Genomic DNA, 54,634 nt, shown 5'->3' on the forward strand with positions numbered 1-54,634 from the left:
CGGTGCGCAGCGGGGGAGGCTCATCGCCGTCCGGCGCGTCCGCCGCCGTACCCGGGTCGATGACCAGCGCGATCCGCTTGAGGCCGGCCTTCGCCGGGGTGTCCGCGCAGACGGTCCCGAAGTCCGGTGCGCGGCGCGGCTGCGCCGAGTCCTGGGAGTCCTCGCTCACCGAGAAGCGGAAACCCTGCACCGCGCCGTCGTCCGGCCGGACCACGGAAGGCCCCTGGGTGGCGTACGCCCAGCTCTTCCCGCCGTCGCCCTCCCAGAACGACCAGTAGCGGTAACCGGCCGCCTGCGCGCTCCCCGTGCCCGGCACCGTCAGGACGGCGCCGACGAGGAGAAGCAGCGCCGCCGTGCCCAGCGGGCGCCTCACAGCTGCTGGTTCTTCCGGCGTCCGCTGAGCAGGAAGCCGATGCCCGCACCGAAGGCGAGACCGATGCCGATGATCCACCAGAGGCCGAGCCCCTCGTCGTCGCTGCTCGTGTCCGCGGGCTTCGAGGGCGCCGTCGCGGTGGGCGAGGGCACGGCGGTGGCGGCGGGCGCCGGGCCCGTCGCGTTGAGCTGCCTGACGAGGTCGACGCCGCCGAAGTCACGGGCGTCGGTGCCGGTCGCGTGGGCGGCGAGCACCAGCTGGGCGGTGGCGGCGGGGCCGCCCTCCTTCGCCCAGCCCTGCGCGTGCTTCTGCAGATATTCGACCGCTCCGGCCGCCTTGTCCTTGTGGCCGGACGCCGCGAGCGCCACGACCGCGTCCGCCGTGTTCCCGAAGTCCGGCTGGGGGGCGGACTCCTCGGCGCCCGGCATCGGCGGCAGGTCCAGATGCCCCGACCCGGCGAGTGTCCGCGCCAGGTAGGAGGCGCCGTTCTGCGCGGACTGCTCGGGGGTGAGGTCCTCGCCCTCGCGGCAGACGGGGGCCTTCGCCGCGTTGTAGTTCCCCGCGGCCAGGCCCTTGCCCATGGCACCGATGACCGCGGCCGCCGTGGCGTCCGCGTTGGCGGCGAGCTTGCCGTCCTTGTCCGGCTGATAGGCGAACGCCCCGCCGTCCTCGCCCCCGCAGGGCAGTGCGAAGGTCTGCAGCGCCGTGTACGGCGTCTTCCCGTCCGCCGTGGTGACCTCGGCGAGCGGCACGCCCGCCCGTGCGAGCGCCCCGGTCACGAGGCCGGTGGAATTGGCGTCGCTCGGACTGCCCGGGTTGTAACCCCAGCCGCCGTCCTCGTTCTGTACGGACTTCAGCCAGCTGACCCCGTTGTCCACGGCCTCCCGGTGCGCGGCCAGCTCGACCATGGCCTGGACCGCTGCCGCCGTGGCGTTGGTGTCCGCGACCGTCTTGCTGTCGCAGGGCTTTGAGGCGTCCCGGTACGAGGCGAAGGCCCCGCTGTCGCACTGCTGGCCGACGAGCCACTCCACCGACTGCGTGGCGGGCGTGACCAGCTCGATCTTCTGGGCGAGGAAAGCGAGCGACTGGCGCCACACCCCGTCGTACGTCGGGTCCTTGCTGCCGTACAGCCCCGCCGGGAGATCCGGCGTGGACGGGGTCGGACTCGGCGCGGCGACCGCCACCGGGGCGGCCGCTCCACAGAGCACGGCGGTGATCGCGAGCGCTGCCGCGCGGCGGCGTACGGACATGGCGGGCTGGGCCTCTCGAATGGGGTTTCCCTGCTCGAGCTGAGCCGAGCGCTCGGGGAAGGGTCGGCGCCGGATTCGCACCGGCTCACCCCTGGACGGGCATGATGAGGACCCGCCCACTCTACCGGGGCACCGCCGGCCCCCTCCGGGCGGACAGCCGCAGCCCTCGGGGCACGGGCCTTCCCAGCAGGTCAGGGCCCGTGGGAAACTCCGGCGGGAGCCACACGGGCGCGTGCCGGTGGGGAGGAACGACCTGGGTGGGAATCGTCAGTGCGCAGAAGCAGGACGGCGGCCGCTGTCGCCGTGGCGGCCGGATTCATGACGGTGACGGCGGGCTGCGGCCTCACCGGGGAGCACGCGAGCGCCCCCGCCCCCTCGCCGGACCCCACCCCACCGTTCACCACGCAGACGGTCGCCGACGAGATAGCCGGCTTCGCCCGGGCCGGAGGGCTTCCGCCCGGTGACACCTCCACCGCCGGACTGCCGAAGGGCGACTGGCAGCAGTGCGTCGCACCCTGGACGGGCGACGTGCTGGAGGCGGACGCCGCAGGCGCCTTCGAAGCGACGGTCCTGAGGTTGAGGCAGCACGACTGGGAGATCGTCTCCAGCCATGCCGAGCACGAGGTCACCTATCGCACCCTCACCAAGCGGGGCTGGAAGCTGTACGCCCGGCACTACGCCGCGCAGGGCGTCGCAGCCGGTCAGGTGGTGTCCCTCACCGCGGTCGAGGACGGCTGCCGGCTGCCCGCGGGGATCAAGGGCGGCTACGAGGACCCGGCCTGACAGTGGCGTCGGCGGGCACCGTGCACGGGCGCGTCCAGTGCCGTGGCAGGCATCGTCGGCCCCGTCGCGCAGACACTGCCTGCCACGGCGCTAGCCCTGCGAAGTCCGGGACCGGCGCGCGTCCGCCGGCAGGTCGATCAGCCCGCACACCGTCTCGATGTCCCCCTTCACCTGCGCGATCGACTCCCGGCCCGAGAGCCAGGTGATCAGCGCCGAGTGCCAGGTGTGCTCGATGACGCGGACCACGGACAGCTGTTCCTGCGTGGGGTTCTCCACCCCCATCGCGTCCAGCACGATCGCCGTCGTCAGCCGGTACACGGCGTCCACCTCGGGGCTCACTCCGCGGTCGGCGAAGGTCAGCGCCCGCACCATGGCGTCCGCCAGATGCGGATCGCGCTGGAGCGCCCGGAAAGCCAGCATCAGCGTGTCGGCGACACGCTGTGCGGCGTCGTCACCGGTGGGCGGCTGCCTGCGGAGCGTGACGTGCAGATGCTGGAGCTGGTCCTGCATGACCGCGACCAGGAGATGGATCTTGGACGGGAAGTAGCGGTACAGCGTGCCCAGGGCGACCCCGGCGGCGTCCGCCACCTCACGCATCTGCACCGCCTCGAAACCGCCCCGTCCCGCGAGCTGGGCACCGGCCTGCAGAATGCTGCGGCGGCGAGCTTCCTGGCGTTCCGTCAGGGGAGGCGCTGTCGGCCTGGCTTCCGCTGTCATCTGTCCCCATCCACAGAGGGAGAACCGGTTCCCTGTCCGGCCGGGCCCCGGTTTCCGGGCGCGCACAGCATGTCAGGGCGTCCGCCGTGGCGCGAATCACCTGATCCGGCCGTCACGCCGACGCTACCTGCCGGTAGATTCGGTGCGGGTTGAACGAACGAGTCTGAAACTTGTTCTAGATTAGCGCGACCGGTTACGCTCCGGCGAAAACGCAGTGAGAAGGGGGCCGAGTGTGACCGCTGAGGCCATAGAGACGAGCCCCTTCGGGGGCGGCGGTGCGTCCGGCACCGACGGTGACCGGCCCCTGCGCATCGCGCTCCTGACCTACAAGGGCAACCCCTTCTGCGGTGGCCAGGGCGTCTACGTCCGCCATCTCGGTCGCGAGCTGGCCCGGCTGGGCCACAGCGTCGAAGTGATAGGGGCCCAGCCCTACCCCGTACTCGACGAGGGCGTCCCGCTCACCGAGCTGCCCAGCCTCGACCTGTACCGGCAGCCCGACCCGTTCCGCACCCCCGGACGCGACGAGTACCGCGACTGGATCGACCTCGCCGAGGTCGCCACCATGTGGACCGGCGGCTTCCCCGAGCCGCTCACCTTCAGTCTGCGGGCACGGCGCCATCTCCTCGCCAGGCGTGGTGACTTCGACGTCGTGCACGACAACCAGACGCTCGGTTACGGCTTGCTCGGGGACCTCGGTGCGCCCCTCGTCACCACGATCCACCACCCGATCACCGTCGACCGGCAACTGGACCTGGACGCCGCGGAGTCGAAGCGCCATCGGCTTTCCGTCCGCCGCTGGTACGGCTTCACCCGCATGCAGAAGCGCGTCGCCCGCCGTCTGCCCTCCGTCCTCACCGTCTCCGCCTCCTCGCAGCAGGAGATCGTCGAACACCTCGGGGTGCGCCGGGACCGTATCCGCGTCGTGCACATCGGGGCGGACACCGGCCTCTGGTCGCCCGACCCCTCGGTCGCCGAGGTCCCCGGCCGGATAGTCACCACCTCGAGCGCCGACGTCCCGCTCAAGGGCCTCGTCCATCTCGTGGAGGCCCTCGCCAAGCTCCGCACCGAGAACCCGGCCGCGCACCTCGTGGTCGTCGGCAAGCGCGCCGAGCACGGCCCTGTCGCCCAGGCCATCGAGCGCTACGGACTTCAGGACGCCGTCGAGTTCGTCAAGGGCATCAGCGACGCCGAACTCGTCGACCTGGTCCGCAGTGCCCAGGTCTCCTGCGTCCCCTCGCTGTACGAGGGCTTCTCGCTGCCCGCCGCCGAGGCCATGGCCACCGGGACTCCTCTGGTGGCCACCACCGGCGGCGCCATCCCCGAGGTCGCGGGGCCCGACGGGGAGACCTGCCTCGCCGTGCCGCCCGGCGACGCGGAGGCACTGGCCGCCGCGCTCGGCCGGCTGCTCGGCGACCGCGAACTGCGCGCCCGCCTCGGCGGGGCCGGCCGCGCCCGGGTGCTGGCCAACTTCACCTGGGCCAGGGCGGCCCTCGGCACCGTCGAGCTGTACCGTCAGTCGATCGCCGCCCGGGGAGCCCGCAGGTGACCGCCCCCGTGACTCCCGGACCCCGTACCCCCGACCGCGAAGGCAGGCCCCCGTGCTGACCGTCGACTTCACCCGCTTCCCGCTCGCCGCACGCGACCGGGTGCTCGATCTGGGCTGCGGCGCCGGCCGGCATGCCTTCGAGTGCTACCGGCGTGGCGCCCAGGTGGTGGCCCTCGACCGGAACGGCGAGGAGATCCGCGAGGTCGCGAAGTGGTTCGCCGCGATGAAGGAGGCCGGTGAGGCACCCGCGGGTGCGACCGCCACCGCGATGGAGGGCGACGCGCTCAACCTGCCGTTCCCCGACGCGTCCTTCGACGTCGTGATCATCTCCGAGGTGATGGAGCACATCCCCGACGACAAGGGCGTGCTCGCCGAGATGGTCCGTGTGCTGAAGCCCGGCGGCCGGATCGCGATCACCGTGCCCCGCTACGGTCCCGAGAAGATCTGCTGGACGCTCTCCGACGCGTACCACGAGGTCGAGGGCGGCCACATCCGGATCTACAAGGCCGACGAACTCCTCGGCAAGATCCGGGAAGCCGGACTCAAGCCCTACGGCACCCACCACGCGCACGCCCTGCACAGCCCGTACTGGTGGCTGAAGTGCGCCTTCGGAGTCGGCCGCGACGGCAAGGACGCAGCGCTTCCGGTCCGGGCGTACCACAAGCTGCTGGTCTGGGACATCATGAAGAAGCCCCTGGCCACCCGGGTCACCGAGCAGTTGCTCAACCCGGTCGTCGGCAAGAGCTTCGTGGCGTACGCGACCAAGCCGCACCTGCCCAAGGCCGAGGCGTGAGCACGCCGGAGCAGACCGAACACCTCGTCCTGCCGGGCGTCCTCACCGCCGGACAGGCAGCCGAGACCGTGGCCGCGCTGCTCGCCGTGCAGCGCGAGGACGGGGCGCTGCCCTGGTTCCGCGGCCACCACCTCGACCCGTGGGACCACACCGAGGCCGCCATGGCACTGGACGCGTCAGGGGAGCACGAGGCCGCCGCCGACGCCTACGCGTGGCTGGCCCGCCACCAGAACGAGGACGGCTCCTGGTACGCCGCCTACCACGACGGTGACCCCGGCCGGCCGACCGACCTGAGCCGCGAGAGCAACTTCTGCGCCTACGTGGCCGTCGGCGTCTGGCACCACTACCTCGCCACCGGCGATGACGCGTTCGCCGACCGGATGTGGCCGACGGTCTACGCCGCGGTCGAATTCGTGCTGCGGCTCCAGCAGCCCGGCGGCCAGATCGGCTGGAAGCGCGAAGCCGACGGCACCCCCGTCACGGACGCCCTGCTGACCGGCTCCTCCTCCGTCCACCAGGCGCTGCGCTGCGCCCTGGCCCTGGCCGAACAGCGCGAGGAACCGCAGCCCGACTGGGAGTTGGCGGCCGGAGCGCTCGGCCACGCGATCCGCAGCCACCCCGAGCGCTTCCTGGACAAGAGCCGTTACTCCATGGACTGGTACTACCCGGTCCTCGGCGGAGCGGTCACCGGGCCCGAGGCGACACGGCGGATCGAGGACGGCTGGGACAGCTTCGTGGTCCCCGGTCTCGGCGTACGCTGCGTGCTTCCCAACCCGTGGGTGACGGGCGGCGAGAGCTGCGAACTGGCCCTGGCCCTGTGGGTGACGGGGGAGTCCGACCGTGCCCTGGAGATTTTGCAGTCCATCCAGCACCTGCGGGCCGAGGGCGGCCTCTACTGGACGGGCTACGTCTTCGAGGGCGAGCGGGCCATATGGCCGGAGGAACTCACCACCTGGACGGCCGGGTCACTGCTGCTCGCGGTGGCCGCGCTCGGGGGGGACGAGGCGACCACCGCGGTCTTCAGCGGCGAACGGCTGCCGACGGGTCTGGAGCCGGACTGCTGCCGGTAGGGGTGTCCGTCAGAGGCGGCGGACCCGGCCCGCGACCGCGTGCCCGACCAACAGATAGACGGCGGCGGCCAGACCGTACCCGGTGACGACGCGCGCCCACGCTTCGTCGAAGGTGAACAGGTCGTGCGACCAGCCGGCCAGCCAGCGCGCCGAGTCCTGGACCCACTGGACCAGGTCGTTGCCCCTGTTGGCGTCGAGCAGGTACATCAGGATCCACAGAATGATGATGAAGGCCATGATGTCCGCGACGACGGCTATGACGCGTGCGGCGGTACTGCTTCCTGTGCCTGTTCTGGGAGACATGCTCTCCGGGTTACCGCTTTACCGTGAGTGAAACGCGTACGGCGGGTGCCGGATGGCGGCCCGCCCCCGCGCGGGCGAGCCCCGCGACGCGTACCGACTCCCGTCACTCACCGTGAGACGCAGGCCCTCCGGCCGCCGGCAGCTCCGGGGGGCCCGAGCCCCACGACGCCGGCGGAGAAGCCGGGGCGGGCTGGAGGGCTGAGCGCCACCCGCCACGGATGCGACAGCGGCCCCCGCCGATCGGCGGGGGCCGCTCGGGCGTGACGGCTCAGCCGCGCTGGATCCCCGTGGTGTCCTGGAGGACGCCACGACGGCCGTCCTGCGTCTGGGCGATGAGCGCGGGACCACGCTGTTCGACCGCCAGGTACCACGTACCGGGCGCGAGTTCGGCGATCGGGTTGGGGGCGCCGTCCTCGCCGTACAGCGGACGGGCCACCGGCACCGCGAACCAGAAGGGCGTGAAGTCCGCGGCCGGCGCCGGAGCCCCACCGCCCTGCGAAGCCTGCTGGTGCTCCGGCTGTCCGGGCTGTCCGGGCTGTCCGGGCTGGGCACCGTACGGCTGGTGCTGACCCGGCTGCGTGCCGAAGGGCTGCTGGGCACCGGGGTAGCCGTAGCCCTGACTGGGCTGCTGGCCGTAGGCCGGCTGCACGGCGGCCGGGCGCGGTGCACCCAGGAGCGGGGCCTTGAGCGCGGGAACCAGCGGAGTGGCCACGGCGCCGCCGGCCAGCACGAGGGTCGCCAGCAGCCCGAGGATCAGACCGGCGCCGGCGTCACCGGCGTCGATGATCGTCCAGAACATGGTCCACAGGGCGAACACGGTGAACGCGGCGCCGAACTGGCCGAGTTCGAATCCGACCACCTTGCGGCCCGGCATCGCACGGCTGACGATCAGCAGCGCGGCGCCGATGACGCCGGCCAGGTAGATGCCCATCAGGATGGAAAGCGAGTCCCAGGCGTTGGCGCTGTAGCTCGAGCAGTCCACGCCCGAGGGGCAGTCGTAGCCGGAGAGGTCGAGGAAAGAGGCGATGAACAGCACGACCGCTGCTCCGATCACCACGCCGTCGCCTCGAGTGAGGGAGCGGATATTCACGTGAAGGTCCTTAGTCGGTCGTATCGTCGGGGCGGTCGTCGATGCCGCCTGAACGGCGGGTACGGCGCGAAACTCGGGGGCGGCACCCCATCGTACGGATGAATCTATCGTCTGCCCGGGCGGGTTGTGGTGCTGCCCGGACCTCGGACCGGCTGTCCCACGGATGCAGCCACGGCCGCCGCCGTCTCCGCGGAACTACCTCTTCAGATAGCTGCCGATACCCTCGGCGATGCCGAGAGCCGCCTTCTGGCGCCAGCCTCCGCTGGTGAGCAGGGCGGCATCCTTCGGATCACGCATATTGCCGCACTCGATGAACACTTTGGGCACGGTCGACAGATTTAGGCCGCCGAGATCGTCACGGGTGTCCAGTCCGGTGCCGCCGCCGATGTAATTGGACGGAGCACTGCCGGTGACCCGTAGGAAATTCCCCGCAATCCGCACGCCGAGTTCACGCGAAGGGGCAACGATCTCCGCGGTGTCCGCGTCGCCTCCCTTCACCGCTGCGGGGAGAATGACGTGGAATCCCCGGTTCCCGGTTGCGGAACCGTCCGCGTGGACCGAGACCACCGCGTCGGCACGCTCCTTGTTGCCGATCCGCGCCCGCTCGTCGACGCACGGGCCGAAGGCACGGTCGCCGTCCTGGGTGAGGACGACCTTCGCGCCCTGTTCCTCCAGCAGGGTGCGCAGCCGACGGGAGACGTCGAGGGTGAACCGGGCTTCCGCGTAACCCGCGTTGGTGGCGGTGCCCGTGGTGTCGCACTCCTTGTGCCCGGTGCCGATGTCGACCTGGCTGTTGATCTCCCGGGTGTGGTCGCGGTTACCCGGATTGTGCCCGGGGTCGATCACCACCGTGCGGCCCGTGAGCGGGCCCCTGGGCAGGGGTTTCGCGGATGTGGCCCCGGCGGACGGGCTCGTGGCCGGGGGCGGCGGCTGCCGGGTCGTGGGCGTGGGGGAGGGGGAGGTGGACGGTGAGGAGGACACCGGCCGGGACGCCGCCTCCGGTCCGGCGCCGGAATCCTGTCCGCCGTCGCCCGCGCACCCGGCGGCGGTCAGGCAGGCACCAGCCAGGGCGACTGCGGCGAACACGGGCCTGCGGCGCGGGCCCGTGCGCGGTGTCGGGGGAGGAGATTCTTGGTGACGCACGTCGCGATGCTATCCGTGACCCTCAGACTCCCGCTCCCGTACGCCGCAGAACGCGCAAGGAGTCCGTCACCGAGATCTCGGTGAACGCCCCTGATCCCAGGGCGCGTTGGTGGATTCGGTACGGAGCCTGGCCGCCGTCCGCCGGGTCCGGGAACACATCGTGGATGACCAGCAGGCCGCCGTCGGCGACCTTCGGGGCCCAGCCCTCGTAGTCGGCGTTCGCGTGCGCGTCGGTGTGCCCGCCGTCGATGAAGACCAGGCCGAGCGTCCCGCCCCAGACGGCGGCGACCTGCGGGGACCGCCCGACCAGCGCCACCACGTGTTCCTCCAGACCCGCCCGGCGCAGGGTGCGCCGGAAGGTTGGCAGTGTGTCCATCAGGCCGATCTCGGGGTCCACCACCGACGGGTCGTGGTATTCCCACCCCGGCTGCTGCTCCTCGCTGCCCCGGTGGTGGTCGACGGTCAGGGCCGTCACCCCGGCCGCCCGGGCGGCGTCCGCCAGCAGGATCGCGGACCGCCCGCAGTACGTGCCGACCTCCAGGAGCGGCAGCCCCAGTGCGGCGGCCTCGACGGCGGCTGCGTACAGGGCGAGCCCTTCGTGGGCCGGCATGAAGCCCTTGGCGGCCTCGAAGGCCGCGAGGACCTCCGGCTCCGGACAGGCGGCGGACTCGGCGGCCACGGGGTTCCTCCTGGCGGGACGGTGGATCGGACGGCGTCCCATCGTGCCGTACGCCCCCGCGACAGGGACCGGCGGGGCGTACGGGTGGGGTGGGAGGGTCAGCGCCGCGCGGGCTCCGCGGCGGTGGCCTGAGCCGGCTCGGCGGCGAGGGCGTCACCCGTGCTGCTGGCCAGCAGCACCGGGTGCGCCTTCCGCTGCGCCGGCAGGAACGCTGCCAGTACGAGGCCGATCAGCACCGCCCCGGTGGCGATCATGAACGAGGTGCGGAAGCCCTCCATGGTGGGGACATCCACCGACCCCATCCGCATCGAGGTGTTCGCAAGCACCATGCCGATCACCGCACTCGAGAGCGAGGTGCCGATCGAACGCATCAGCGTGTTCAGACCGTTGGCGGCGCCGGTCTCGGACGCGTCGACCGCCCCGATGATCAGGGCGGGCAGCGAGGAGTAGGCGAGTCCGATGCCCGCCCCGAGCACCATCGCGATCACCACGGTCTGCCAGGCGGCGCTCATCAGGCCGAGCCCCGCGCCGTAACCGATGGCGATGACGATCATGCCGAGGATCAGCGTGGTCTTGGGACCGCGGCGGGCGGAGAGCCGGGCGTACAGCGGGGCGACGAACATCATGGTCAGACCCAGTGGTGCCACGCAGAGCCCGGCCACGACCATGGACTGCCCCAGTCCGTAACCCGTCGACGCGGGCAGCTGGAGCAGCTGCGGCAGGACCAGCGAGACGGCGTAGAAGGCCACTCCGACCATGATCGACACGAGGTTGGTGAGCAGCACCTCACGGCGGGCGCTGGTACGCAGATCGACCAGCGGCGCCGGGGAGCGCAGCTCGTACAGGCCCCACAGCACGAGGATCAACAGGGACGCGCCGAGCAGACCGAGCGTCAGGGGAGAGGTCCAGCCCCAGTCGCCGCCCTTGGTGACGGGCAGCAGCAGACAGACCAGGCCGAGAGCGAGCCCCAGCGCGCCGACGAGGTCGAAGCGCCCCGGCGCGCGGAGCGGGGGCTCCGGCACGACGAGGACCGTCAGGGTCATCGCCAGCACCCCGAGCGCGGCCGAAGCGAGGAAGAGCGCGTGCCAGTCGGCGTGCTGGGCGACAACCGCGGCGGCGGGCAGCGCCAGTCCGCCGCCCACTCCTATGGAAGAGCTCATCAGGGCCATCGCCGAGCCGAGCTTCTCGGCCGGCAGCACATCGCGCATGATGCCGATCCCGAGCGGGATGGCGCCCATGGCGAAGCCCTGGAGTGCCCGGCCGACGATCATGACGACGAGGTCGTCGGTGGACGCGCAGACGAGTGAGCCGACCACCATCACGGCGAGGCTGACCAGCAGCATCCGCCGCTTGCCGTTCAGATCACCGAGCCGCCCCATGATCGGCGTCGCGACGGCCCCGGCGAGCAGGGTGGCCGTCATCACCCAGGTGGCGTTCGCCGGGTCGGTGCCGAGCAGGGACGGCAGGTCCTTGATGACGGGGACGAGCAGGGTCTGCATCACGGCGACGGTGATCCCCGCGAACGCGAGTACGGGAACGACGCCGCGGCCCTTGGCCCTGCGCGGGTCGGGGAGCTCCCCGGCTTGCTGTTCGTTCGTCGTCCGTTGCATACGTGTGGCCTCCGGGCAGGGAAAAGTGCGGACAGTCGAGTGGGCGGAGCGTGCGGGAGCGCGCCGACAGGCAGCGCCGACCGCCAAGTGTGTGCATGCTGAACGCTTCCGTACGCCCGCGCTATTCCGGTGAACGCGACGTAAAAAGAGGGCAGCCGGCGAAGGTCCTACGCCAGAGGGCGGAGACCCGGTGGGACCGAAGGGGGACTCGAAACCGACGTACGGGGCACGGGTGGCCTGCGAGTATGACACGCGTGGTCGAATCTTCCCCGCCCACACGGCTCCCGCTCGACCGCGAACCCGGACGGGGGCCGTGGTCGTGGCAGCCCGCACCGGCCGGTTCCTGGTCGTCCTCGACGTGTCCGTCGCCAAGGTGGCGTTGCCGTCCATGCGCACCCGACCTGGGACTGAGCGCAGCTCCTCGCCGCCCGCGCCGGGCAGGGACTCGGCGCGGCCGTGCCGGTACCGGCGGAGTCGTGACGACGGCGGGCCGGGCGGACCGGCGCCGCACTCCCCCGGGTCAGAGCCAGCCCTGCCGGCGGGCGGCGCGCATCGCCTCCATGCGGTTGCGGGTGCCCGTCTTGCCGATGGCCGAGGAGAGGCAGATGCGGACCGTGGACTCCGGCAGGCTCAGTTTCGCGGCGATGTCTGCGACCGTCTCCCCGTCCACCGAGGCGTTCAGCGCATCCCGCTCCCGTGGGGTCAGCGGACTCGGGCCCGAGCCCAGGGCGGCCGCGGCAAGTGCCGGGTCGATCACGGTCTCGCCGCCCAGCACCTGCCGGATCGCCTTCGCCAGCTCCCCGACCGGGCCGTCCTTCACCAGGAAGCCGGACACCCCGGCCTCCATGGCCCGCCGCAGGTGGCCCGGCCTGCCGTAGGTCGTCAGGATCAGCACCCGGCAGTCCGGCACCTCCGTACGCAGATCGGCGGCCGCGTCCAGGCCGCTGCGGCCCGGGAGCTCGATGTCCAGCAGTGCCACGTCCGGGCGGGCCAGGAGCGCCTCGTCCACGATCTCGCCCCCGGCGGTCACTCGGGCGACCACCTCGAAGTCCGGCTCCATCCCGAGCAGCAGGGCGAGCGCGCCGCGCATCATGCCCTGGTCCCCGGCGAGCAGGATGCGTACCGACCTGGTGGGGCGGTGGTCCTGCGGCATCTCGTTCACGGGCTCAGAGTAGGCCGCCGGGGGCCCTCGGGGAGGCCCCGACGCCGCCGCTCCGCCCGGTGGAGCAACTCCAGCCGCAGCTCCGATCCCCGGGGCTACCGGCGCCTCCGGGACCGGCGCCGGTCCCGTCGTCCGTCACGGGCCACCCCGGAGCGCGTCCTCCGGGGTGGCCCGGCTACGGAGCGGCGTGCTCCCTGCGGCAGGGGCGTCTGACTCCGCGATGTCCTGGGCGCGGGGGCGGTCGGGAGCGGGATGCGGACGCCGTACTGACGAGGGCCGTCGCAGCCGGGCGGCCGCGACGGCCCTCGTGTCGTACGGAGCGGATCAGGCCGCCGCGCTGCCACCCCCTTCGGAGGGGCGGCGGTGACGGCCGTGCGGCTGCACGGTCACACTCTCCGCAGATGCGCCCCCTCGGTGTTTTCCGTAGCCGCCGGCTTCGGCCCGTCCCGAGTCCGCCTCCGGCGGACGCGTCTGGGTCGTGTCGGTTCGGGCTTCAGACATGTGGGAAGTCTCCCCGTTGCAATCGCTTACGTGTGTGTCGCAGCCCCGCCGCCACCCGGCACGGTCACCGTCGGCGCCCGCGCGGTACGGCTGCGTAGCCCGGACCACAGTTTATCCAGGTGCGGTGCGCCCGCCGAGAGGCGCCTGCCCCAGCGGAACGGGCGTACACACACCGCGAGCCGGGGCAGACTCGGAAGCTTCCGTTCCGATCGCGACGACCGGGCGTGGCTCGTCCGCGGGAGCCTCGAACAGCGCCACGGCACAGGGAGTGTCCTCCTGGGAGTACGGCAGGTGCAGCACGCCTTCCCGGGTCCAGAAACCGGATCCGGCCAGCCACCCGACGGGCGCCGCGAACTGGTGCAGCCGACGTCCCGCCGGACGCCACCACCCCACCCAGCTGCCCTGCGCACCGTCGATCCGCAGGGCCACCGCGCAGCTCTCCGGCATCAGCATCTGCCCCGGCTGTACGGCGAACGGCGTCAGCGTCCCGTCCGGGGTGCGCAGGCACTCCGGGAACCGCATCGGGAGGCAGCTGCCGAGTACGCCCCAGCCGAGCCGGTCGTGGCCGGGTGCGTCCGACCGGACCAGCAACAGGCCGCTGTCGGCGTCGGCCAGCAGCAACCGGTCGTTGCTCTCCGGCCCGATCTGCAACAGCGGGGTCACCTCCCCGCCGCGCTCCAGGTCCACGACGACCGCCTTCACGGGGCCACCGCCCGGCATCTGCCGGTCCAGGGCGAGCAGCCGGCCCTCGCGGTCCAGCCAGGCCCCGCCCGAACAGCGTCCCGGAACATCCGCGATCCGCTCGGGGCCGAACGCCCCGCCCGCCACCAGCCAGACGGCGGTGGAGCGTTCGCCGGGAAGCAGGGCGCAGGCGCTCATGCCGTCCGGGGACGGGGGGAGGAGCGTGAGTTCCGGGCTGTCGAGGGAACCCATGAAGTGTTCGCCCGTGCCGGGTCCGGTCGGATACAGCAGCGAGAACGTGTGCCGGCCGGCTCCCACCCGCCGCCGGATCAGGACCCGCCCGTCCGAGAGCGGCAGTACATCGGAGTCCGCCTCCTCCGGCTGGTCGAGGGGGAGGGGGACGGCGTAGGGCTCGGGCCCGTCCAGCGTCCAGCGCTCGGGGAACCAGGCGGGCTCGGCCGCCTCCCCGGCCGCGGTGAGCCGCGCGGCGTACGAATGGTCGGCGGCGATGGTGAGACCGGCCGGCAGGAGACGCGGCGGGGTCCGGGGGCCGGCCGTCTCGTGTGCCTGCACGCGGGATGCGGGCGATGCGGGCGAAAGGATGGGCGGTGCGGGTGCGACAGTCCTGTCGCGCCCGTCGCCCGGACCGGCGACCCGGTCAGTGGTCCCCGCCGTGGCCGGATCGGTGTCCCGGCCGGACGCACCCGCTCCGACCGGGTCCGCGCCCTCGTCCGACGCGTCCGCGGCGCGGGGGTGCGGCACGGACCCGGCCGCCCCGTCCGGTTCCGCCGGCTGGGGTGCGGGCTCGGCGGTCGCGGCAGCCCCTGTGACTCCGGCGGTCTCGTCCTCGATGGCACACGCAGTCATGGTCCGGTCACCTCCGGCAACCGAAGCTAGGTTTCGCGCCACCCAGCGGACAACACGAGCCGAGCCATTTCACGCATAAGGGTGCCGGTGTCCCGATTCGCCTGCGGAGGCAGGGGCGGCTGTGCTTTCGGCGGGTGGCGACACGGGCGGCGACAAGAAGGCGGCCGTCGCCACGGGCGGCAAGGACTTCGCCGATGCGGCGAAGAGGACGGCGGGGTAACGGGACCGACGCCGAAGCCCGTACGTTCCCCCGTACGCTGACCCACGCCATGGGCCGCACCGAGCCGGAGGCCGCGCCCGAGCGTGTGGTCGTGCTGGACGTGGGTGAGTTCGACAACGTCGTACCGCTCGGGGTGAAGCCCGTCGGCTACGCACCCTCCGAGGGCGACGACGCCATCCCCCGGCAACGAGTCCGGCAACGGGTCGGGCAATGCTTCCGGCGGGGCGGCGACGAGGCGAGTAACGATTCGTACCGGCCGCCGGTCCCGCCGCACAGGCCCCTGCCGCCAGGGGCGGCGGGGCACGGTGGGCAGGTAGCCTTTCCTCCGTGCCCCGTCTGTCTGAAGTCATCGCCGAGCTCGACGCTCTCTGGCCGCCCGAGCGGGCCGAAGGATGGGACGCCGTCGGCACGGTCTGCGGTGATCCCGGAGCGGAGATCGAACGGGTCCTCTTCGCCGTCGACCCCGTCCAGCAGATCGCCGACGAGGCCCGCACCCTCGGCGCCCAGCTGATCGTCACCCACCACCCGCTCTATCTGCGCGGTACGACGACGGTCGCGGCCTCCACCTTCAAGGGCCGGGTCGTGCACGGGCTCATCAAGCACGACATCGCCCTGCACGTCGCGCACACCAATGCCGACACCGCCGACCCCGGGGTGTCCGACGCCCTCGCCGCAGCCCTGGACCTGCGGGTCACCGGCCCCCTCGTGCCGGACCCCACCGACGCCGGCGGCCGCCGCGGACTCGGCCGGATCTGCGAGCTCGACCACCCCGAGAGCCTCCGCGACTTCGCCGCCCGGGCAGCCGCCCGGCTGCCCGCCACGGCGCAGGGCATCCGGCTGGGCGGTGCCCCGGACGCCGTCGTGCGCCGGGTCGCGGTGAGCGGCGGCTCCGGCGACAGCCTCTTCGACGCCGTACGCGCCGCCGGTGTGGACGCCTTCCTCACCGCGGACCTGCGCCACCACCCGGCCTCCGAGGCCGTCCAGCACTCGCCGCTCGGCCTCGTCGATGCCGCACACTGGGCCACCGAATGGCCCTGGTGCGAGCAGGCCGCCGCGCAGCTCGACGCGATTTCCGACCGCCACGGATGGGACCTGCGGGTCCATGTCTCGAAGCAGGTCACCGACCCCTGGACCACCCACCACTCTTCTGGAGCCCCCAACTGAACGCCGCGCCCGCCGACCAGATCCGACTCCTCGAAGTCCAGGCACTCGACGTACGTCTGTCGCAGCTCTCCCACAAGCACACGTCACTGCCCGAGCACGCCGAGCTCGACGCGCTCAACGGCGACCTCGCCCAGCTGCGCGACCTGCTCGTCGCCTCGCAGACGGAGGAGAGCGACACCACCCGCGAGCAGACCAAGGCGGAGCAGGACGTCGACCAGGTGCGCCAGCGCGCCGTCCGCGACCAGCAGCGGCTCGACTCCGGCGCGGTCTCCTCGCCGAAGGACCTGGAGAGCCTCCAGCGCGAGATCACCTCGCTGTCCAAGCGCCAGGGCGACCTGGAGGACGTCGTCCTCGAGATCATGGAGCGCCGCGAGTCCGCCCAGGAGCGCGTCACCGAACTGACGGAGCGCGTCCGCGCCGTCCAGGCGAAGGTGGACGACGCCACCGCCCGCCGGGACGCCGCAACCCAGGAATTCGAGTCCGAGGCCGCCACGGTGGCCAAGGACCGCGAGGTCGTCGCGGGTGCCGTTCCCGCCGACCTGCTCAAGCTGTACGACAAGCTGCGCGCCCAGCAGGGCGGCGTCGGCGCTGCCCGGCTCTACCAGCGCCGCTGCGAGGGCTGCCGCCTGGAGCTGAACATCACCGAGGTCAACGACGTGAAGGCCGCATCCCCCGACACGGTGCTGCGCTGCGAGAACTGCCACCGCATCCTGGTGCGCACCGCGGACTCGGGCCTGTAGTGTCCGCTCCCCGCAAGCTGGTCGTCGAGGCCGACGGCGGTTCCCGGGGCAACCCGGGGCCCGCCGGCTACGGGGCGGTCGTCGTCGACCCGGTCGACGCCGCGACGCTCGCCGAGGCGGCCGAGTACCTCGGCGTCGCGACGAACAACGTCGCCGAGTACAGGGGCCTGATCGCCGGCCTGAAGGCGGTCAGGGAGCTTTTCCCGGACATGGACGTCCAGGTCCGTGTCCGGATGGATTCCAAGCTGGTGGTCGAGCAGATGTCGGGCCGCTGGAAGATCAAGCACCCCGACATGAAGCCGCTCGCCGCTGAGGCCGCGAGCATCCTGCCCGCCTCCTCGGTCACGTACGAGTGGATCCCGCGCGAGCAGAACAAGCACGCCGACAGGCTCGCCAACGAGGCGATGGACGCGGGCGAGCGGGGCGAGCAGTGGGACCCGGCGTCCTCGGCGGCCGGCATGGAGGCGATGCGCACGCCGGTCCTCCAGGATCCGCCGCCTCCGGCCGGCCCGCCGGGCGACGCGGTGGCGGGCGCGGCGAAGGTCCGCGCCGCGATGGCCGCCGCCCGCCCGGCTGCCGCCCCGCAGGGCACGTCGGCGACCCCGCAGGTGGGCTGGGGGAGCGCACCAGACCTGGGCGCGCCCGCCACCTTCATCCTGCTCCGGCACGGCGAGACGGCCCTCACGCCCGAGAAGCGGTTCTCTGGCAGCGGCGGCAGCGACCCGGTGCTCTCGGAGACCGGCCGTCACCAGGCCGCCTGCGCCGCGGAGGCGTTCGCCGCCCGGGGCACGGTTGAGGAGATCGTGAGCTCCCCGCTGCGCCGCTGCCGTGAGACGGCGGAAGCCGTGGCGGCCGGGCTCGGCCTTCGGGTCCGTATCGAGGAAGGCCTGCGCGAAACGGACTTCGGGGTCTGGGAGGGGCTCACCTTCGGCGAGGTGAGGGAGCGCTACGGCTCCGACCTCACCACCTGGCTGGCGTCCCCCGACGCGGCACCCACGGGCGGCGGCGAGAGCTTCGCCGAGGTGGCGGAGCGGGTGTCGGCGACGCGCGACCGGCTGATCGCCCGTTATGCGGGCCGCACGGCGCTCCTGGTCACGCACGTCACCCCGATCAAAACCCTGGTCCGGCTCGCGCTGGGCGCCCCGCCGGAGTCGCTGTTCCGCATGGAACTCTCGCCGGCCTCGGTCTCGACGGTGGCGTACTACGCGGACGGGAACCCGTCGCTGAGGCTCCTCAACGACACCTCACACCTGCGGTAGCGCCCACGTGACCTCGTCGGGCGCGGAGTCCGGGTCGCTGAGGCGCGCCCGTGGCCCTCGCCTGCACGTTCGCGACCTCCCTCGCGGGGGCGGGCACGTACGCCCTGCCGTCGCCGACCGCTATGGGCGACATCGCGCCCGACCGGGCCCTCGGCCTGGTCTGCCTGCGGGCTCGGCGGAGACTCTGCGGCGGCTACCTCGGAGCGTGCCTCCAGCCGCGTCTCCCCGAAACGGCACTGCGGCTCCTGCTGAGCTCCCTCGCCCTGGGCATGGGCACGCTGTACGCGGTCCAGCTCGTGAGCTGAGCCCCGGACTCAGCTGCGGCTGAGAGCCGACGCCTCGGCCGCCAGCCGCTCCACGCGCGCCCAGTCCTTCGCTGCCACCGCGTCACCGGGGACCATCCAACTGCCGCCCACACAGCCGACATTGGGCAGGGCGAGATACGACGGTGCCGAGGCGAGCGAGATACCGCCCGTCGGGCAGAACCGGGCCTGGGGGAGCGGGGAGGCCAGCGCCTTCAGATAGGCGGTGCCGCCGGCGGCCTCGGCCGGGAAGAACTTCATCTCGGTGATCCCGCGCTCCAGGAGCGCGACCACCTCGGACGTCGTCGAGACGCCCGGCAGGAACGGCACGCCCGAGGCCTTCATCGAGTCCAGCAGGGCGTCTGTCCAGCCGGGGCTGACCAGGAAGCGCGCTCCGGCCGCGACCGTCTCGGTGACGTGCGCAGGGGAGATCACGGTGCCCGCTCCCACCACCGCTTCGGGTACCTCCGCGGCGATCGCCCGCATCGCGTCGAGTGCGGCGGCCGTCCGCAGCGTGACCTCGATCGCGGGCAGACCGCCCGCGACGAGCGCGCGGGCCAGCGGCACCGCGTCGGCCGCGTTCTCCAGCACGACGACGGGGACGACGGGGGCGAGATCCAGGACGGAAGCGGACACGGCGGCGGGAGCGGAGGAGGTCATGAACTCATCCTGCCGCGAGAACCGCACACTGCGCAACGCGCGTTGCGCATATTGCAACGCCGCGTGGTGGTTCAGTGAATCTCGGTGACCACCACATCGAGCGCCCAGGTCCGCCCGGCCCGTTCCGGTGCCTGCCCCTCCACCACGTAACCGAGATCGCGCAGCACCTCCGTCAGCTCCGCAGGACCCTTCGGCCGGGCCCCGGCCAGCAGCAGATCGCGGACCATCCGGCCCTTCGTCGCCTTGTTGAAGTGGCTGACCACGGCTCGCTTCTCCACCCCGTTCACCACCTGGGACTGGAGCACCCGCACACTCGCCGTGCGCTCCGCGACCTCGCCCGCAGGCTTCCACGCGCCGGCGTACGCCGACGAGCGCAGGTCCAGGATCAGTCCGTCCCCGGCCGCCTCCGGCATGACCGAGGCCATCGGGGCGCGCCAGTACGCGTTGAGCGCGCCCAGCCTCGGCAGCTTCACCCCCATCGAGCAGCGGTACGAGGGGATACGGTCACTCACTCGCACCGCGCCCCACAGCCCGGAGAAGACCAGCAACGCCTTCCTGGCCCGCCGCTTGGCCACCGCGTCCAGCGTGGCCAGGCCGAGGGCGTCGTAGAGCACCCCGGTGTAGATCTCCCCGGCGGGCCGGGTCCCGGCCGTGCGCAGCTCGGCGTTCTTCGCGATCTCGCCGCGAAGCCCCTCGCTCAGGCCGAGCACCTCGCGGGCCTCGTCCTCGTCGCCCAGGCACAGTTCGGCCAGCTCGTCGAGGATCGCGGCGCGGGCGTCGGCGAGCCCCGGCAGGGACAGGGACTCCGGCTTCAGCGGTGCCCCGTGCCCCGAGGCGGCCTTACCTTCGGAGGGCGGCAACAGCACGAGCACGGGGGTTCTCCTTCTTACGCGGTACAGGGCTCCGCGCGCTTGGGAGCCCCCGGCAAGGGTACGGGCCGGACAGCCGGAGCCCGCCCCGGAGACCGGGATGCCGACCCCGCCGCCCCGGCCTGCGCTCGGTGGCGCGCCTCGCCTCCGGCCTCATGTGACCGGCGCGGACGGCACCCCGCTGCTCGGCCGTCGGCGCCGTCCACATCGAGGACCCGGCGATCGTCGCCCGTGTGAGTCCGCCGCGCCTCTCCCCCTGGGTGAACGGCTACAGGTCCGCCTCACGCAGGCGGCCCGCCGGTGTGGAGGGCGCTGTTCGCGCCCGCGTGAGCGCCGACGCGAAGGTCCCCGACGACCGGCTTGTCCGTATCTCGTACGATCACGTCCTCGGCTACCAACTGCGTACCGAATCCGTACCAGGGAAGGTCTTATGCGTGCGTGACCTCGCCACTGCCCCGATGGCCGGACGGCCCCGGCAGATCATCGCCGCCGCACGTGCCCTGCTGGAGGCGGAAGGCCCCGAAGCGCTCACCATGCGACGGCTGGCCGACCGGGTGGGCGTCAAGGCGCCGTCCCTGTACAAGCACTTCCCGGACAAGTCGACCGTGGTGGCGGCCCTGGCCGCCGAGATGCTCCGGGAGACCGCCGGGGTCCTGGCAGCCGCCGAGGCGGCGGCCCCGGGGTCCTTCTCCGCACTCGCCACCGCGTACCGCACCTACGCCCTGGCCCACCCGCACCTCTACCTCCTCACCATGGGCCGAACCCTCCCCGCCGCGGGAGCGGCGGACGCGGCGGCCGCCCCGCTGTTCCGTGCCGCCGGAGGCGACGAGGACCGGGCCCGGGCGGCCTGGGCCTTCGCCCACGGAATGGTGGTCCTGGAACTCAACGGCCGCTTCCCCCCGGGCGCCGACATCTCGGCGGCCTGGGAGGCCGGCATCGCGGCCTTCACCGCCGGCCCCGCCGGGTAGCATGGTCACCACGGCAGACGAGCCGGGCGGACGGCCGCGTGAGGATCCCCGGATCCTCCCGAGGAACGTCCGGGCTCCACAGGGCAGGGTGATGGCTAACGGCCACCCGGGGTGACCCGCGGGACAGTGCCACAGAAAACAGACCGCCGGGGACCTCGGTCCTCGGTAAGGGTGAAACGGTGGTGTAAGAGACCACCAGCGCCTGAGGCGACTCAGGCGGCTAGGTAAACCCCACCCGGAGCAAGGTCAAGAGGGAGCACCCCGGTGCTCCTGCGCGAACGTCCGAGGGCTGCCCGCCCGAGTTCGCGGGTAGACCGCACGAGACCGGCAGCAATGCCGGTCCTAGATGGATGGCCGTCTCCCCGGCCGCCGCGAGGCGACCGGGCGACAGAACCCGGCGTACAGCCCGACTCGTCTGCCGCCACCAGCGGCTTTGCCCCTGAAAGGGCCTGTAGGTCTGCTGGTCGGGGCTGAGACAGAGGCGTTGATGCTCGCGGGCTCCGTGAAAACGTCGGCGATGACCTGCTCCGCGGGACCGGTCGCCGAGGCGGCGCACCATGTGTGCTGTGCGCTCGAGCCGGGCTTCGCTCGGTCGCCGGGCGGGTGGATACGGCGTACGTCATCGGGCCCGGACGAGGCGTCGTGGGATTCCATGGGGGGACTCTTCTGGCGGTGGGACACCGGCCTGGCACGCCACATAGCGCCTTACCAGGTCGGCCAGCCCTCGAGTGAGGAACCACATCCAGGTGCGACCCCTGACAGCGTCAGGCAGTCGCGGCTGTGCGGCCTGCGCACCGGCCGAAGAAGGTTGCGTCACCGAGCGAGGTGCCGCTGCGACAGCCCCATGCCGGGATGCCACTGGTGGTCCTTCCCGCTGCGAACCGTCCGGGAGGCGGCGTGCCGTCGATCGAGAGCACCTCACCCCGGACCGAGGTGCGCAGGCCGCCGATGGTGAACACACCGAACGGCGCACCTCGAAGGCCGAGTACTCCGAACGGGGCCTGGAAGGGCCTGAGCCATCGCGCCGACTTGTGGCACTGCGGGTCCTCACCCTTCTCGGCGGCCGTGTTGTACTGCTGCACCGTCAGCTCGACGATGTTGCTGACGACGGTCAGTCCGGGAAAGACGCCGACGGCGTAGCGGGGGCATCACGTCGGGCCCGACGCTCGTGTCACGTTCGGCGTCGATCGCCTTCCACGCCAAGGCCTGTTCTCTGTCCTGCAGTCCACCGCGCCGGCCCGCTCCAAACCTCCACACCCCGGAAAGAAATCGTCTGATATGCCGCTTCATGGGAGCTTCAGGGATTTCTCGACAAGCTCCTTGATCGAAGTGAATTCGCGAAGGGTCTCACGGTGGCCAGTAGGGGAAACAGTTTCTCTTTCGGCTCGCGCCATGCCGTTTTTCAGGGATGTGAGTACTTCGTCGTCCGGCCTTGCCCCTCTCGCCAAGAGAAGGCGCACTGTCTCCGAATGTCCGCCCCAGGCCGCACTGGACAAAGGGCTTGCTTTTGTCGAAATTCCGAGCTTTTCGGCAACGCCTTCAATCAACTGTGGTTCCATCGTCAAGTTGGGGGAAGCTCCTCGATCCAGCAGCAGTTCCACCATTTCGGCTTCACCTTGGGCGGCTGTGAGTATCAGCGGAGTGTAGTGATCGGTACCGGTTCGACCGTTGGGGTCGGCACCCGCGTCGAGAAGATGTTGAGCTACCTCGCGCATGCCTCTTGGTGCAGAATAATGCAGCGGAGTCGTCTCACGGAACTCGCCCATCTCGGCATCGGGGTCAGCTCCGGCAGCCAAGAGAATGCGTACCACATCGGGATGGTTGTTCCATACGGCCAGATCGAGGGCGGTGCGGCCCCTGTCGGTCTCGCGCAGGCCGGGGGAGACGCCCGACGACAGCATTTCAGCGACCTGCTGCTCGTCTCCGGAAGCAGCTGCCTGGCTTAGCATCCGGGCGGTATCATGCATTTCCATAGGGCCCTCTTCGAATGTATCGGAACAGGTAGTGAAAACCGGAAAGAAGTGGGGTCGCCGCCCCACGGTACGGCGGTCCCGGCTCATTATTCCGGGCGCACGCCGCCGCCGGGTACATGGTGACCTTCACTTCGGAGACCCGCGCTGCCCCTGCCGCAGGACCATCAGCGTCACCCTGGTGGCGGGGGCGCCGTTATCGCAGGGAGAAGACTGGATGCCTGCACCCGTGACGTGCACGTCTTCTCGTAGTGATTCGGGCTGTTGAGCTTCCAGCTGTCGGCGTCCGTCAGCCCCGTCTCGCAGCTCTTTGGAGAATGCAGTTCGTCGAGGTCGAGTAAAGACCTCAGGGGCAGGAGAGGTATGTGGTCAGAAGGGGGAGATCGTGGCAGGGTGCAGGCGCGAGGAGCGCACGGCCGGCACTCTCGGACCACGTGGTGAACTCCCGGAATCTGCATCACCGCGGACGTCGCCTCAGCCACGGGAGGGGCGCGTCGATCGGTTCGAGGCGCTTCCCGTCGGTGCCACGGCGGGCGTCGGATTCCGGCCAAAGCCTGACCGCATACCTGCCGGTCTGCGGAGGCAAGTTGATCACGTGCATCTGTGACCCGATAGGCTCCCCTGCGGCGCGGCGAGTTGACTCGAAGTCACTCGGCCCCCGCCGCGCTGACCGCTCGGCGCGTGGGGCGTCTGCGCGCTCCCTCTGTTTGATTGTGTTGCTCTCGAAGGATGCAGATGGAACTTGCCACTCCACCCCCGGCGGCACGTGCTCCCGTCGCCTGGTACGGCTGGTGGCTGATGCCGCTGGCATTAGGGGCCGGAACCGTCGTCACCGCGGTGGCGGGGCCCGATGAGGTCCTGATACCCGCAACGTTCGCGGGTGCGGCGGTCACCGTCGCCGGCGCGGCCTGTGTACAGCTTCTCGTGCGGACCCGGTCGCGGCTCCGCCGCGCGGACGACGAGTTCCGCTCGGCTCAGACCGAGCACTCCCAGCAACGGTACGCGGATGTGCAGGGCCGGGAACAGAGATTCGCGGCCGAGCGCTCCGCTCTCGAGGCGCAACTGGGGCGGCAGGCGGCCACGTTCGAGGCCCGGCTCGCCGAGCACACGCAGGCGTACGAGACCGGCATCGCCGATCGGGCCCGCGCGACGGAGGCGCAGCTCGCACTCCAGCAGGCCGTGGTCGTCAGGCTCGGTGACAGCTACCTCCCCGAAGCGGTCAAGAGGCTTCGGGACGGCGAGGCCATCGACGACATCCTGGCGGAGTCCGGCCAGGAGCCCGACGTGACCCCGGAGATGCGCGCCGCGCTGCGCAAGGTCCTGCGGACCGCACTGCTCGGTGTGGAGGACGAGCTGAACCGCTCCACCTCGGCCGAACAGGCCGTGGTGGGCATCGGCAGCCGGATTCACGTGCTGACAGGCCGGCTTCGCGGCCGGCTGCACGAGATGCAGGGCGAACACGGGCGGCTGCCCGCAGTGGCTCAGGGCCTCATGGAGCTGGACCAGGAGATCGGCCCCGCCGACTGTCTCGCCGCCAGCATCGGCGTACTCGGTGGTTCGGACCGGCCCGGACGTCAGTGGCAGGAGCCGCAGCGACTGCTCAGCGTGGTCCGGGGCGGCATCGGGCGCATCAAGGACTTCAACCGCATCCAGGTCCGTCACCTGCCTGAACTCGGCGTCGACGGCGGTCTGGTGGACCACCTCACCCTGATCTTCGCCCACCTCCTCGACAACGCGGCGCGCTACTCGCCCCCCACCGAGCCCGTGGTCGTCTCCGGCAAGGAGGTGCCCAACGGTGTCGGCATCGAGATCCAGGACGCGGGCAAGGGCCTGAGCGACGAGCGCAAGCGCGAGGCGGAGCAGGCCATCGCGGGTACCTCGCAGGGCCCCGGCCTCGGCGGTATCTCGGAGGACGCCAACCTGGGCCTGCGCGTGGTAGGCGCCCTCGCGCGCCGCTACGGCGTCCGGGTCACCTTCGCGGACTCACCGTGGCTCGGCACCTCCGTGGTCGTGGTGGTTCCGCACAAGTACTTCAGCCATCTGTCCGCCTCCGTCGTCGAGCCGTCCAGGCCCGCCCCGGAAAGGGCCGAGCCGGTCCCCGTACCGACCGGGATCGCCGTGCCCGTGGCCATCGCCGAAACCGCCGAAGTCACCGAAGCCGTGGACACCACGCCCGGCGGCCTGCCGCGACGCAGGAGCAGGCGGGCCGACACGCCGGCCGCCCGGCGGAGCGGTGCCGACCGGACCGCCGACTCCGTGGTCGCGGTGCCGCCGGACGCGTCGTTCGCCGGCCTCGCCGCCTTCGCCACGGCCGGGCGCGAGAGCGATCCACCAGGGGGGACGACCGCGGACGCCGGACGGGGCGCCCGCGAGACTGCCGGCCGCGAGTCCAACCGCACTGAAGAGAGCGACTAGTCCACATGACGCAACAGGGAACCGACGTGAGCTGGGCGCTCCGGGATCTGACGGAGAGCATCCAGGAGATCCGCTTCGCCCTCGTGGCCTCCAGCGACGGCAAGGCCATCACTTCTTACGGCGCCGACGACCCCGACGACGTGGACCGCTTCGCCGCCGTGGTCGCGGGCCTGCAGGCGCTCGCGCAGCCCGTCGCCGAGCAGTTCCCCACGTACGCGGGGCAGCTCCGGCTGGCGATGATCGAGGTCGACGGAGGTCATCTCTTCGTGGTGCGGGCCGGTGTGGAGACGTACCTCGGCGTTCTCGCCAAGGAAGGGCTGGACCAGGGTCTGCTCGGTCATCAGATGAGGGACCTGGCGCGGAGGATGGGTGAGCTCCTCGGCACCAGTCCGCGCCTGGAGGAGAACTCTGGATGAGTGGTCCCCGCCGGCCCACGGACCCGCCCGGTCTGGAGCGCTACTACGTCCTCACCGGAGGGCGCAGCGGACCGGGTGGTTCGGCGTCGACCCTGGACGTGGCGACCCTCATCATCTCCCGTGCCGCAGCCGAGCCCGGCCTGCAGCATGAGCACGAGGAGATACTCCGGCGCTGCCGCGACCCGCTGTCGGTGGCCGAACTCGGAGCCCATCTCGGCTTGCCCTTCAATATTCTCGCGGTGCTTCTGGCCGACCTGCTGGACGCAGGCCGTGTCGAGGCCCGTGATCCCATCCCGGCGTCAGGAGCCGGCCGCGGGCCCGACCTCGCGCTCCTTGAGGAGGTACTCAGTGGACTTCAAAGGCTTTGACCGCCCCGACCGGCAGGCCGGAGGCGGCACCCGCTCGGTGAAGGTGATGATCGCCGGCGGTTTCGGTACCGGGAAGACCACCCTGGTGCGCTCGGTCAGCGACATCAAGCCGCTCACCACCGAGGAGACGCTGACCCAGGCGAGTGTGGACGTCGACGATCTGATCGGGGTGGCGGACAAGCAGGAGACCACCGTCAGCCTCGACTTCGGCAAGATCGGCATCAATGAGGAGCTGGTGCTGTACCTGTTCGGGACACCGGGGCAGGAACGTTTCTGGTTCCTGTGGAACGGCTTGTTCAAGGGCGCCCTCGGGGCCGTGGTCCTGGTGGACACCCGGCGGCTGGCCTCCAGCTTCCGGGCCATCGAGGAGATGGAGCGGCAGAACGTGCCCTTCGTCATCGCCCTGAACGTGTTCCCCGACTCCAAGGACCACCCGGTCGAAGAGATACGCGACGCGCTGGACATCCCCGAGCACACCCCGGTCGTGACCTGCGACGCCCGCGACCGGACCTCCAGCCGTGACGTGCTGATCGCGCTGATACGTCACCTCAAGGCACGCTCTGCCATCGCCCTGGAGCCCCGATGACCGATCACCCGGCCGATGACGCGGACGCCATCCGTGGCTGCCCCGTCATGCACGGCGGCGCCGGCGACCTGACCCGGCTGTACGGGCCGGACGCCGCGATCGACCCTCAGGGCATCTACGGACGGCTGCGCAAGGAGCACGGGGCCGTGGCGCCTGTGCTCCTGGAGGGAGACGTTCGCGCCTGGCTGGTCCTCGGCTACCGGGAGAGCCGGCGTGTGCTCGACAACCCCCTCCAGTTCAGCCGGGATTCGCGTATCTGGCGGGACTGGCAGGAGGGGGGCGTCGAGGAGACCTCGCCGCTGATCCAGATGCTCGGCTGGCGCCCCGACTGCGTGTCCCAGGACGGTGAGCCGCACCGCAGGCTGCGCAGGGCCGTCACCGACAACCTGGACATCCTCGCGGGGCGTGGCATCCGGCGCCATGTCACGCACTTCGCGAACAAGCAGATCGACGCGTTCGCCGGGAAGGGCAGCGCCGACCTGGTGAGCGAGTACGCCGAGTACCTGCCGATGCTCGTGCTGACCCGGCTGTTCGGGCTCCCGGCGGCCGAGGGGCGCAGCCTCGCCGTTTCCTGCGCGCAGGTCATCAAGGGTGGCCCGGACGCCCTCGAGCACAACGAACGCATCATGCGGATCCTGGCGGAGCTCGCCGAACGCAAGCGCATCGAACCCGGCCCCGACTTCACCACCGGGCTGCTGGGACACGACGCCGGCCTCGACGAGGAGGAAATCCTCAGCCACCTGCGTCTGGTGCTGATCACCGCGCACACCACGACCAGCAACCTGCTGGCCCGGGTGCTGGAGCTGATCTTCACCGACGCCTCCCGGCTCGCGGGACTCGCCAGCGGACAGCGAGCCGTCTCCGAGGTCGTCGAGGAGGTCATGTGGAACGCCCCGCCGCTGGCGGTCCTCCCGGGGCGTTTCGCCACCGCGGACCTCGAACTCGGCGGCGCGCAGGTCAAGGAGGGAGACCTGCTGGTGCTGGGGCTCGCCGCGGGCAACCTCGACCCGGAGATCCGGCCCGACTCGGGTGTCTCCGTGCACGGCAACCAGTCGCACCTCGCGTTCAGCGGCGGTCCGCACGAATGCCCCGGCCAGAACATCGGCCAGGCCATCATCGAGATCGCCGTCGACGTCCTGCTGCACCGGCTGCCCGGTGCGCGCCTGGCCGTACCCGGCGACGAACTCACCTCGACCGCCTCCACCTGGGAAGCGCGTCTGGACACGCTGCCGGTCGAGTTCGCCGCGCAGCCCGCGTAGGTCCGCCCGCGCCCGAGGTCGCGCTCCACGTCGCCGCCCGGCCGGACCTCCGCCGGGCGGCGACGTCATGTCAGACGGCGAGCAGGTCGTCCAGCGATCCCCGACCCGCCAACTCGGCCGTGGCGGCCGGCCCCTCCTTCACGGCGGTGTACCGGCCCGAGGTCAGCGCCCATTCGTAGTTGCCGTTTATCCAGTGCTGGATGGCTTCCACGCCCATCCGCACCTGGTCCCGCTGCTCGGCGCCCAGGCCGAGTTCCTCACACATCCCCGGGACGAGCGCCTCGAGTTCGAGGTACTCGTCGAGGCACGTCGTGGTCATGCGGTACGCCTCCTCGGCGGCCTCCTCCCACGTGCACCCGCGCTCCCGGTGCAGGACGGCGATGAGGTTGTGACCGTCCCCCCGGCGCTTCTCGCGCTCGAAGGAGTGGATGTCGTTCATGAACCCGATCGTGTCCGCGGCCAGGTCACGCATCCTGACCATCAGCTCGTGCGCCTGCACCTGCGCCGGCACCTCGAAGCCGCGGCTGCGCTCACCCGCGTCGATGCTGTGGTGGATGCCCACGGTGCGCCGGCGGAACTCCGCGTACTCCTCGGTACCGAGGGTCCCGGCCCGGCCCTTGGCCGCCAGGTCGACCTCTTCGGTGTGCGCCACGAGGAAACGCCCCCACGAGGCGGCGAACCGGGTCCGCCAGGTGAGGGACATCCCATCCGAGAGCTGGGCCCAGACCTCGGCCCAGGCCACGGTGATCGGGCAGACCACGCGCGGAGCCGTCCCGGCGGGACGCAGGGGAGTGGCTATCAACTCCCGCGCGACCTCCGCTACCCGGTCCGCCCGATCGGGGCTCCCGGAGTCGAACTGGTCATCGAACAGGAAGGCGAGGGAGAACCAGTTCATCAGGACGACCATGTCCTCGGCCGAGGCGTGGGGGTAAGTCCGCGCCGCGGCCTGGGGCAGGTCCCAGGACTGGTATTCCTCGAACCCGGCCTGGCTGCGCACCAGGCCCCTCTCCCACACCCAGAGCAGGTGGCGCTCCCGGGCGTACGCGAGGTGCTGGCTGACCGGGGTCTTGAAGGGGAGGTCGAATGTGACGTCCTGCGGCATTTGCGCCCTCTCTTGAGACGATGCACAGGCCCCCGCCCCTGCGACAGGCGATCGGGATTGACGCCCATTGACTCGAAGTGCACGTTTTGGGGTCAAAATTGATGGCCCATCAGGTGCGCACTGAGGCTGCCCCGACCCTAAACGATCTATGCCACAAGATCGATTCGAAGAATTCCAGCTGCTCGGAGCGGCTGCGGCTCCGCCGTCCGCACGGCTCACGCCCGCCGAGGTCGGAGCCGAGCCAGTGCTGGGGGCGCATGTGGATGACCACCTGCTCGCCGTGCTCCTTCCCGACGAAACCGACGTAGCCCTCGGCCTTCCCGGCAGGAAGGCGGCGCGACGAGATCTCCAGCAGCCGTACGTGCTGTACCGGTGGACCGCGGCCGGCTGAGGGGCGGGCAGCGGCCGGCGGCCGGGCGGACCTGAGCGGTCAGACGAGGGGCGGGCGGCCCAGGCGTGTCATCCGCCACACCGTGCGCCAGCGCATCGGGTTCCGTTCGCCGCACTCGGTGCGCATCCCCTCGGCGAAGCCGGCCGCCCAGGCACGCAGGCCGGTGGCCGAGCGGGTGCGGGCGGCGGTGAGCAGGATCCAGGTGCCGAGGTAGGCGGGGACCAGGGGGAGCGGCAGGTTGCGGCGGGCCAGCCAGACGCGGTTGCGGGCCGTCATGCGGTAGTAGACCGCGTGACGGGCCGGGGAGGTCTTGGGGTGCTGGAGCAGCAGGCCGGGCTCGTAGAGGATCTTCCAGTCCGCGTCGAGCGCCCGCCAGGACAGGTCCGTCTCCTCGTGCGTGAAGAAGAACTCGGCCGGCCAGAGGCCGGTCTCGGCGAGCATCTTCATGGAGAGAGCGTGGCCGCCGCCGAGGAACGCGGTGACCGGGCCGCGGCGCATCGGATCCTTGGCGCGGAGGCGGGGCACGTGCCGGCGCTGGGTCTCGCCGTGTTCGTCGGCGATACGGAAGCCGACGATGCCGAGGCGAGGGTCGGCGGCGTACAGCTCCTGGACCGTGCGGAACACGGTCTTGTCCACCAGGAGCCCGTCGTCGTCCAGCTCGATCACCACGTCCACGTCGCCGAAATCGGCGAGTGCTTCCAGGGCCTTGTTGCGGCCGCCGGGGCAACCGAGGTTCTCGTCGAGTTCGAGCAGGGTCACGCCGCCGGCGAGGTCCGTCAGGCCGGGGAAGGAGCCGTAGTCGGGGAGCGGTGAGCCGTTGCCGACGACGATCACGCGGGAGGGCCGTACGTCCTGCATGGCCACCGACGACAGCAGTGCCTCGACCTGCTGCGGGCGGTCTCCCATGGTCACGACGGAAACGCCGATGCGTGGTTCGGACAAGGCTCGGCTCCTGGGGTTTCGGGTGGGCTCTCGATGGCTCGGTGCCGCGGTGTCCGCGATCGTAACGTCTCCTGTTCAGCTCCCCGTGGGTGCCCGGCCATCGGGAGGCCCGTCGTCGTTCGGCCTGGCGCACCTGCGGGCAGGCGGCGCCCCCTCGACGAGGTGTTGCCGACCGCGCGGCTGAGGCGGCGGCGCGGGCATGCGTGTACGTGAGCTGAGGCTGTGCCCGGGTGAGTGAGCCGCAGGCAGGCACTTGACTTGTTGTGCACTCCAACTCGTAGCTTCTGCGCCCATGCAGACAGAAACGGAATGGCAGAAGAGGACGCCGGGCCGCAGCGGGGTCGAGGTCGGTGCGCTCGGCTTCGGTTGCTGGGCGATCGGCGGCGAGTGGTCGACGCCCGACGGCAGCCCGCTCGGCTGGGGCACGGTCGACGACGACGAGTCGGTGGCCGCGATCCGCCGGGCGCTCGACCTCGGGGTGACGTTCTTCGACACCGCGGACGTGTACGGGGCCGGACACAGCGAACGGGTGCTGGGCCGGGCGCTCGCGGGCAGACGGGACGAGGCCGTCATCGCCACCAAGTGGGGCAACCTGTTCGACGAGCGGACCCGCACGATGGACGGTGCCGACCGGTCGCCCGCGTACGCCCGCAAGGCGCTCATCGCCTCGCTGCGCAGACTGGGGACCGACCGGGTCGACCTCTATCAGCTGCATCTCGGCGACACTCCGCTCGACGAGGCGGCGGAACTACGCGACGCCTGCGAGGAGTTCGTGGCCGAGGGGCTCATCCGTGCCTACGGGTGGAGCACCGACGACCCGGAGCGCGCCGCGCTGTTCGCCGAGGGTGAGCACTGCGCGGCCGTTCAGCATGCCTGCAACGTGCTGGAGGACGCCCCCGGAATGCTGGGCCTCAGCGAGGAGCGGGAGCTGATCAGCGTCATCCGGAGCCCGTTGGCGATGGGTCTTCTCACCGGCGTCCGCGACCCGGGCCGGAGGGCGGCCACGGGAGACATCCGGTCCACCCCGCCCGCCTGGCTCAGCTGGTTCGAGGCGGGCGGTGTGCCGGCGGAGCGCTGGGCGAAGCAGGTCGAGGCGGTCCGCGAGGTGCTGACCGCTGACGGCCGCACCCTCGCCCAGGGGGCCCTCGGCTGGCTGTGGGCGCGCAGCGGCCGGACGGTGCCGATCCCCGGCTTCCGTACCGTCGCCCAGGCCGAGGAGAACGCTGCGGCCCTCATCCACGGCCCGCTGCGGCCCGAACAGATGGAGGAGGTCGCCGGCCTGCTCGCGTGAGCCCGGGCAAGGCCCGGCCCGGGCCCGGGGTCAGGCCTTGCGGGCCACCGCCACGTACTCCCCGCTGTGCGCGTCCTCCTGGCCGGGGACCGGCTCACCGAGCTCCGGGTGCCAGTCCTCGGCGGCCACGATGCCGGGGGCGGCCAGGTCGAACCCGTCGAAGAAGCGGGCGAAGCGGTCGCGGTCGCGCATGTCCAGGGTGAGCCCGTTGGCCTTGTACATGTCGCGGACCTTTCGGGACGCCTCCTCGGGGTGGAAGTCCGGCGTGAGGTGCGAGATCACCAGGTAACTGCCGGGTGCCAGCGCGGCCGTCAGCCCCTCCACCACCTCGTAGGCGCCCATTTCGTCGCTCAGGAAGTGCAGCAGCGCGTTCAGGGAGAGGGCGACCGGCCGGTCGAAGTCGAGGATCTCCGCTGCCTCGGCGAGGATGCGGTCGGTATCCCGGGCGTCGGCCTGTACGTAGCCGAGGGCGCCCTGCGGAGTTCCGCTCAACAGGGCCTCGGCGTGACTGAGGACGACGGGGTCGTTGTCGCAGTAGACGACCCGGGCGTCCGGGGCGGTCGTCTGGGCCACCTGGTGGAGGTTGGGTTCGGTGGGGATCCCGGTGCCGATGTCCAGGAACTGCCGGAGCCCCTGACCGGCCAGCCACAGGGTGGCCCGGTGGGTGAACGCCCGGTTCATGCGCGCCATGACGGGGATGACGGGGGCGAAGGCGGTCAGCCGCCTGCCCAGCTCCTCGTCCACCGGATAGTTGTCCTTGCCGCCGAGATACCAGTCGTACAGCCGTGCCGGGTGCGGCTTGCCGGTGTCGATGTCAATGGGGGCCATCGCCGTCCCGTTCTCCGAAGCGGACATCTCCGCCCGCTGCGGGCCGGATGCCGAGTGCCTGATCAACCTGTATGCAGCTTAGGTGAGTTGGTCCGGGGGCGCAGAGGAGCGCCCCAGCCGGCAGGGATGTCACGGGCCCGCGCGGTGCTTGTCACCAACGGGCTACGCCACACAGGGGTGTCTGACGGGGCGTCTAGACTTACTGCGCATATCGATCACCACGCTTTGGGGGTTGGATGGGCAGCGAGGGAACGGTCGGCAGTGGTCCGGAGGACGGGCCGAACACGATGATCGCGGGCCGGTACAGGCTGCTGAGCCAGCTCGGGCGTGGCGGGATGGGGGTGGTCTGGGAGGCCCTGGACACGAGTCTGGACCGCAAGGTGGCCGTGAAGGGGCTGCTCTATCCCGGAGCGGCGAGCGCCGAGGCCCAGGCGAACTGGGTGAGCCGGGCGCGCCGTGAGGCCCAGGCCATCGCCAGGACCGGCCACCAGAACGTGGTCGCCGTGCACGATGTGATCGAGGACGGCAACCAGGTCTGGATCGTGATGGAGCTGCTCAACTCCCGCTCCCTCGCCGACCTGCTGCGCGAGCAGCAGCAGCTCTCCGTTCCGCACGCGGCCCGGATCGGTCTGCAGGTGCTGCGCGGGCTGGCCGCCGTGCACGAGTCCGGCGTACTGCACCGCGATGTGAAGCCCCACAACATCCTCTTCCGCCCCGACGGGCGTGCGCTCCTCATGGACTTCGGGATCGCCACCTTCGAGGGCGCGGCACAGGTGACCCGCTCCCACGAGATCATAGGGACTCCGCAGTACCTCGCACCCGAGCTGCTCAGCCACACACCGGACAACCCGCGCCCGGCCTCCACCGCGTCCGACCTGTGGGCGCTCGGCGTCACGCTCTACGAGATGGTGGAGGGAAAACGCCCCTTCGACGGCGGAGGGACCTTCGAAGTCCTCATCGCCGTACGTGAGTCGCCGGTGCCGCCCATGAAATACGCCGGCCCGCTCGCCGGACTGATCGAGGCACTGCTCGAGAAGGATCCCGGGCGGCGCCCGGACGCCGTCGAGACGGACCGGATGCTGCAGGCCGTGACCCAGGACGTCGTCGCGCTGGACACCCCGCCCGTCCGGGCGAGGCCCGCGGAGCCGGCGCCCGTGAGCACGCCGGAGCCCTCGGGGCCCGGACCCGCCGGGCCTGCGGCAGCGGCCGGTGCGCGGTCCGCGGAGCCGGTGGAGCCCGCGCGCTCCGCCGGACCCGGGGGAGCCGCCCGGCCGGAGGCGTCCGGCCGCGGACGCCGGGGCCGGTGGAAGATCCCGGCCGCCGTGCTCTGCGCGGCGCTGCTCGTCGGCGGAGGGCTGTTCGCCTGGGGGGAGCTGGGGGGCGACGAAGGGGCGACGGCCGGCTCAGGGACGGACAAGGGGGCCGCCGCGCCCGGGGAGACGGAGAGCCCGAGGTTCAGCGACACGCACAAGATCCTGCGCGTGGGCGTCAAAGCCGACCAGCCCGGGCTCAGTGTGAAGTCCGGCGACGACTACCAGGGGCTGGAGGTCGACCTGGCCATGAAGATCGCCCGGCACATGGGCTTCAAGGACGGCCAGGTGAAGTTCTCCAGCGTGAACTCCGGTAACCGCAGCGATCAGCTGAGGGCCGGGAGGCTGGACCTGGTGCTGGCCACGTACAGCATCAGCGAACAGCGCGAGAAGGAGGACGAGGTGAAGTTCGCCGGTCCCTACTTCAAGGCGCTCAAGGGGCTCCTGGTGCTCAAGAAACGGCAGTACAACGATCTCAGCGACCTGCAGGACGACCCCACCGCGGAGGTCTGCACCGCGAGGGAGTCGGTCTATGTTCCCTGGATCAAGAAGGAGGGGCTGGGAGACCAGATGGACCTCCGCGCCGGCTACGAGGACTGTGTGAAGGCGCTGCTGAACCCGAAGTCCGGCGTCTACGCGGTGGCCACGGACGACGTCATCGTCGCCGGGCTCGCCGACAAGTACGCCGAGCGGACGAAGGCGCTCGACAGTCTCGGGGGATCGGAGGGCTACGGAGTGGCGGTGGGGCCGGGGGACGCGCAGGCTGTGTTGCACCGGGAGGTGTGCGGGGCGCTGGCGGACATCATGGCGCAGCCCCAGGGCGCAGCCTCGCAGTGGGCGGAGGCCTACTCCCTGCATCTGCAGCCGATCATGAAGCAGCCCGCGCCGGAGGAGCCGAAGCTGACCTCGTGCTGAGGCGCGGGGTGCGCCCCGGCCCTGCCCACCGGCCGCCGGCCGAGGCGGGGTCCGGGCCCCGCACCCCGCCCGTCAGCCGATGCGGGTCCCTGTCCCGGTCACCCTGATCCGGGGGTCGCCGGGGCGCAGTTCGACGGTGAGGGTGCCGGGGCGGCCCATGTCGGCGCCCTGGTGCAGGGTGAGGACCGTGTCGTGCGGGACGAGGCCGAGCTCGCGTGCGTACGCGCCGAAGGCGGCGGCCGCGGCGCCGGTGGCGGGGTCCTCGACGACGCCGCCGACCGGGAACGGGTCGCGGACGTGGAAGACCGTGGCGGACTCCCGGCGCACCAGGTGGACGGTGGTCAGGTCGAGCCGGCGCATGAGGGCTTCCAAGCGGGCGAAGTCGTACGAGAGGTCGGCGAGGCGTTCCCGGCTCGCGGCGCCCAGCACCAGATGGCGGGCACCCGCGTAGGCGATGCGGGGCGGCAGGGCGGGGTCCAGGTCGGCGACCGGCCAGTCCAGCGCGGCCAGGGCCTCCGTCAGGTCACCGGCGGCGATGCCCTCGGTGTGAGGCTCGACGCTGGTGAGGGTGGCGCGGAGCTCGTCGCCCTCGCGGGTGACGGTGACCGGGACGGTCCCGGCGGGGGTGGAGAACACCAGATCGCCCGGGCCGTCCCGCTCCGCCAGCGCGATGGCGGCGGCGACCGTGGCATGGCCGCAGAAGGGGACTTCGGCCTTGGGGCTGAAGTAACGGACGGTGTATCCGCCGCGGCCGTCCGGCGCGCTGAGGAACACCGACTCGCTGTAGCCCAGCTCCGCCGCTACGGCCAGCATCTCGGTGTCGCCGAGCCGGGACGCGTCCAGGACGACTCCTGCCGGGTTGCCCCCGCCGGGGTCGGCCGAGAAGGCGGTGTAGCGGAGGACCTCGGCGCTGGTGAGTGAGCTCATGCCGCAGGTCAACCGAGGGGCGGGGGCGCGCATTCCCCGGCGGCGCCTGCGTGGATGCACGGGAGCTCGCCGAGGCGTCCGCGAGGGTGGCGCCAAGAGGGCCTGCCCCCCGGACCACCCCCTGGCCGCCGGCGCGCCCCCCCGGGCCGCGCCGGCGCTCTTCACCGCGGTCAGTGGCAGACCTTCACGCCGGCGCCCTTGCCCCAGGAGCAGGAGTCCAGGAGCGCACCGCTCGGCTTGATCAGCCGGGCCTTGTCTCCGGTGTTGTTCCAGACGTACGAGCCGCGGTTCCAGTACACGTGGGCCCCGGTGTTCCTGCCCTTGCCGGTGTGGACCCGGACCGTCTTCCCGGCGGCGACGGTGAAGCTGGGGAAGGTGTAGGTGTAGCCGGTGTTGTCCTTGAGCCTGTAGCCCCTGAGCTGCAGCTTGGACTTGCCGTTGTTGTGGATGTCCACGAATTCGGCGTTCAGGGACGTGTTCGTCCGGGTGTCCTTGCCGGGGCTGTCGTACTGGATCTTGCCGAGGTGCAGTCCGCCCTGGTGGGAGGCCGCCGAGGCCGGGGCCGTGACGAGGAGGGAGCCGGCCAGTGCGGTGGCGGCGGCCAGGGACAGGGGCGCGGCGATGCGTATGCGCATACTGTGTGTTCCTTCTGTGTTCCTTCTGTGTTCATCCGGTGAAGGTCAGCAGCATACGGGCAGCACGCGCTTGCCCGGACCCGGAGCGGGAAACCCGCAAGTTCCGTCATCCGGGGGCGAGTTCCGGGCAGGCGCGGACCGCCGTGGATCAGCCTCGGCCCACGTACGGCATGGCCGTTGCCAGCACCGTCGCGAACTGCACATTGGCCTCCAGCGGCAGCTCCGCCATGTGCAGGACCGTCCGGGCCACATCGTCCGCCGCCATGACCGGCTCGGCGGCCACTTGGCCGTTGGCCTGGAGGATCCCCGCGCTCATCCGCTCCGTCATGTCGGTCGCCGCGTTGCCGATGTCGATCTGCCCGCAGGCGATCCGGTACGGCCGACCGTCCAGCGACAGCGACTTGGTCAGGCCGGTGACCGCGTGCTTCGTCGCCGTGTACGCGATCGAGTGCGGGCGCGGCGCGTGGGCCGAGACCGAACCGTTGTTGATGATCCGGCCGCCCTGCGGGGTCTGCTCCTTCATCAGGCGGTACGCCGCCTGCGCGCACAGGAACGTCCCCGTCAGATTGACGTCCACCACCGCCCGCCAGTCCTCGTACGCGAGGTCCTCGACCGGCGTCGCACGCGGCCCGAACGTCCCGGCGTTGTTGAAGAGCAGGTCCAGCCGGCCGAAACGGTCCCGTACGGAGGCGAAGAGCGCGGCCACCCCCTCCGGGGTGCTCACGTCGGTGGGCAGGCATACCGCGGCGCCCGGGCCGGCCTCGGCGGCCGTCTCCTCCAGGGCCGCGGCCCGCCGCCCCGCGAGGACCACCGTCCAGCCCGCACCCGCGAGAGTGAGGGCGACCGCCCTTCCGATCCCGGATCCGGCACCTGTGACGACAGCGGTTCTCTGCTCAGCGTTCATGGCCCGGCAGCGTACGGGAGGTTTCAAGGCGGCCGGCACCCGGTGCTCATCGCGCCGCCACAAGGATGTTGTGTACCCGCCAACGGCAGGTCGTCGCCCCGCACTCCAATGCCTCTGACGACATCCGGCAGGGGAGGGGCATATGACACCCGCACAGATCGACAGGACGCCCGGCCAGCACGGCCATTCCGCAGAGCTACGCCGTGCTGCGCAGCGGCTCGGGTCCGGCGTGGACCGCCGCCGTTTCCTCACCGTCACCGGTGCCGCCGCCGCACTGGCCTTCGCGGTCAACCTCCCCGGCGCGGGTACGGCGGCCGCCGCCGAGCTCGACGCCCGGAAGATCACCGAGGATCCCTTCACACTGGGTGTGGCCTCCGGCGACCCGCTGCCGGACTCCGTGCTCCTGTGGACGAGACTCGCGCCCCGCCCGTACGAGGCCGACGGCGGGCTGCCCGTCGAGCGCGTCCAGGTCCGCTGGGAGATCGCCCGCGACGAACGCTTCCGCCGGATCGTCCGGCGCGGATCCACCACCGCCCACCCGGAGTTCGGGCACAGCGTCCACGTGGACGTGGACGGCCTCGACTCGGACCGGAGCTTCTACTACCGCTTCCGCGCCGGCAACTGGATCAGCCCCACCGGCCGCACCCGCACCGCACCGGCCCGCGGCGCCCGCAACAGCTCCCTGACCCTGGCCGCAGTCTCCTGCCAGGCGTACCACGACGGCTACTTCACCGCCTACCAGCACCTCGCGGACGAGGACGTCGACGTGGTCTTCCACCTCGGCGACTACCTCTACGAGTACGCGGTCACCGCCGTCGGAGGCGCCCGCAAGTACACCGACCGCGTCCTGCCGGACCACTACAACAGGGAGACGCTCACGCTGGAGGACTACCGCATGCGGTACGGCCTCTACAAGTCCGACCCCGACCTGCGCGCCGCCCACGCCGCGCACCCCTTCGTCGTCACCTGGGACGACCACGAGACCGAGAACAACTACGCGGGCGACACCCCGGAGAACAGCGTCCCGCCGGAGGAGTTCCTGCTGCGCAGGGCCGCCGCCTACCGCGCGTACTGGGAGAACCAGCCGCTGCGCACCCCACAGCGCCCCACCGGCCCCGACATGCGGCTCCACCGCCGGCTGCGCTTCGGGCGGCTCGCCCAGTTCGACATCCTCGACACCCGCCAGTACCGCAGCAACCAGGCGTACGGCGACGGCTGGAAGGTCCCCGGACCGGAGTCCGAGGACCCGTCGCGCACCATGACGGGCGCCGCCCAGGAACGCTGGCTGCTCGACGGCTGGAAGACCTCGGACGCCCGGTGGAACGTCGTGCCCCAGCAGGTCACCTTCGCCCAGCGGCGCGACGTGCCGACCGACGCCTACAAGCTGTCCATGGACTCGTGGGACGGCTACCCCGCCTCCCGGCAGCGGGTCATGGACGGGGCGGAGGCCGCCGGGATCGAGAACCTGATGGTCCTGACCGGCGACGTGCACGTCGGCTACGGCTTCGACCTCAAGAAGGACTTCGACGACCCGGCGTCCCGCACCGTCGGCACGGAGATCGTGGCCACCTCGATCGCCAGCGGCAAGGACGGCGCCGAGAAGCCCGCCAACTGGAACAACCTGACCCAGGCCAACCCGCACATGAAGTTCTACAACGGCCGCCGCGGCTACGCCCTCGTCACCCTCGGTACGGAGCAGGCGCGCGCCGACTTCCGTACGGTGTCGGCGGTCACCACGCCCGGCGCTCCCGTCACCACGGCCGGCTCCTTCGTGACCGAGGCCGGGAACCCGGGGCTCACCCCCGCGTAACCCGGCACCCGGCCCCGCGCGAGGTCAGGCGCGGTCGTCCGCCGGATAGCGGACGCCGACCCAGTCACGTACCGCGTCGAGCGTCCGCATCACGGCGAGCGAACCCTCCAACGGCACCAGCGGGGACTCCTTCTCACCCGCCAGCAGTGCGCGCGTCACCTCGGCCGCCTCGTACTGCATGCCCGAAAGACCCTGCGGCCCCGGCCCCGTGGAGATCTTCTCGGGCTTCCGGCCCGGCCGGTGCAGGAGGAAGTGCTCCGGGTGGAAGAAGCCCTGCGGGAAGTCGATCCGCCCCGCCGTGCCGGTGACCGACGCGACGGTCGGCAGGTCCCCGACGATGGAGCAGCTCAGCAGTGCCGTGGCGCCCGACTCCCAGCCCAGCAGCATGCCGGTGTTCAGGTCGACGCCCTCCGGGGACAGCAGTGCGTCCGCCTGCACCCGGTCCGGTTCACCCAGCAGCAGCTGTGCGAACGACACCGGATACACCCCGAGGTCCAGCAGCGCGCCGCCGCCCAGTGCGGGATCGCGCAGCCGGTGCTCGGCCCCGAAGGTGCCCGCGAAGCCGAAGTCGGCCTGCACGGTGCGGATCTCGCCGACAGCGCCGTCCCGCACCAGCTCGGTCATCCGCCGGATGAGCGGATTGCAGTACGTCCACATGGCTTCCATCAGGAAGAGCCCGCGCTCCCGGGCCAGATCCACCAGCTCCCGCGCCTCACGCTCGTTGAGCGTGAACGCCTTCTCGCACAGCACGTGCTTGCCGGCCTCCAGGGCGAGCCCGGCCGCCTCCCGGTGCGCCGAGTGCGGGGTGGCGACGTAGACGACATCGACGGAGTCGTCGGCGACGAGCTCCGCCCAGCTGCCGTACGCCCGCTCGATCCCGAACCGCTCGGCGAACGCCTCGGCGGAGGCCGCGGTCCGGGACGCGACCGCCACGACCTCGGCCCCGGAGTCCTTCATGGCCAGCAGATCACCCGTGAACGTCGCGGCTATGCCGCCCGTCGCCAGTACACCCCAACGCACAGTCCCGCTCATGCCCGCCCGCCCTCACCCGAAAAGGTATCGACCACTACGACTGACCTGAGAGCATAGATGCGGATTCAACGAAGCGGAGACGAGGATGCCGGACAGCGGCGTGAGCCGGGCCCAGCAAGAACACGAGCACATACCGACAAGCATCAAGGGCGCCGCACCGGGCGCCACGGCCACCGCCACCCCCACCGCAGTGGGTGCCCCGGCCGCCTCCAAGACCACCACGCCGGGCATCCCGACCACCGCACGGCGGGCCGGACTCCTGGTCACCCTGGTGCTGGGCGGGCTCACCGCACTGCCGCCCCTCTCGATGGACATGTACCTCCCGGCACTCCCGGCGGTCACCGACGCGCTGCACGCCCCGGCCGCCACGGTCCAGCTCACCCTGACCGCCTGCCTCACCGGCATGGCGCTCGGCCAGCTCGTCGTCGGACCCATGAGCGACCGCTGGGGACGACGCACCCCGCTGCTCATCGGGATGGTCGTCTACGTGATCGCCACCGCGATCTGCGCCGTCGCCCCCACCGCGGAACTCCTCATCGGCTTCCGCCTCCTCCAGGGCCTGGCCGGCGCGGCCGGCATCGTGATCTCCCGGGCCGTCGTCCGTGACCTCTACGACGGCGACGAGATGGCCCGGTTCTTCTCCACCCTGATGCTGATCTCGGGAGTCGCACCCGTCATCGCGCCCGTGATCGGCGGACAGGTGCTCCAGTTCACCGACTGGCGCGGCATCTTCGTCGTCCTCACCGTCGTCGGCATCCTGCTCACCCTCGTCGTCTGGAAGTGGCTGCACGAGACACTCCCGGCGGCGGAGCGGCACACCGGCGGTGTCGGCGACGCGCTGCGCACCATGCGCGGACTGCTGGCCGACCGGGTGTTCACCGGTTACGTGATCGCGGGCAGCCTCGCCTTCGCGGCGCTCTTCGCCTATGTGAGCGCCTCACCGTTCGTCGTACAGGAGATCTACGGGGCTTCCCCGCAGACCTTCAGCCTGCTCTTCGGCGTCAACTCCATCGGGCTGATCGCCGTCGGGCAGATCAACGGCAAGCTGCTCGTCGGCAGGGTCAGCCTGGACAAGGCGCTCGGCTTCGGCCTGGCCGTGATCTCCCTGGCCGCGGTCGCCCTGCTGCTGATGACCTCCGGGGTCTTCGGCGAGGTCGGCCTGCTGCCCGTCGCCGTCGGACTGTTCGTGCTCATGTCCGCGATGGGCCTCGCGATGCCCAACACCAACACCCAGGCCCTGATGCGCACCAGGCACGCGGCCGGCTCGGCCTCCGCGCTGCTGGGGACGTCCCAGTTCCTGATCGGTGCGATCGCCTCACCGCTGGTCGGGATCGCCGGTGAGAAGACCGCCGTGCCGATGGCCGTGGTGCAGGTGGTCTGCGCCCTGTCCGCGTTGGTGTGCTTCCTGGCGCTCTGCCGGCCGTGGCGGACCACGCGCGCCGCTCGGGAGCCGCTCGCGAAGTAAGCCGGCTGAACCGGCCGGGGCCGGCCCGTTCAGCCCACGCGCGGACAGCTCGCCTACAATTCGGCGGTGAACGCCACCCTCCCCACCGCGGAAGCCCTGCGTGCGGCGCTGGCCGCCCTGCTCGACGGGCTGCCCCCGACCCAGGCCGCGCAGGCCGTCGACCGGCTGATCGCCAGCTACCGGGGGACGACCCCGACCGACGCCCCGATCCTGCGGGACCGCTCGGACGTCGCCGCGTACGCCGCGTACCGGATGCCCGCGACGTTCGAAGCCGTACGGTCCTGCCTCGCCGCACTCCGCGAGGCCGCGCCGGACTGGGTGCCCGCCACCCACACCGACATCGGGGGCGGCACGGGCGCGGCGAGCTGGGCGGTCGCCGGGGCCTGGGAGGACGGCCCCCGCACCACGGTCCTGGACTGGGCGGAGCCCGCCCTGGCACTCGGCCGCGAACTGGCCGAGGCGTCCGGCATCCCCGCACTGCGGGCCGCCACCTGGGAGCGGGCGACGATCGGCACCTCACCGGCCCCGGCGCCCACGGACCTGGTGACCGTCTCGTACGTACTCAAGGAGCTCACGCCGAAGGACCGGGCCGCTGTCGTGGAGGCCGCCGCGGCGGCCGCGCAGGCCGTGGTGATCGTGGAGCCCGGCACCCCCGACGGCTACGACCGGATCATCGAGGCCCGTGACCGGCTGATCGCCGCCGGGATGAGCGTCGCGGCGCCCTGTCCGCACGACGAGGCCTGCCCCATCGAGCGCGGCACGGACTGGTGCCACTTCTCGGCACGGGTCAGCCGCTCGTCCCTTCACCGCCAGGTCAAGGGCGGCTCGCTCAGCCACGAGGACGAGAAGTTCAGCTATGTCGTGGCGACCCGCTTCCCCGCCGATCCGGCCGCCGCACGGGTCACCCGCAGGCCGCAGATCCGCAAGGGACAGGTGCTGCTGGAGCTGTGCACGAAGGAGGAGGGTCTGCGGCGCGCCACGGTCACCAAGCGGCACGGTGCGCTCTACCGTGCCGCCCGGGACACCGCGTGGGGCGACCCGTGGCCCCCGGCCGGCGAGACCGAGAGCTAGCTGGGCGGCTCAGGTGGTTCCGCATCCGTGAGCGGGACGGTACAGATATGGAGGCGGACGAGTGCGGGGCGGGGGCCCGCACCCGTCCGTGCGAGGGGCTCAGCGGGTCCCCACCATGTGGCCGAACCTCGAGGGGCGTCCACACCGCCCTCGTCCTCGTGCCACTGCGGCGGCGCGGAGACGACGAATCCGGGCGCCAGGTCTCCGGCGAGGGCGAAGAAAGGCGTACTGGCCCTCCTCCAGCTCGATCCCGTCGGCGTCATCGTAGAAAGTGATGTTGCTCCAGCCCGGCGGCCCCTGCCATCGGCCGGAACCAGGACGGGAAGCGCACGTCAGGAACGCAGCTCCTGGGTGCAGCACTTCACACTGCCGCCGCCCTTCAGCAGCTCGCCCAGATCCATCGGGACCGGTTCGAAGCCCCGGTCCCGCAGCGGGTCGAAGAGCCCCACGGCGGCCTGCGGGAGCAGCACATGGCGCCCGTCGCTGACCGCGTTGAGGCCCAGCGAGGCGGCGTCCGCCTCCTGGGCCAGCAGCGCGTCGGGGAAGAGCCGGGCCAGCACGGACCGGCTGCCCGGGGAGAACGCCCCGGGGTAGTACATGATCTCGTCGGCCGCCTCGTCCAGGACGCACAGCGCCGTGTCCAGGTGGTAGTAGCGCGGGTCCACCAGGTCGAGGCCGATCACCGGGCGCCCGAAGAACTCCTGGGCCTCGTCGTGGGAGAGCGGACTGGACCGGAAGCCCCGGCCGGCCAGCAGATACGAGGCGGTCACGGCGAAGTCGCCCTCGCCCTCGTTGACATGGGCCGGTTCATGGATCTCGGTGAAACCGTTGGCGCGGAACCACTCCCTGTGTGCTTCGGCCTCCGCGCGGCGCTCCCGGTAGGCGAACAGGGCGCCGAGCACCCTGCCGTCGATCACGGTGGCCCCGTTGGCGGCGAACACCATGTCGGGCAGGTCCGGGCGGGGGGTGAGGAGCTCAACGGTGTGCCCGAGGGCCCGGTAGCGGTCGCGCAGGTCCTCCCACTGAGTGGTGGCCAGAGGCAGGTCGACGGGTTTCGACGGGTCCATCCACGGATTGATGGAGTACGTGACCTGGAAGTGGGCCGGGGCGCACATCAGGTAGCGACGAGGGGTGGCGTCACGGGTCAATGCAGGCTCCTCACGAACGGCGGCCACGGCCGCGGAACGGTGGGATACGCACGGGGTGTGTGCGTAGCTCATGGTGCGCCGCGCCGGGGCCTTTGCGCTGTGATCCGTTCGGGTGGTTTCTCGCGAGGCGGCGAAGAGACAGCCGGCCGGTCAAGACGATACGTAGCGGACCGTCTGCCCTAGGGTGGCCGGATGTCAGCTCACAGGTCCCCCGACTCCGGCCGCCGTAGTGACCGCTCCCGCCGCGCGATCTGTGACGCAGCGCTCGCGCTCGTCGGCGAGGTGGGTTACGCGAAGACGACGATCGAGGGCATCGCGGCCCGGGCAGGGGTCGGCAAGCAGACGATCTACCGCTGGTGGCCGTCGAAGGCGGCCGTGCTCATGGAGGCGTTTCTCGAAAAGAGCGCCCGGCAGGCGGCGGAGGCGGCCGAAACGGCGGAGGCCGGTGAAGGCGGCGCGTACGGGATTCCGGACACCGGCGACCTGGCGGCCGATCTCAAGCTGGTCCTGCGGGCTACGGTCGACGAACTGAACGACCCCCCGACCGAGGCACCCACCCGGGCCCTGACCGCGGAGGGCATCATCGATCCGGCGCTCGGGGCCCTTTTCATCGAGAGTCTGCTCGAACCCCAGCTGCAGTCGTATGTCACACGCCTGCGCGCCGCCCAGGAGGCCGGCGAGGTGCGGGCGGACGTCGATCCGCGCATCGCGCTGGAGCTCCTGATCGCCCCGCTCACCCACCGCTGGCTGCTGAGAACGCTTCCGCTCACCCACGCGTACGCGGACGCCGTGGTCGACCACGCCCTGCGGGGGCTGTCGGTCCGGCCGTGAATTCTAAGGTGCAATTCATGACATCCCGCACGAGTGTGGCTACCTTCGCGCGACGGCCCGAGCACCCCGCTTGGTAACTCTGGCCACCCGAGGAGCAGGATGGTGGGACCATGGAGAGGAAACCGCTGAGGTGAGGGGATAGATGGGCGCCGATTCCGGCCGCTATCGCGGCACAGAGGGCAGGATTGCCCAGTGGTTGCGCAGGCGGCCGAAACCACAGCCGGAAGCCGACGATGCGGCGCGGCTGGCAATGCTCCTGGCCGTCGCCGAGGCAGGAATGCCCATCTCGCCCGCAGCGCACCCGTCCGGATACCGATGTTCGTGCGAACGCGTCGGGTGCCCGACCCCCGCGCGACACCCCGTCTCGTTCGCCTGGCAGACGCAGTCCACGACGGACCGCGCACAGATCGAGCGCTGGGCGGCCAACCAGCCGCTGGCCAACTTCATCACCGCGACGGGCATGATCCACGACGTTCTCGACGTCCCGCTCTCCGCGGGGCTCGCCGCCCTGGAGCGGCTCACCGCGGCGGGCATCGACGTCGGCCCCGTGACTCAGTCCGGCACCGACCGGATGCTCTTCTTCACCGCCACCCGCGGCACCCCGGACGACGAGGACGAGTGGTGGCCCTGCGAGCTGGACTGCCACCCGGAGACCATGGACGAGCATCCGGGGCTTCGCTGGCACTGCCGCGGCAGCTATGTCCTCCTGCCGCCCGCCCGGCTCCCCGGTGAGCTGGACGTGCACTGGATCCGCGGCCCGGAGAACCCGCTGCCCGACCCGCTGACCCTGCTCGAGACGCTCACCGACGCCTGCGCGCAGTACGCGGACACGGCCGACGCGAGCGACCTCGACCACGATGCGGTGGCCTGGCCGCTCAGCCGCTGAGAGCGAACACGGCCCGGTGGCCCTGCCGCCACCGGGCGGACCCGTCGGACCCTGCCGCCGACGGCGGTCAGGAGCCCTGCGCCGCGACCAGACCGGGCAGCCGGTTCAGCACGCGCACCCTGCCGTCCGTACCCCCTGCGTCCCCCGCGCCCTTCTTGGGCACGTACACCAGCTGACTGGAGACCCGTTCCTTGGTGAGGGTGCTCTTCACCTCGCCGGTCAGCAGCGCCCGCACGTCCGCCGTGACCGTCGGCCGCAGTCCCTGCGCCGCCGTCTGCCGCTCGAAGTGCTTGCTGCTGAAGAAGACCAGCGCCCCGCCGTCCTCCGTCGTCAGACCCAGCGGCGCGAACGTCCCGGAATCCAGGGCCTGGTCGACGTACTGGTAGGAAAAACCCGCCCTGCGGGTGGTCTTCCGCGCCTCCCGCCAGCCCGAGGTCATCGAGCCCGGGGCGAACACATCCGGGGCGCCGTCCCTGAGGTAGTCCGTGTACGTGGTGCTCAGCTCCGCAGGCGGGGTGGCCAGCGCGGCGTCCGTGTCCGAGGAGGGCACGGGCTGTGCCCAGCCGTCGGCGTCCTTGCGGAACTTCGGTATCCCGGACGGCGAGGCGACTGCCAGATAGGAGGCCTTCCACGGTGCGTCCGGTCCGGTACGGACGAATCCCAGCAGCCAGCGGGTGTCCAGCTTCCCGCCGTCCTGGTCGCGGTTGGAGTCGGTGTCCGCGACGAACCAGCGGGGCCACCCCGCCTTCTTGGGGATGGCGTACGAGACGTCGGTCAGCTCCAGCGGCTTGTGCTGGGCGTTGCCCTCCGGACTGTTCTTCCGCCGCGCGGTCAGACCGGCCTGATTGATCGCGCCGAGCGAACCGGTCGTCCGGTCCGCGTCGAGTGCCGGGTCGTACGCCTTGTCCGCCTTGTTGTACGCGACCGTGAAGTCCTCCAGGGCCTCAGCGGCCTCCGCCTTCGTCGCTCCCGGCACGACTTCCAGTTCACCGTGCACCGTTACGCAGCCGCTCGCCGTCACGCTCAGCACCGTCGCCGTCGCGAGTCCCGCCGCCAGTCGCCCCAGCCTTGTCATCCGTTGCCTTCTGCGCCTTCTGATCCGTCGTCCGCACTGACCGCCTGAACCCTACCGGGGACAGGAACAGCGCGAGCGCGGGGATGAGATACAGCGCCCACACCGTGACCTGGAGAACGGTCGGATCGGCCTGGAAGTTGAACACTCCCTTGAGCAGCGTGCCGTACCAGCTGTCCGGCGGAATCGTGGTCGTGACGTCGAACGCCTTGTTGCCCAGGCCGCCCAGGAAGCGTGCCTCCTGGAGGTCGTGCACGCCGTAGGCGAGCACACCCGCCGCCACGACCACGAGCATGCCGCCCGTCCACGTGAAGAACTTCGACAGGTTGATCTTCAGCGCGCCCCGGTAGAACAGCCAGCTCAGCACGATCGCGGTCGCTATGCCCAGCAGCACACCGATCAGCGGCGACGAGGAGCCCTCCCCGCTCGCCCGCACCGACGCCCATACGAACAGCGCGGTCTCCAGGCCCTCACGGCCGACCGCCAGGAAGGCCGTGGCGACCAGCGCGCCGGTGCCCATCGCCAGCGCGGTGTCGAGCCTGCCGTGCAGCTCCTTCTTCAGGTGCCGCGCGGTACGCCGCATCCAGAACACCATCCAGGTGACCAGTCCGACGGCGACGATCGACAGAGACCCGCCGAGCGCCTCCTGCGCCTCGAACGTCAATTCCTGGGAGCCGAATTCGAGCGCGGCGCCGAAGGCCAGCGAGAGGGCGCAGGCAATGGCGATACCGGTCCACACCGGGCGCAGCGCGTCGCGGCGCCCGGTCTTGACCAGGTAGGCGATGAGGATGCACACGACCAGGCCGGCCTCGAGGCCCTCGCGCAGGCCGATCAGATAGTTGCCGAACATGCCGGTCCTTCCACGGTGTCGGTCATGAGAACAGGGCCCGTCCCCACCAGTCGTCCCTGTCGCGGACGCCGGGCGGAACGGCGAAGACCGCCGAACCCACGTGCTGGATGTACTCGTTGAGTGCGTCGGAGGCCGCGAGGCTGCGCTGCACCGGGATGAAGCCCGTGCGGACGTCCCGCTGGTACGCAAGGAAGAACAGCCCCGCGTCGAGCCGGCCCAGACCGTCCGTACCGTCGGTGAAGGAGTAGCCGCGGCGCAGGATCGTCGCCCCGCCGTTGGTGTCCGGGTGTGCCAGCCGCACGTGCGCGGTCGGCAGCATGGCTTTCAGGAACGGCTCGTCGCGCTCCTTCGCCTTGCCGACCGGAGCGCCCTCGCCCTTGTCCCGGCCGAAGATGTCCTCCTGCTCCTGCAGCGGAGCCCGGTCCCACGTCTCGATGTGCATGCGGATGCGCCGGGCGACCAGATACGAACCGCCGGCCATCCAGCCCGCGTCGCCCGTCCTGCCCGCCCACACGTGCTTCTTGAGAGCGGCGTCGTCCGTGCCCGAGATGTTCCGGGTGCCGTCCTTGAAGCCCATCATGTTGCGCGGGGTCTGGGCGCCGGGCGTCGTCGAGGAGGTCTTGCCGAATCCCAGCTGTGACCAGCGGATGGCGGTGCGTCCCATCCCGATCCTGGCGAGGTTCCGGATGGCGTGCACGGCGACCTGCGGGTCGTCCGCGCAGGCCTGGACACACAGATCGCCGCCGCTGCGGGCGGCGTCCAGGTTGTCGCCGGGGAACTTGGGCAGATCGACGAGCGCCTCGGGCCGCCGGTCCTCGACGCCGAAGCGGTCCCTCGCGAAGAGGGACGGGCCGAAGCCGAGCGTGAGCGTCAGCCGGGACGGCCTCAGGCCCAGCGCCTCGCCCGTGTCGTCCGGCGGGGCTTCCGCCAGGCCCCCGTAGGCCCCCTCGCCCACGGCTCGTCCGGCTGTCATACGCTCGGCGGCCCGGGTCCACTCCTTGAGGAGCGCGACGAGCTCGGCCCGGTCCTTCGTCGTCACGTCGAACGAGGCGAAGTGCAGCCTGTCCTGTACGGCGGTGGCGATACCCGCCTGGTGGACCCCGTGGAACGGCACCGCCGCGCCGCTGTCCGACGTCGGTTCCGTGCCCTCGCCGGAGCCCACCGCGGCGACCGCGCCGCCCGCCGCCACGGCGCCGAGCGCCAGCCCGGCACCGCCCCAGCCGAGCAGCGCCCGGCGCGACGGGGCGGGGGAGCCGTCGGCGCCCCTGCCCGTGTCATCAGCCTCGGTCATGATCCACTCCCCGCTACTTCGTGACCGCGGCGGCCAGTTTGGACAGGGGCTCGGCGAGCGCGTTGACCGCGTCGGAGAGCTCCTTGCGGTCCGCCTTGCCGACCTTGTCGTACGAGGTGAAGTCGTAGGAGGCCTTGTCCGCGCGGTACGTGTCCAGCAGCGTGTTCAGCGCCGCGAACTGTTTGTCCAGGGAGCCGGTCAGCGCGGCGTCGTTCTTCGACGCGACCGGCTTCAGGAGCTCGTAGGACTTCTCCGCGCCCTCGACGTTCGCCTTGAAGTCGACGAGGTCGGTGTGGCTGTAGCGCTCCTCCTCGCCGGTGACCTTGCCGGTGGCGACCTCGTCGAGGAGTTCCTTGGCGCCGTTGGCCATCGAGGTCGGGGTGATCTCGGCCCTGCCGACCCGCTTCTGCCAGTCCAGCAGGTCCCTGTAGAGAGTGGGTGCGAGAGCCTTCTCCTCGGCGCCCAGCGTCTTGTCCTGCCACAGAGCCTTCTCCAGGCGGTGCCAGCCGGTCCACTTCTGGCCGTCCTCGAGGCCGTCCTCGCGGACGTCGACCTTCGGGTCGATGTCACCGAAGGACTCGGCGACCGGCTCGGTGCGCTCCCACCCGATGCGGGAAACGGCGTACGCCCTCTTCGCGGCCTCGATGTCGCCCGCGGCGACGGCGTCGGTGAACGCCTTGACCTCGGGCAGCGTCTCGTCGGCCTGGGCCTGCACATACGTGCGGTAACCGGCGACGGCCGCGTCCATCTCGGGGCTGCGGGCCGCGGCCTTGCCACCGGTGACCTCGACGGTCTGCCGGATGCCCTTTCCCTTCATGCCGGGCTTGCAGGCGATCTCGTACGAGCCGGCCTTGATCTCGGCCGTGATCTTCGCCTTGGTGCCCGGACCGATGTTCTCCCGCTCGGTGACGATCCGGTCGTCCGGGAAGAGGACGTAGACCTCGGTGACCTTGGATCCCTTGTTCTCCACGGCGAGTTCGACGTGCCCGGCCGGGATCTTCGTCGACGACACCTCGCAGGAGTCGTCCATGGCGACCACCTGGACGGCGCCGTCGCCCTTGGCGTCGCTCTTCTCGGCGCAGCCCGTGACGGCGGTCAGTGCGGCCACCGTCGCGGCAGCGGTGACGACGGAGAGACGAACGGCTCGCATGCGGGCTCCACAAGGATCGGGACAGGGGGACGGCGCGGAAAAAAGTAGGTGAGGCGGCCCTAACTTAACTGAGCCTTACTTCGCCGATGTCCGGCCTCGCTGTGATTCGGATCTCATCGGAGGGCGTAGGGAACGACCCGGTCACGGCCCTCTTATGGAGGACCCACAGGAAGGTCAAGCGCGGGTCAAGCAGGCCTTCTCGGAGCGTGTCCGTGAACACCGCGGCAGGCGGCCCGGCCACCTGGCCCCGGATGCCGTGCGGTGCCACGGCCCGACACCGGCCCGAACACACCGCGCCGGTACGGTCCCGTGGCGCCAGGAGGCTGCGCGCGGTGCTTGAATGCGCATGTGAACGACTTCGAGGTACCCGAAGGCATCGACGTACTGCGCGTGTTCTGTGGCCCGGACGGCCGCCACGGCAACGCGCTCGGCGTCGTGCGCGACGGGCGCAGGTATCCCGACAACGAGTCCCGGCAGGCGCTCGCACGGAAGCTCGGCTTCAGCGAGACGGTGTTCGTGGACGACCCGGAGCGCGGCACGGTCGACATCCGCACGCCCGGGCTGCGGCTGCCGTTCGCGGGGCATCCCCTCGTCGGCGCGGCCTGGCTGCTCGATCTGGAGGTCCTGGAGCTGCCCGTCGGGGACGTGACGGCCCGCCAGGACGGGGAGTTCACCTGGATCACCGCCCGTCCGCAGTGGGCGCCGCCCAGGGCGCTGGAGCGTTACGCGTCGGTCGCGGAGGTCGAGGCGCTGACGGGGCCGCCGCCCGGCGAGGGCTGGCTCTACGTCTGGGCCTGGGAGGACGAGGCCGCCGGCCGCGTACGGGCGCGGGCCTTCCCTCGGCGCGATGACGGAGTCGAGGAGGACGAGGCGACCGGAGCGGCGGCCATGCTGCTGAGCACCGAGCTCGGCCGGGCCCTCAACATCACACAAGGACGCGGCTCCCAGATCCTCACCGCGCCCGCGCCGGACGGCACGATGGAGGTCGGGGGCCGCGTCCTTCTGGTGGTCACGTCGTGACCGGGGCCTCTGCGGCGGAAGGCTCTACGCGCTGAGCGGGAAGACCTCGCCGAGCTCCCGGAAGACGGCGGTGTTCAGCGCGAAGGCGCGCTTGCACTCGTCGACGATGCGCTGCTTCTCCAGATCGTCGGCGTCCACCGCGTCCAGCAGCTCCCGGTACTCCCGCTTGAAGGCGGCCGGGTTGGAGATCTGCTCGAACACGTAGAAGCGCACTCCGTCGCCCTTGCGCTCGAAGCCCCAGGTCTTCTCCGCGGTGCCGCGGATGATCTGGCCGCCCGAGAGGTCGCCGAGGTAACGGGTGTAGTGGTGCGCTATGTAGCCGGCGGGCCACTCGCGGGCGCACTCGGCGACCCGCGCGGCGTACGCGGCGGTGGCGGGCAGTGGCTCCAGCCCTTCGCGCCATCCCTCGCCCCGGAGGTGCGTGAGGTCGAGCTCCAGTTCGGCCGTGCGCATCAGCTCCGGCTGGATGAAGGGCCCGGCGACCGGGTCCTCGCGCAGGGCCTGCGCGCCGTCCTCCAGTGCCCGGTAGACGAACCACAGCTGCTCGGTGTAGCGCGCGTACGCGTCCACCCCGAGCCGCCCGCCGAGCATGTCGCCCATGAAGGTCGAGGACTCGGCCTCCGTGTGCTGCTCGTGCGAAGCGGTGCGTATGAGAGTCGAGAAGGGCGTGGTGGTGGCGGTGTCCAAGGCGGGCCTCCGGGGACCAGGGGGACGGGAAGTCCGGACAGAAGGGTGCATATCGATGCCGGTCGTGCACGTGGATGCGCACCGATGAGTCGATCCTCCTGCTTAGGTTTACCTAAGTCAACAGCTTCCCGACCGCCTGTCGGTAAAACCGGCGCCTTACGGAAGCGTCAGGATGTCCGCCCCGGTCTCGGTCACCACCAGGGTGTGCTCGAACTGCGCGGTCCGCTTCCGGTCCTTCGTCACCACGGTCCAGCCGTCGTCCCACGTGTCGTATTCATGGGTCCCGAGCGTCAGCATCGGCTCGATGGTGAACGTCATCCCGGGCTGCATCACGGTCGTCGCGTGCGGGCTGTCGTAGTGCGGGATGATCAGGCCGGAGTGGAACGAGGAATTGATCCCATGCCCGGTGAAGTCCCGCACCACCCCGTAGCCGAACCGCTTCGCGTACGACTCGATGACGCGGCCGATCACGTTGATCTGCCGTCCGGGCCGAACCGACTTGATGGCGCGGTTCAGCGCCTCCCGGGTGCGCTCCACGAGGAGCCGCGACTCCTCGTCGACGTCGCCGCAGAGGTAGGTGGCGTTGTTGTCCCCGTGCACACCGTCGATGTACGCGGTGACGTCGAGGTTCACGATGTCGCCGTCCCGTAGCACCGTGGAGTCGGGGATGCCGTGGCAGATGACCTCGTTGAGCGAGGTGCACAGCGACTTCGGGAAGCCCCGGTAGCCGAGGGTCGACGGGTACGCCCCGTGGTCCACCATGAACTCATGGGCGACCCGGTCGAGTTCGTCGGTGGTGACCCCCGGGGCGATGTGCTTGGCGGCCTCCTCCATCGCCTGCGCCGCGATGCGGCCCGCGATCCGCATGCGCTCCACGGTGTCGGAGTCCTGGATCTCCGGCCCGGTGTACGGCGTGGGGGCGGGCTTCCCCACGTACTCGGGACGCCGGACCTTTCCGGGGACGGAACGGACGGGAGTGATCTCCCCTGGTACGAGAAGCGACTGGCCAGACATGCCAGCGAGTCTAACCAGCGCGCCCGGGGCACCATGTCAACGAGGAAAGGATCCCGCAATGGCCCTGTTCAAGAAGCGCACGGTGGGTAAACCGGGCGAGTGGTACTACTGCCTGGCGCACAAGAAGGTCGAGGAGGGCCCCGAGTGCCCCGGGAAGGACCGCTTCGGCCCGTACACCACCCCGGGGGAGGCGCAGCACGCGATGGACACGGCGCGCGAGCGGAACCTCGAGTGGGAGAACGACCCGAAGTGGCACGACGGCTCGGACCGGCCTACGGACGGGACGCCGGACTAGGGAGCGTCCGGGAGGGTGCTCGCCGCTCGCCTGCGCACGGCGTCCTCGTCCGTTTCGGAGTCGTACGTGAGAAGCTTCGGCAGCGCCGCAGCCAGCAGCGCGACCGAAGCGACACACGCCACCCCGCCCGTCCAGATCGCGGTCCGGGTCCCGGTCCAGCCCGCCATCGCACCCGCTCTGACCTGGCCGAGCTGAGGGCCGACGCTGTACGAGAGGACCTCGATCCCCGCCAGCCTGCCCCGCAGCTCGTCGGGGATCGTCTGGTTCCATATCGTGGAGCGCCCGAGCCCGCTCAGCATGTCGCCCGCGCCGGCGACCCCCAGGCAGCAGAGCACCAGCCAGACGTTTCCGAACCAGCCGGCCGCGGCGACGGCCAGGCCCCACACCGCCGCGCCGCCCACGACGAACAGTCCGTGCCGGCGCACCCGTGAGGTCCAGCCGCTGGTCAGCCCGAGCACCAGCGAGCCGACGGACCCCGCCGCATACATCAGCCCCAGCGACCACTCGGCGTCCAGCTCGTCCGCAAGGAACGGGAAGATCGCGTTCGGGAAGGCGAAGAGCATCGCCGCCAGGTCGACCGCGTACGTCCCCAGCAGCACGGGGCGGCTCCAGGCGTACCGCGCGCCCTCCGCGATTCCCCGGAGGGACGGCTTCTCGGCGTCATGGGCGGGCGGCGCCGAGGACAGCTTCAGGCACAGCAGAACCGAAACGGAGAACGTGACGACGGTGACGCCGTACGCGGTGGCGTGCCCCGCGTAGGCCACCACGACGCCGGCCAGCGAAGGGCCCGCGATCGCACCGACCTGCCAGCGCAGTGAGTTCAGCGCGGCCGCCGCGGTCAGCTGATCGTGCGGCACGATCCGTGCCATCAGCGAGTCCAGCGCGGGCCGCTGGAGCCCGGCCAGCGCGGAGACCCCGCCGGCCACCAGGTACAGGGGCCAGAGCGCCGGCTCGGGCGCACTCGCGTTCACCAGCAGGACGACGGCGAGCACACCGAGGCCCGCCTCGGTGCCCAGGATGACCTTGCGGCGGTCGGCGGAGTCGGCCAGCGCCCCTCCGTACAGGCCGAAGACGATGAGCGGAACGAGCTCCACCGCTCCCATGGCCCCGACCGCGAGCGGTGACCCTGTGAGGTCCTTGATCTGCAGTGGCAGGGCGATCAGGGCCATGAAGCTGCCGAAGTAGGTGATCAGCCCCTGGATCCACAGCAGCCGGAAGTCCGCGGAGGAACGCCAGGGGGTGAGATCGGGCAGCAGACGAGAGGTCACGGGGGGTCATGCTCTGCCGCCCCCGGCCCTCCCGCAACCGATTTCCGAGGCGGCCGGGGCGGGGCCTCACCAGCGGGCAGGGGGCGGGGCCGTCAGCTGGTCGGCCAGGCGGGAGAGGCGGTCGCGGAACGTGCGGCGGCCCCGGGGGGACGGGGCGCCGTTCTCGCCCGCCGCCGCGCTGACCAGGTGCTGGACCGTGTCCAGGTCGACCTCGGCGTCGCCGGAGATCGTGAGCGCCTCATGGGCGAGGCCCCGAACCTCCGGGTCGCCGCCGTCCAGCGCGAGCACCGTGGCCCCCGCGCGGCGCGCGTCGTGCACGCGCTCCAGCAGGCCGCACTCGGGCGGCTCGGGCGCCACCACGAGCAGTGTCTCGCCGCGCCCGGCCGCCTCGATCCGGCCCAGGCCGACGGCCAGCTGCACCGGGTCGTCCGGCTCCACCCGGTGGCGTACGAGGGTGGGCCGCAGCTGCGGCAGACCCGACCACGTGGACTCGTCCACCAGGTGCGCCGCCATGTGCCACGGCTCGTAGACCTCGGTTCCCACCAGCAGCAGCCCACCACCCCGCGGGACGACGGACGACCGCAGGGTCCGGGCGAAACCCCTGGCCGCCGCGGGCCACTCCGTCCCGGCGAGCACTTCACGCAGCAGGGCGACACGTACGGCATCCATGGCCCCGCATCCTGCCGCCGGCCCGGCTCCCGTGACTGCCCGATCGTGGTAATCCACCCGAACGGG

The 54,634-nt window shown here is 71.4% G+C and carries 53 protein-coding genes, 1 other RNA gene and 3 pseudogenes (1 of these 57 only partly in view); 27 read left to right on the forward strand and 30 right to left on the reverse strand.

What is annotated here, in order from left to right; genetic code table 11:
• Positions 1-373: the 5' portion of an SCO2322 family protein gene (locus ACWD04_RS15375; protein WP_451131990.1), read on the reverse strand. It extends 299 nt beyond the left edge of the window; 373 of the gene's 672 nt are visible here — the first part of the coding sequence; its start codon is at positions 371-373; the stop codon falls past the left edge of the window.
• On the reverse strand, positions 370-1,623 hold the full coding sequence (locus ACWD04_RS15380; protein WP_451131992.1) for a prenyltransferase/squalene oxidase repeat-containing protein: 1,254 nt from the start codon (positions 1,621-1,623) through the stop codon (positions 370-372). The genes ACWD04_RS15375 and ACWD04_RS15380 overlap by 4 nt, the downstream gene beginning before the upstream one ends.
• Positions 1,624-1,893: 270 nt before the next feature.
• Between ACWD04_RS15380 and ACWD04_RS15385 the strand changes: the two genes are divergently transcribed.
• Entirely contained in the window at positions 1,894-2,406 is a 513-nt protein-coding gene (locus ACWD04_RS15385; protein ID WP_451131994.1) for a hypothetical protein, read from the forward strand.
• Positions 2,407-2,496: 90 nt separating this feature from the next.
• Here ACWD04_RS15385 and ACWD04_RS15390 read toward each other — a convergent pair whose 3' ends face one another.
• Positions 2,497-3,123, reverse strand: a complete 627-nt coding sequence (locus ACWD04_RS15390; protein WP_451131996.1) for a TetR family transcriptional regulator — start codon at positions 3,121-3,123, stop codon at positions 2,497-2,499.
• Positions 3,124-3,355: 232 nt separating this feature from the next.
• On the opposite strand from ACWD04_RS15390, the gene ACWD04_RS15395 reads away from it, so the two are divergent.
• From ACWD04_RS15395 to ACWD04_RS15405, 3 genes are read left to right on the forward strand one after another with little or no spacing between them, the layout of a single operon-like run.
• Complete coding sequence (locus ACWD04_RS15395) at positions 3,356-4,669, forward strand: glycosyltransferase family 4 protein (RefSeq protein WP_451131998.1); 1,314 nt, start codon at positions 3,356-3,358, stop codon at positions 4,667-4,669.
• 52 nt (positions 4,670-4,721) lie between these two features.
• Complete coding sequence (locus ACWD04_RS15400; RefSeq protein ID WP_451132000.1) at positions 4,722-5,462, forward strand: class I SAM-dependent methyltransferase; 741 nt, start codon at positions 4,722-4,724, stop codon at positions 5,460-5,462.
• The gene (locus ACWD04_RS15405; RefSeq protein ID WP_451132002.1) at positions 5,459-6,532 is read left to right on the forward strand and encodes a prenyltransferase; all 1,074 of its coding nucleotides are present in this window, start codon (positions 5,459-5,461) and stop codon (positions 6,530-6,532) included. Before ACWD04_RS15400 ends, ACWD04_RS15405 begins: the two co-directional genes overlap by 4 nt.
• A 9-nt stretch (positions 6,533-6,541) precedes the next feature.
• On the opposite strand, the gene ACWD04_RS15410 is transcribed toward ACWD04_RS15405, so the two are convergent.
• The 5 genes from ACWD04_RS15410 to ACWD04_RS15430 form a co-directional block, all read right to left on the reverse strand.
• The gene (locus tag ACWD04_RS15410) at positions 6,542-6,835 is read right to left on the reverse strand and encodes a hypothetical protein (protein ID WP_451132004.1); all 294 of its coding nucleotides are present in this window, start codon (positions 6,833-6,835) and stop codon (positions 6,542-6,544) included.
• Between the two features lie 268 nt (positions 6,836-7,103).
• Positions 7,104-7,925 carry a hypothetical protein gene (locus ACWD04_RS15415; RefSeq protein ID WP_451132006.1) on the reverse strand — a complete coding sequence of 274 codons (822 nt, stop codon included), beginning with the start codon at positions 7,923-7,925 and terminating at the stop codon, positions 7,104-7,106.
• Between the two features lie 195 nt (positions 7,926-8,120).
• A complete protein-coding gene (locus ACWD04_RS15420) occupies positions 8,121-9,068 on the reverse strand; it encodes an N-acetylmuramoyl-L-alanine amidase (RefSeq protein ID WP_451132008.1) in 948 nt (315 codons plus the stop codon).
• Positions 9,069-9,090: 22 nt separating this feature from the next.
• Complete coding sequence (locus tag ACWD04_RS15425; RefSeq protein WP_451132010.1) at positions 9,091-9,747, reverse strand: class I SAM-dependent methyltransferase; 657 nt, start codon at positions 9,745-9,747, stop codon at positions 9,091-9,093.
• A gap of 98 nt (positions 9,748-9,845) precedes the next feature.
• Positions 9,846-11,357, reverse strand: coding sequence for an MFS transporter (locus ACWD04_RS15430; protein ID WP_451132012.1), 1,512 nt, complete (start codon positions 11,355-11,357; stop codon positions 9,846-9,848).
• Between the two features lie 232 nt (positions 11,358-11,589).
• Here ACWD04_RS15430 and ACWD04_RS15435 point away from each other — a divergent pair.
• Positions 11,590-11,773: pseudogene (locus ACWD04_RS15435) on the forward strand (hypothetical protein); the annotation flags it as partial.
• Positions 11,774-11,877: 104 nt separating this feature from the next.
• Here the strand turns inward: ACWD04_RS15435 and ACWD04_RS15440 are convergent.
• Together ACWD04_RS15440 and ACWD04_RS15445 are read right to left on the reverse strand one after the other, a co-directional pair.
• Entirely contained in the window at positions 11,878-12,510 is a 633-nt protein-coding gene (locus ACWD04_RS15440) for a response regulator (protein ID WP_451132260.1), read from the reverse strand.
• Positions 12,511-13,131: 621 nt separating this feature from the next.
• A complete protein-coding gene (locus ACWD04_RS15445; RefSeq protein ID WP_451132014.1) occupies positions 13,132-14,568 on the reverse strand; it encodes a hypothetical protein in 1,437 nt (478 codons plus the stop codon).
• 87 nt (positions 14,569-14,655) lie between these two features.
• On the opposite strand from ACWD04_RS15445, the pseudogene ACWD04_RS15450 reads away from it, so the two are divergent.
• From ACWD04_RS15450 to ACWD04_RS15470, 5 genes and pseudogenes are all read left to right on the forward strand, one after another.
• Positions 14,656-14,969: pseudogene (locus tag ACWD04_RS15450) on the forward strand (ABC transporter substrate-binding protein); the annotation flags it as partial.
• A 146-nt stretch (positions 14,970-15,115) separates the two neighbouring features.
• Positions 15,116-15,952, forward strand: coding sequence for a Nif3-like dinuclear metal center hexameric protein (locus ACWD04_RS15455; protein ID WP_451132016.1), 837 nt, complete (start codon positions 15,116-15,118; stop codon positions 15,950-15,952).
• Positions 15,949-16,692: a zinc ribbon domain-containing protein gene (locus ACWD04_RS15460; protein ID WP_451132262.1), complete on the forward strand. Its 744-nt coding sequence runs from the start codon at positions 15,949-15,951 to the stop codon at positions 16,690-16,692. The genes ACWD04_RS15455 and ACWD04_RS15460 overlap by 4 nt, the downstream gene beginning before the upstream one ends.
• Positions 16,692-17,951: a bifunctional RNase H/acid phosphatase gene (locus ACWD04_RS15465; protein ID WP_451132018.1), complete on the forward strand. Its 1,260-nt coding sequence runs from the start codon at positions 16,692-16,694 to the stop codon at positions 17,949-17,951. Before ACWD04_RS15460 ends, ACWD04_RS15465 begins: the two co-directional genes overlap by 1 nt.
• A gap of 12 nt (positions 17,952-17,963) precedes the next feature.
• Positions 17,964-18,256: pseudogene (locus tag ACWD04_RS15470) on the forward strand (sulfite exporter TauE/SafE family protein); the annotation flags it as partial.
• A gap of 9 nt (positions 18,257-18,265) precedes the next feature.
• On the opposite strand, the gene eda reads toward ACWD04_RS15470, so the two are convergent.
• Complete coding sequence (gene eda / locus ACWD04_RS15475; protein WP_451132020.1) at positions 18,266-18,913, reverse strand: bifunctional 4-hydroxy-2-oxoglutarate aldolase/2-dehydro-3-deoxy-phosphogluconate aldolase; 648 nt, start codon at positions 18,911-18,913, stop codon at positions 18,266-18,268.
• 71 nt (positions 18,914-18,984) lie between these two features.
• On the reverse strand, positions 18,985-19,785 hold the full coding sequence (yaaA, locus tag ACWD04_RS15480; protein WP_451132022.1) for a peroxide stress protein YaaA: 801 nt from the start codon (positions 19,783-19,785) through the stop codon (positions 18,985-18,987).
• Between the two features lie 455 nt (positions 19,786-20,240).
• On the opposite strand from yaaA, the gene ACWD04_RS15485 reads away from it, so the two are divergent.
• Positions 20,241-20,750, forward strand: coding sequence for a TetR/AcrR family transcriptional regulator (locus ACWD04_RS15485; protein ID WP_451132264.1), 510 nt, complete (start codon positions 20,241-20,243; stop codon positions 20,748-20,750).
• 18 nt (positions 20,751-20,768) lie between these two features.
• Positions 20,769-21,168, forward strand: an RNA gene (gene rnpB, locus ACWD04_RS15490) — RNase P RNA component class A.
• A gap of 346 nt (positions 21,169-21,514) precedes the next feature.
• Here the strand turns inward: rnpB and ACWD04_RS15495 are convergent.
• On the reverse strand, positions 21,515-21,865 hold the full coding sequence (locus ACWD04_RS15495; protein WP_451132266.1) for an FAD-binding protein: 351 nt from the start codon (positions 21,863-21,865) through the stop codon (positions 21,515-21,517).
• A 171-nt stretch (positions 21,866-22,036) separates the two neighbouring features.
• Positions 22,037-22,723, reverse strand: coding sequence for an ankyrin repeat domain-containing protein (locus ACWD04_RS15500; RefSeq protein ID WP_451132024.1), 687 nt, complete (start codon positions 22,721-22,723; stop codon positions 22,037-22,039).
• 732 nt (positions 22,724-23,455) lie between these two features.
• On the opposite strand from ACWD04_RS15500, the gene ACWD04_RS15505 reads away from it, so the two are divergent.
• Genes ACWD04_RS15505 through ACWD04_RS15525 form a run of 5 tightly spaced genes read left to right on the forward strand, consistent with a single transcriptional unit; the run spans position 23,456 to position 27,764 of the window.
• Positions 23,456-25,135, forward strand: coding sequence for an ATP-binding protein (locus ACWD04_RS15505; RefSeq protein WP_451132026.1), 1,680 nt, complete (start codon positions 23,456-23,458; stop codon positions 25,133-25,135).
• 5 nt (positions 25,136-25,140) lie between these two features.
• Positions 25,141-25,551 (forward strand): roadblock/LC7 domain-containing protein, encoded by a 411-nt coding sequence (locus ACWD04_RS15510; RefSeq protein ID WP_451132028.1) that lies wholly within the window; start codon positions 25,141-25,143, stop codon positions 25,549-25,551.
• A complete protein-coding gene (locus ACWD04_RS15515; protein ID WP_031096986.1) occupies positions 25,548-25,919 on the forward strand; it encodes a DUF742 domain-containing protein in 372 nt (123 codons plus the stop codon). Before ACWD04_RS15510 ends, ACWD04_RS15515 begins: the two co-directional genes overlap by 4 nt.
• Positions 25,900-26,505 (forward strand): GTP-binding protein, encoded by a 606-nt coding sequence (locus tag ACWD04_RS15520; RefSeq protein ID WP_451132030.1) that lies wholly within the window; start codon positions 25,900-25,902, stop codon positions 26,503-26,505. The genes ACWD04_RS15515 and ACWD04_RS15520 overlap by 20 nt, the downstream gene beginning before the upstream one ends.
• The gene (locus ACWD04_RS15525) at positions 26,502-27,764 is read left to right on the forward strand and encodes a cytochrome P450 (RefSeq protein WP_451132032.1); all 1,263 of its coding nucleotides are present in this window, start codon (positions 26,502-26,504) and stop codon (positions 27,762-27,764) included. Before ACWD04_RS15520 ends, ACWD04_RS15525 begins: the two co-directional genes overlap by 4 nt.
• Positions 27,765-27,834: 70 nt before the next feature.
• Here ACWD04_RS15525 and ACWD04_RS15530 read toward each other — a convergent pair whose 3' ends face one another.
• Positions 27,835-28,866 carry a 7-epi-alpha-eudesmol synthase gene (locus tag ACWD04_RS15530; RefSeq protein WP_451132034.1) on the reverse strand — a complete coding sequence of 344 codons (1,032 nt, stop codon included), beginning with the start codon at positions 28,864-28,866 and terminating at the stop codon, positions 27,835-27,837.
• 148 nt (positions 28,867-29,014) lie between these two features.
• On the opposite strand from ACWD04_RS15530, the gene ACWD04_RS15535 reads away from it, so the two are divergent.
• Entirely contained in the window at positions 29,015-29,257 is a 243-nt protein-coding gene (locus ACWD04_RS15535) for a hypothetical protein (RefSeq protein WP_451132036.1), read from the forward strand.
• Between the two features lie 39 nt (positions 29,258-29,296).
• On the opposite strand, the gene ACWD04_RS15540 is transcribed toward ACWD04_RS15535, so the two are convergent.
• Positions 29,297-30,199, reverse strand: a complete 903-nt coding sequence (locus ACWD04_RS15540) for a glycosyltransferase family 2 protein (protein WP_451132038.1) — start codon at positions 30,197-30,199, stop codon at positions 29,297-29,299.
• Between the two features lie 292 nt (positions 30,200-30,491).
• Between ACWD04_RS15540 and ACWD04_RS15545 the strand changes: the two genes are divergently transcribed.
• Positions 30,492-31,490, forward strand: a complete 999-nt coding sequence (locus tag ACWD04_RS15545; protein ID WP_451132040.1) for an aldo/keto reductase — start codon at positions 30,492-30,494, stop codon at positions 31,488-31,490.
• A gap of 30 nt (positions 31,491-31,520) precedes the next feature.
• Here the strand turns inward: ACWD04_RS15545 and ACWD04_RS15550 are convergent, their stop codons facing one another.
• Positions 31,521-32,345, reverse strand: coding sequence for an SAM-dependent methyltransferase (locus tag ACWD04_RS15550; protein ID WP_451132042.1), 825 nt, complete (start codon positions 32,343-32,345; stop codon positions 31,521-31,523).
• Positions 32,346-32,554: 209 nt separating this feature from the next.
• On the opposite strand from ACWD04_RS15550, the gene ACWD04_RS15555 reads away from it, so the two are divergent.
• Entirely contained in the window at positions 32,555-34,543 is a 1,989-nt protein-coding gene (locus ACWD04_RS15555; protein ID WP_451132044.1) for a serine/threonine-protein kinase, read from the forward strand.
• Positions 34,544-34,615: 72 nt separating this feature from the next.
• Here the strand turns inward: ACWD04_RS15555 and ACWD04_RS15560 are convergent, their stop codons facing one another.
• From ACWD04_RS15560 to ACWD04_RS15570, 3 genes are all read right to left on the reverse strand, one after another.
• The gene (locus tag ACWD04_RS15560) at positions 34,616-35,470 is read right to left on the reverse strand and encodes a PhzF family phenazine biosynthesis protein (RefSeq protein ID WP_451132046.1); all 855 of its coding nucleotides are present in this window, start codon (positions 35,468-35,470) and stop codon (positions 34,616-34,618) included.
• Positions 35,471-35,640: 170 nt separating this feature from the next.
• A complete protein-coding gene (locus tag ACWD04_RS15565) occupies positions 35,641-36,105 on the reverse strand; it encodes a lamin tail domain-containing protein (protein ID WP_451132048.1) in 465 nt (154 codons plus the stop codon).
• 148 nt (positions 36,106-36,253) lie between these two features.
• The gene (locus tag ACWD04_RS15570) at positions 36,254-37,009 is read right to left on the reverse strand and encodes an SDR family oxidoreductase (protein WP_451132050.1); all 756 of its coding nucleotides are present in this window, start codon (positions 37,007-37,009) and stop codon (positions 36,254-36,256) included.
• Positions 37,010-37,151: 142 nt separating this feature from the next.
• Between ACWD04_RS15570 and ACWD04_RS15575 the strand changes: the two genes are divergently transcribed.
• Positions 37,152-38,819, forward strand: coding sequence for an alkaline phosphatase D family protein (locus ACWD04_RS15575; RefSeq protein ID WP_451132052.1), 1,668 nt, complete (start codon positions 37,152-37,154; stop codon positions 38,817-38,819).
• Positions 38,820-38,843: 24 nt separating this feature from the next.
• Here ACWD04_RS15575 and ACWD04_RS15580 read toward each other — a convergent pair whose 3' ends face one another.
• Entirely contained in the window at positions 38,844-39,851 is a 1,008-nt protein-coding gene (locus ACWD04_RS15580) for a Gfo/Idh/MocA family protein (protein ID WP_451132054.1), read from the reverse strand.
• 85 nt (positions 39,852-39,936) lie between these two features.
• On the opposite strand from ACWD04_RS15580, the gene ACWD04_RS15585 reads away from it, so the two are divergent.
• The gene (locus ACWD04_RS15585) at positions 39,937-41,316 is read left to right on the forward strand and encodes a multidrug effflux MFS transporter (RefSeq protein ID WP_451132056.1); all 1,380 of its coding nucleotides are present in this window, start codon (positions 39,937-39,939) and stop codon (positions 41,314-41,316) included.
• Between the two features lie 66 nt (positions 41,317-41,382).
• On the forward strand, positions 41,383-42,387 hold the full coding sequence (locus ACWD04_RS15590) for a small ribosomal subunit Rsm22 family protein (RefSeq protein ID WP_451132058.1): 1,005 nt from the start codon (positions 41,383-41,385) through the stop codon (positions 42,385-42,387).
• Between the two features lie 332 nt (positions 42,388-42,719).
• Here ACWD04_RS15590 and ddaH read toward each other — a convergent pair whose 3' ends face one another.
• Positions 42,720-43,607 carry a dimethylargininase gene (gene ddaH, locus ACWD04_RS15595; RefSeq protein WP_451132060.1) on the reverse strand — a complete coding sequence of 296 codons (888 nt, stop codon included), beginning with the start codon at positions 43,605-43,607 and terminating at the stop codon, positions 42,720-42,722.
• A gap of 120 nt (positions 43,608-43,727) precedes the next feature.
• Here ddaH and ACWD04_RS15600 point away from each other — a divergent pair, with 120 nt between their 5' ends.
• Together ACWD04_RS15600 and ACWD04_RS15605 are read left to right on the forward strand one after the other, a co-directional pair.
• The gene (locus ACWD04_RS15600) at positions 43,728-44,366 is read left to right on the forward strand and encodes a TetR/AcrR family transcriptional regulator (protein WP_451132062.1); all 639 of its coding nucleotides are present in this window, start codon (positions 43,728-43,730) and stop codon (positions 44,364-44,366) included.
• Between the two features lie 142 nt (positions 44,367-44,508).
• Positions 44,509-45,252 carry a bifunctional DNA primase/polymerase gene (locus tag ACWD04_RS15605; RefSeq protein WP_451132064.1) on the forward strand — a complete coding sequence of 248 codons (744 nt, stop codon included), beginning with the start codon at positions 44,509-44,511 and terminating at the stop codon, positions 45,250-45,252.
• Positions 45,253-45,319: 67 nt separating this feature from the next.
• Here ACWD04_RS15605 and ACWD04_RS15610 read toward each other — a convergent pair whose 3' ends face one another.
• The 4 genes from ACWD04_RS15610 to efeO are packed head-to-tail and all read right to left on the reverse strand — an operon-like array spanning position 45,320 to position 49,615.
• Positions 45,320-46,327 (reverse strand): hypothetical protein, encoded by a 1,008-nt coding sequence (locus tag ACWD04_RS15610; protein ID WP_451132066.1) that lies wholly within the window; start codon positions 46,325-46,327, stop codon positions 45,320-45,322.
• A complete protein-coding gene (efeU, locus tag ACWD04_RS15615) occupies positions 46,239-47,174 on the reverse strand; it encodes an iron uptake transporter permease EfeU (RefSeq protein ID WP_451132068.1) in 936 nt (311 codons plus the stop codon). Before efeU ends, ACWD04_RS15610 begins: the two co-directional genes overlap by 89 nt.
• Positions 47,175-47,196: 22 nt before the next feature.
• A complete protein-coding gene (gene efeB / locus ACWD04_RS15620) occupies positions 47,197-48,465 on the reverse strand; it encodes an iron uptake transporter deferrochelatase/peroxidase subunit (RefSeq protein ID WP_451132070.1) in 1,269 nt (422 codons plus the stop codon).
• Positions 48,466-48,478: 13 nt separating this feature from the next.
• Entirely contained in the window at positions 48,479-49,615 is a 1,137-nt protein-coding gene (gene efeO / locus ACWD04_RS15625) for an iron uptake system protein EfeO (RefSeq protein WP_451132072.1), read from the reverse strand.
• 348 nt (positions 49,616-49,963) lie between these two features.
• Between efeO and ACWD04_RS15630 the strand changes: the two genes are divergently transcribed.
• The gene (locus tag ACWD04_RS15630) at positions 49,964-50,635 is read left to right on the forward strand and encodes a PhzF family phenazine biosynthesis protein (protein WP_451132074.1); all 672 of its coding nucleotides are present in this window, start codon (positions 49,964-49,966) and stop codon (positions 50,633-50,635) included.
• A 24-nt stretch (positions 50,636-50,659) separates the two neighbouring features.
• On the opposite strand, the gene ACWD04_RS15635 is transcribed toward ACWD04_RS15630, so the two are convergent.
• Both ACWD04_RS15635 and map read right to left on the reverse strand, forming a co-directional pair.
• Positions 50,660-51,373, reverse strand: coding sequence for a biliverdin-producing heme oxygenase (locus ACWD04_RS15635; RefSeq protein WP_451132076.1), 714 nt, complete (start codon positions 51,371-51,373; stop codon positions 50,660-50,662).
• A 105-nt stretch (positions 51,374-51,478) separates the two neighbouring features.
• Complete coding sequence (gene map, locus ACWD04_RS15640) at positions 51,479-52,336, reverse strand: type I methionyl aminopeptidase (RefSeq protein ID WP_451132078.1); 858 nt, start codon at positions 52,334-52,336, stop codon at positions 51,479-51,481.
• Between the two features lie 58 nt (positions 52,337-52,394).
• On the opposite strand from map, the gene ACWD04_RS15645 reads away from it, so the two are divergent.
• Positions 52,395-52,631 (forward strand): hypothetical protein, encoded by a 237-nt coding sequence (locus tag ACWD04_RS15645; RefSeq protein WP_451132080.1) that lies wholly within the window; start codon positions 52,395-52,397, stop codon positions 52,629-52,631.
• On the opposite strand, the gene ACWD04_RS15650 is transcribed toward ACWD04_RS15645, so the two are convergent.
• A complete protein-coding gene (locus ACWD04_RS15650) occupies positions 52,628-53,899 on the reverse strand; it encodes an MFS transporter (RefSeq protein WP_451132082.1) in 1,272 nt (423 codons plus the stop codon). The two genes, ACWD04_RS15645 and ACWD04_RS15650, sit on opposite strands and share 4 nt — an antisense overlap.
• A 66-nt stretch (positions 53,900-53,965) precedes the next feature.
• Positions 53,966-54,568 (reverse strand): hypothetical protein, encoded by a 603-nt coding sequence (locus ACWD04_RS15655; RefSeq protein WP_451132084.1) that lies wholly within the window; start codon positions 54,566-54,568, stop codon positions 53,966-53,968.
• Between the last annotated feature and the right edge of the window lie 66 nt (positions 54,569-54,634).

This window comes from Streptomyces sp. NPDC002911 (assembly GCF_053591835.1).

What these genes read in the sequence shown, in the direction of transcription:
- ACWD04_RS15380 (WP_451131992.1), bottom strand. Translation starts at nt 1,623, where the DNA reads ATGTCCGTACGCCGCCGCGCGGCAGCGCTCGCGATCACCGCCGTGCTC.
- ACWD04_RS15390 (WP_451131996.1), bottom strand. Translation starts at nt 3,123, where the DNA reads ATGACAGCGGAAGCCAGGCCGACAGCGCCTCCCCTGACGGAACGCCAG.
- ACWD04_RS15410 (WP_451132004.1), bottom strand. Translation starts at nt 6,835, where the DNA reads ATGTCTCCCAGAACAGGCACAGGAAGCAGTACCGCCGCACGCGTCATA.
- ACWD04_RS15430 (WP_451132012.1), bottom strand. Translation starts at nt 11,357, where the DNA reads ATGCAACGGACGACGAACGAACAGCAAGCCGGGGAGCTCCCCGACCCG.
- ACWD04_RS15440 (WP_451132260.1), bottom strand. Translation starts at nt 12,510, where the DNA reads ATGCCGCAGGACCACCGCCCCACCAGGTCGGTACGCATCCTGCTCGCC.
- ACWD04_RS15445 (WP_451132014.1), bottom strand. Translation starts at nt 14,568, where the DNA reads ATGACTGCGTGTGCCATCGAGGACGAGACCGCCGGAGTCACAGGGGCT.
- eda (WP_451132020.1), bottom strand. Translation starts at nt 18,913, where the DNA reads ATGACCTCCTCCGCTCCCGCCGCCGTGTCCGCTTCCGTCCTGGATCTC.
- ACWD04_RS15485 (WP_451132264.1), top strand. Translation starts at nt 20,241, where the DNA reads ATGGCCGGACGGCCCCGGCAGATCATCGCCGCCGCACGTGCCCTGCTG.
- ACWD04_RS15500 (WP_451132024.1), bottom strand. Translation starts at nt 22,723, where the DNA reads ATGGAAATGCATGATACCGCCCGGATGCTAAGCCAGGCAGCTGCTTCC.
- ACWD04_RS15505 (WP_451132026.1), top strand. Translation starts at nt 23,456, where the DNA reads ATGGAACTTGCCACTCCACCCCCGGCGGCACGTGCTCCCGTCGCCTGG.
- ACWD04_RS15510 (WP_451132028.1), top strand. Translation starts at nt 25,141, where the DNA reads ATGACGCAACAGGGAACCGACGTGAGCTGGGCGCTCCGGGATCTGACG.
- ACWD04_RS15515 (WP_031096986.1), top strand. Translation starts at nt 25,548, where the DNA reads ATGAGTGGTCCCCGCCGGCCCACGGACCCGCCCGGTCTGGAGCGCTAC.
- ACWD04_RS15525 (WP_451132032.1), top strand. Translation starts at nt 26,502, where the DNA reads ATGACCGATCACCCGGCCGATGACGCGGACGCCATCCGTGGCTGCCCC.
- ACWD04_RS15530 (WP_451132034.1), bottom strand. Translation starts at nt 28,866, where the DNA reads ATGCCGCAGGACGTCACATTCGACCTCCCCTTCAAGACCCCGGTCAGC.
- ACWD04_RS15535 (WP_451132036.1), top strand. Translation starts at nt 29,015, where the DNA reads ATGCCACAAGATCGATTCGAAGAATTCCAGCTGCTCGGAGCGGCTGCG.
- ACWD04_RS15545 (WP_451132040.1), top strand. Translation starts at nt 30,492, where the DNA reads ATGCAGACAGAAACGGAATGGCAGAAGAGGACGCCGGGCCGCAGCGGG.
- ACWD04_RS15550 (WP_451132042.1), bottom strand. Translation starts at nt 32,345, where the DNA reads ATGTCCGCTTCGGAGAACGGGACGGCGATGGCCCCCATTGACATCGAC.
- ACWD04_RS15555 (WP_451132044.1), top strand. Translation starts at nt 32,555, where the DNA reads ATGGGCAGCGAGGGAACGGTCGGCAGTGGTCCGGAGGACGGGCCGAAC.
- ACWD04_RS15560 (WP_451132046.1), bottom strand. Translation starts at nt 35,470, where the DNA reads ATGAGCTCACTCACCAGCGCCGAGGTCCTCCGCTACACCGCCTTCTCG.
- ACWD04_RS15565 (WP_451132048.1), bottom strand. Translation starts at nt 36,105, where the DNA reads ATGCGCATACGCATCGCCGCGCCCCTGTCCCTGGCCGCCGCCACCGCA.
- ACWD04_RS15570 (WP_451132050.1), bottom strand. Translation starts at nt 37,009, where the DNA reads ATGAACGCTGAGCAGAGAACCGCTGTCGTCACAGGTGCCGGATCCGGG.
- ACWD04_RS15575 (WP_451132052.1), top strand. Translation starts at nt 37,152, where the DNA reads ATGACACCCGCACAGATCGACAGGACGCCCGGCCAGCACGGCCATTCC.
- ACWD04_RS15580 (WP_451132054.1), bottom strand. Translation starts at nt 39,851, where the DNA reads ATGAGCGGGACTGTGCGTTGGGGTGTACTGGCGACGGGCGGCATAGCC.
- ACWD04_RS15585 (WP_451132056.1), top strand. Translation starts at nt 39,937, where the DNA reads ATGCCGGACAGCGGCGTGAGCCGGGCCCAGCAAGAACACGAGCACATA.
- ddaH (WP_451132060.1), bottom strand. Translation starts at nt 43,607, where the DNA reads ATGAGCTACGCACACACCCCGTGCGTATCCCACCGTTCCGCGGCCGTG.
- ACWD04_RS15600 (WP_451132062.1), top strand. Translation starts at nt 43,728, where the DNA reads ATGTCAGCTCACAGGTCCCCCGACTCCGGCCGCCGTAGTGACCGCTCC.
- ACWD04_RS15605 (WP_451132064.1), top strand. Translation starts at nt 44,509, where the DNA reads ATGGGCGCCGATTCCGGCCGCTATCGCGGCACAGAGGGCAGGATTGCC.
- ACWD04_RS15610 (WP_451132066.1), bottom strand. Translation starts at nt 46,327, where the DNA reads ATGACAAGGCTGGGGCGACTGGCGGCGGGACTCGCGACGGCGACGGTG.
- efeU (WP_451132068.1), bottom strand. Translation starts at nt 47,174, where the DNA reads ATGTTCGGCAACTATCTGATCGGCCTGCGCGAGGGCCTCGAGGCCGGC.
- efeB (WP_451132070.1), bottom strand. Translation starts at nt 48,465, where the DNA reads ATGACCGAGGCTGATGACACGGGCAGGGGCGCCGACGGCTCCCCCGCC.
- efeO (WP_451132072.1), bottom strand. Translation starts at nt 49,615, where the DNA reads ATGCGAGCCGTTCGTCTCTCCGTCGTCACCGCTGCCGCGACGGTGGCC.
- ACWD04_RS15635 (WP_451132076.1), bottom strand. Translation starts at nt 51,373, where the DNA reads ATGCACCCTTCTGTCCGGACTTCCCGTCCCCCTGGTCCCCGGAGGCCC.
- map (WP_451132078.1), bottom strand. Translation starts at nt 52,336, where the DNA reads ATGTCTGGCCAGTCGCTTCTCGTACCAGGGGAGATCACTCCCGTCCGT.
- ACWD04_RS15645 (WP_451132080.1), top strand. Translation starts at nt 52,395, where the DNA reads ATGGCCCTGTTCAAGAAGCGCACGGTGGGTAAACCGGGCGAGTGGTAC.
- ACWD04_RS15655 (WP_451132084.1), bottom strand. Translation starts at nt 54,568, where the DNA reads ATGGATGCCGTACGTGTCGCCCTGCTGCGTGAAGTGCTCGCCGGGACG.